Genomic DNA, 48,284 nt, shown 5'->3' on the forward strand with positions numbered 1-48,284 from the left:
CGCAAAACGGTGGTGCATAACTACGGGCATGGCGGGAGCGGATGGTCGTTATCGTGGGGCGCGGCCGAACAAGCATTGCGGCTGGCGCGTGCGGCAGATCCCGCTGCGCGCGAGTTGGCGGTGATCGGCTGCGGGGCGATCGGCTTGACCACCGCGCTGGTCGCGCAGCGCGCCGGCTTGCGCGTGTGCATCTATGCGCGCGAGCGCCTGCCGGATGTGCGCTCGTTCTATGCCACCGGCGTGTGGTCGCCGGATTCGCGCGTGTGCACCAGCCAATACGCCACCGCCGACTTCAAGACGCGCTGGGAAGAAATGGCGCGCACGTCGTTTCGCCGCTACCAGACCTTGCTGGGCCTGCCCGGCGAGCCGATCGAGTGGCGCGATGGCTACGTGCTCTCGGATGTGCCGTTCGATCACCCGCTCGCCTCTGCCGAAGCGCATGAGCCGGACTATCCGCCGCTGGAGCGCCAACTGATCGACGATCTCGGCCCTCGCTCGCAACCGGTAGCGGCCGGCAGTCATCCGTTTCCGGTGCCGTTCGTGCGCCGCTATAGCCAGCTCACCTTCAATCTGAGCACCTATGCGCGGTTGTTGATGGAGGACTTTCTGCAGGCAGGCGGCGCGCTCTACACGCGCGAGTTCGAGCACCCGCGCCAGTTCGGCGACCTGCGCGAGAAAATCCTGGTCAATGCCACCGGTTACGGTGCGCGTGCGCTGCTGGGCGACGACAGCGTGATCCCGGTACGCGGGCAGACCGCACGCCTGATCCCGCAACCGGAAGTCACCTATGGCCTGATCTGGCGCGGCCACAACCTCAACGTGGTGCCGCGACGCGACGGGCTGTTGGTGCAGTCGCAAGGTGTCCACGACTTCAATAATGCAGATGCCACGCCCGATCGCGCAGCATCGGAAGCGGCGGTACGCGAGCTGGCGCGATTGTTCGCGGCAACCTGAGCCGTTCGCACGCGTTGATGGCATGCGTGCGGATGACAGACTGGGCGCGCTTTTAGACACGTCCAGTGACATCTACAAGACCCCGCCTTTCATAGGGCCGCAGCGACCGAGCCGACACCTGCGCTTGCACCATTCTCGAAACGTCAGTCGATGGCGGCGGCGAGGCTGCGATGGCCACGCTAGTGGTCCGTAAGCGACGCCTGCAATGCAGTGGCCAACGCGGCATCGCCGCTGATCAGTTCATCCCAGCACAAGGTCAGGCCCTTGCGCTTGCCTTTCTCGACCAATCTCAAACCCTGCGGATCGATGGTCAGGGTATATGCCTGCTCGCCGATCTGTAGTTCGCGGCGTAATGGTTTTTCCAGTGGCGTCATCACATACGTCTTGCAGAAAGTTCCAATCAGCGTTGTAACCCATCGACATGGCTCGGTGCACGATGCAGAAGCGACCACATCCCATCCTGCAGACGCGATCGTTGTCGTGCATGAGCCACCTGGGCTTACCTTCATCGCGCAGGCAGCGAGCGCGGCCTGCACCACAGCACAGGTCGCCATCGCATCGGGCTCACCGTTTCCACCAATCCCGCTAACACTCGCAAGGCTAGCGTAGCGACCACGCGGTACGGCAGTGCAATCGAAGCGATGCCGTCGGTGCATTTCAACGAACGCCAGGTGATGTGTTCACACCACTGCTCTGCAGTCGAGTGACACGCACCTCGCATTTGCAAGTTCATCGCGCGTAATGCGTTGGCACGCCTGTTCGCAGGCAGGCAACGCGACGTCGTCAAGGTACCGCCACCGACATTGCGAACCGCTGCAACCCACTCTCGGACCAACCCCAAGGAGCCAACATGGCGATCAAGACTGTCGAAGAACTTTTCATCCACGAGCTGTCGGACATCTACAGTGCCGAGAAGCAGCTGACCAAGTCGCTGCCGCGCCTCGCGCGTGCAGCCACCGAGCCGAAACTGAAGCAAGCCTTTGAAACTCACCTGGAAGAAACCCAAGGTCAGATCGAGCGGATCGACCAGGTTGTCGACGTGCTAGGCATCAAGCTCAAGCGCATCAAGTGTGCAGCGATGGAAGGCCTGGTGGAGGAAAGCCGCGAGGTCATCGATGAGATCGAAGCCGGCCCGGTACGCGATGCCGCACTGATCGGCGGCGCACAAAAGGTGGAGCATTACGAAATCGCTTCGTACGGCACCATTGCGGCCATGGCCAAGCAACTCGGCTATGCCGATGCATTGCCGCTCCTGCTTGCGACGCTGGAAGAAGAAAAAGCCACCGACGAAAAGCTGACCCTGCTCGCCGAACAAGGCGGTAATGCCAAGGCGTCCACGGTCAGCAAGGCCGCCTGAGTCACCGCGCAGGGCGACACTCGCCGCCCTGCCTCGCCTGCACCCCAAATAGCCAGCCCCACGTCTCTGCACGCTCCCTGAGCAGTTGTCGTTGCCGGGCGCCAGCCATGGAGCACCCCCTATGTTCATGCACAACAAGCGTTTGATGTACACCGTCCGCGTCGCCCAACCCAATCCGGATCTGGCGACGTTGATGCTGGAACAGTTTGGCGGACCGCAGGGCGAACTCGCCGCTGCGATGCGTTATTTCACCCAGGCGTTGGGTGAAAACGATCCGGGCCGCAAGGATCTGCTGTTCGACATCGCCACCGAAGAGCTCAGCCATCTGGAGATCATTGGTTCGATCATCGCCATGCTCAACAAGGGGCCGAAGGCGGTGCTCTCCGAAGGTATGGAAGAGGCCATGGAGATGCGCACCATGACCCAGAACAGCACCAGCCATACGCAGCAGATTCTCTATGGCGGCGGCCCGGCCTTGGTGAATTCCAGCGGCGTGCCGTGGACGTCTGCGTACGTCGACAGCATCGGCTGCCCAACTGCCGACATGCGCTCCAATATTGCCGCCGAAGCGCGTGCAAAGCTGGTCTATGAGCGCCTGATCAATGTCACCGACGATCCGGGCATCGTGGATGCGCTGCGCTTCTTGATGACGCGCGAGGTGGCGCATCAGAAGTCGTTCGAAAAGGCGCTTTACGCGATCGAGCCGAACTTCCCCCCGGGCAAGCTGCCGGGCGACCCGCGTTTCACCGACACGTACTACAACACCTCGCAAGGCGAAGGCGACATGATCGGCCCATGGAATGTCGGCGAGCAATGGGACGTGGTGACGGACCGCGAGTCGCAGGCCGCAGTGGATGGAGGCGATGGCTCGGCCACGGTGGCACTGGATGCCACGCAGACCGCGGCGCTGAATGCCATGTCCGAGCGCCTGCTCTCCAATCCGGAGCTGGACCGCGTCACGGGTGCCGACCTGGGCGCCGGCCCCGGTGCTGGCTCCACCACCGGCGATATCCAACGGTAAACCCGATGGGCGCCCGCGCTCATCACCAGCCCGGGGCGATCACACTCCGGGCTTTTTCATTGCATTGCGCAGGAGCTGGTAGGAACGAAAAATCCGGATGCGGTAGGCACGACGAAGGTTGATCCGCCTGGCAAGGGCGTGCACTGCAATAGCTGGGTGCAGCTTGGGTTTCGGCGGAAGCGCTACGAGGACCGGCAGGTCGCAGGATATGCATGATTGCGTAATCCTTTCTGTGAGCTGTGCGCATGCATGCCGTGCGGTCTTTGCATCTGCACCAGAAGCTGCTGCAGCACGCGCCCACTGCAAGCAAATGCAGAAAGGCGTGTTTTCATGCGTAGCGCATCGCGTTGGCTGCTGCGTCGATGGTCGCTTCCGCCTTCATCGGCGCAAGGCAGCCTGCATCCGCCCAATCACGCTCATCGCGGATTCCGCCGCCATACTTTTCTGCATCCATCACGCTGCTTCAGCACAGCATCCGCGCCTCATGCGTTTCGACCGTTCACCGGACTGACCGGCAACTGGATCCCGCGTTCCAGCCGCGTGTCGCTGGGTTCGTCGCCAGACCAGGCCGGCCAATCAATGATCGGTAGTTGCGCCAGGCGCGGTTTCGCCGCCATGTTCGCCGGCCTGCTGCAGGGCGCGCTCTTCTTCGCCAAGCTGATTGAGCAGCTCGACTGCGGACTGATGGGCGGTGCGCAGCGTTTCCAGCGGCTTGTTGGACGTTTCGTTGCGCAATGCGTACAACGCAAAGCCCATCACGTTGAGACGGTTGCGCAACTGGTGCAGCAGCGCGCGCCGCTGCCCGTGCGGTGCGTCAGTCACTCCGCATCCTTGTCGCTGAGCCGGTTATGCAGGGTACGCACGCTGATGCCCAATTCGCGCGCTGCGGCCTTTTTGTTGAAGCGCGTGCGCGCCAATGCCGATTCGATCATCGCGTCCTCGGCCTGACGCATGGTCCAGCCGGCAGGAATCAGCAAGCCATCTTCGTCGGCCTGCGGCACGGTCTGCTCCACATCCGGCGCGGTCAACAGATCTCCATCGGAGCGCAGATACAGATAATGGATAAACGAGCGCAGCTCGCGCACGTTGCCCGGCCAGGTGTGGTACGCCAGATAGCGCAGCAGCGACTTGGTCGGCAATTTGCGCTTGCCATATTTGACGTTGAGCTCGTCGATCACGCGCAGCCCCAGCAGCCGCGCATCGCCGCGGCGCTCGCGCAACGGCGGCACCTGGATCGGATATTCGTTGAGACGGTAGAACAGGTCCTCGCGCAGCACTGCCTGCTCGCGCTGCACATGCTGATGGGTGGCCGCAACCACGCGCGCATCCAGCGCAATTTCCTCGTTGCCGCCCACGCGCACGAAGCTGCGCGATTCGATCGCCCGCAGCAGATACACCTGCAGCCGCTTGGGCATCTCGCCAATTTCGTCCAGGAACAGCGTGCCGCCGGCGGCCTGCTCCAGGAACCCGGCATGCCGCCGGTCGGCGCCGGTGAAGCTGCCGCGCTCGTGGCCGAACAACTGGCTGGCCAGCAACTCCTCCGGAATGGCGCCGCAGTTGACCGGCACGAAGCGGCCGCTGCGGCCGGACACGCGATGGATGGCGCGCGCAACCAGATCCTTGCCGGTGCCGGTTTCGCCGGTCACCAGTACATTCAAATCGGTCGGCGCCACGCGCACGATGTCCTTGCGCAGCATCACGATACTGTCGCTGGTGCCGACGATGCCCAGGTTGCCTTGTTGCGCGTCGCGCAGCCCGCCGAGCACACGCTCCAGACGTTCCGGCGCGAATGGCTTGGTCAAGAATTCGCTGACCCCGAACTGCTGCGCACGGCCTTGAGTTTCACGCGCGTAATCACCCGACACCACGACGATCTGCGGGGTGTGATCCGGGGCGAGCCGTTCGATCAGATCGAAACCGCTACCGTCTGGCAGACCAACATCCACCACCAACAGATCGGGAAAGTTGCTGTCCAGCCAGCGGCTGGCCTCGCCAAGGGTGTGGATACCCTTGGCAAGGAAGCCGCTATCGGTGGCGAGTTCAACCACCTGATCGCAGAACTCCACGTCGTCGTCGATGATGGCGCAGGAAAGACGGTCCATGAGCGCTTCTGTCCGCAATGACTGATACATGTTCAGTTGAGAATTGTGACGGCCGCGCGAAATACGCTGATACGCCACATCGGAGTTGCCTGCTGCTGTCGCAATATGCGTCGGGTGCGGCGCTCTTCCCCAAGTCGAGCCCGCTCTGATTCACCGCTTGTGAGAGTACGCATGGAAGGGCTCGATTGCGCCAGTGCCAAGCGTCACGGTTCGGATCGGTCGCCGCTTCGGAAATGTCGAAACGCAAAGGAGTGCAAAGTTTGAAACGTCAGTCACGCCAGTCCAGGGGCGGATGCCGCGTTGATCGAGCGCTGGCTCAGCTCGCTTGGGTGCAGTGCCGCAGGATATCAGCCGTGGCTCATCTAAGCCGACGTTGCGATGGCGCCGCATGAATCCGTCAGAAAACCGCGTCGGGCCAGCCTGGTTATCACACATTCGAAGGCAGGGTTCGCCTGACTGGAATGCACTGTTGCGCACGATTCGGTAAGTCGCTCGCTCCGCGCATGCTGCACGCATGCCTGTCGCAGTGCGCTGGATGCGCCGCAGCGCGATCGTCAACCGATACTGCAAAGCACGCATGCGCGCGCGGTACCGTTGCCAGCTCCGCTTGCCGTCGCCTCGCTAGCGCCAGACGCTCGCTCCTTCGTCGCAGGTCGTCCCGATGGCGGGCGCTGTGGTAGTGCAGCCACTGATGCTCGACCATCCGATGTGGTCGCACCGTGTTCCGCGGCATGATCGCTGCCCACGTGAGCTATCGCCATTCCTGCTGAGCGCCGATGCATTCCTTCACACAAGTGCGGAATGCAGCGCGAACCGACACGCAAGCCGCTGACATGGACAACGCCGGCATCTGCGAGCGCTGTCATGATGCTGCTCATCTAAATCAGCGTTTCTCCGATCCATCCGGCCGTTCGTAGTCGTGCTCGGGATCGGCCTTGTTCACGTCACGATCCTCGTCGGGCATGTCGTGGACCTTCCATTCGGCATCCTCGTTGCGATGCTCCTGCGGCGTGAACGGCTTTTTCTGATCGTCCTGCGGACCCCACGGCTTCTTCGGTTCGCTACCCATGCTCTTCTCCTGCGTGTCGTGAGCACACGCTAGGTGTGCACGCATTGCAATGTGGTGAACGCAGCCGAGGGCGGCGTGAAAGTGCGGGTGTGGTGATGCACGACGACGTGATGGCACATGCATCGATATGTCAGGCTGGCAGCCGCGCGACAGGTCGCTCGCCGCGCTACGCGCCGGTCTGCGAATGCGGCGCTTCTACCGGCTTGGACTGCGGCGAATCCTTTTGCCGTAGCCAGATGGTCAACACCACCAGCGAGAACACCGCCAGGAATTCGCTCTGCCAGTTCTGCATCGATTCGAACCAGAACGATGCGCTGGTGAAGTGCTCAAGCAGCGTGATCGGTGGCACTCCCTTCTGCGCACGCTCCAGCACCTCCAGCCGCCAGCTACCGATCAGATGCAGCGCGAAGCTCATCAGGAACAACGCCCCGAACGCGATCGCCAGCGAGTGCTCGTACAGGCGTCGCCACACCCCGCCGGCAAGTACCGGCCAAGGTGTGGGTCCGGGTTTGATGCCGGTGGTTTCTTCGGCGGGATCCAGCGGGCGCGATTCAGCCGAGCCCACCTGGCGCAACTTCACGGTCAGCAGGACATACATGCCCATCTGCAGAAATTCGCTCTCCCAATTCTCGAACAAGGCAGACATGAAATGCGGGCTGCTCAGATATGCACACAGGAGCAGCGTAGGCTGCCCCTGTTCGCGCAACTCGTCGTTGTAGGTGTGCAGCCCGGCGTAGATCTGGCCGGCAATGAAGAGCACGGTCAGCGCAAGCAGACACAACGACAGTCCATTCCGACGCAAGAACATGGATGACCTCCTGACGATACGCGCAGTATCGGGCGTCCTCAATAAAGACGCATGAAGTTTATTTGCAATCGCCTTTGTGCGCGCGCAGCGACATCGTCGATAAGGTGACTGCAGCTGGTGACATGCAGCACACGCGGCGCCGACACCGCTTAGCCCGGATGTTTACGTTTGCGTGCCCACACTCACGACCAACCAACGATCTCACCAGCAGGAGGCGACAATGCCCGTACCCAACTATCCACGTCCGCCGTTCAAGCCGCAGCAACAGAGCTTTCCCGGCCGCACCGAGAAGATGGATCCGCGCCCGGACCATGGCGAAGACAGCTACGTGGGCCACGGCCAGCTGAAAGGCAAGCGTGCACTGATCACTGGCGGCGACAGCGGGATCGGTGCTGCGGTCGCCATTGCCTATGCACGCGAAGGCGCCGATGTAGCGATCGCCTACCTGCCCGATGAGCACGAAGATGCCGCGCGAATTGGCGCGTTGATCGAAAAAGCCGGGGTCAAGGCGCTGCTGGTGGGATGCGACATCAGCGATCCCGATCAGGCGGGCGCCTTGATCGATCAGGTAAACAGCACATTTGGCGGACTGGATATCCTGGTCAATAACGCCGGCTACCAGACGTACTTCGAAAGTTTCGACGACATCACGCTGGACGAGTGGCGCAAGACGTTCGACACCAACGTGCATGCGGTCTTCAACCTGGTACGCCTGTCGGTGCCGCTGATGACCGATGGCGGCTCCATCATCAACACCGCTTCGGTGCAGTCGAAGAAACCCACGCCCAACATCCTTCCCTATGCGGCAACCAAGGGCGCGTTGGCCAACCTCACCATCGGCCTGGCCGGCGTGTTGGCCGACAAGAGCATCCGCGTCAACGCGGTGCTGCCTGGCCCGATCTGGACGCCGTTCATTCCCTCCGGCATGGACGAGGAATCGGTGCAAAACTTCGGTTCGCAAACGCCGATGGGGCGCCCTGGTCAGCCGGTCGAGCTGGCATCCGCCTACGTGATGCTGGCCGCCGATACCGCCAGTTATACCTCGGGCACCTTGCTGACCATTTCCGGTGGTGCCGTGACGCTATAACGCAGTCGCACCGATACCAAGCCCGCGTCACTTCAAGCCCGCGTCACTCATTGAGTAATGCTGGCGTTCTTCGTGGTTTCGTTTTGTTTGCTGCTGATCGTGAGGGTCGTCGGCGTGGCGTCAGATTACTTGCGCAGCCTTGCGCGCACATCTGCACGGTGCATGACGAAGTGGACGCAGAGCGCGCCAACATGTCGGGCTTCCATGCGTTGAAGAACGCGACCAACCGTGCAAGCACATCATCTTCTTCGAAAAAAACAGGCAGCGCTCGCTGCCTGTTTCCGTTTCTACGTACATCACGCGCTGTCGCCGTCTGCGCTCACGCAGAGGGTTTACCTTTGCAACTCCTAGTTTGCGCCTTGCAGTGGCGCGCGCACGGCACCCTACAAATCACTCTGATGCGCCGACGCGTTATGCGCTCAGTGCGGCTGGCGCTGTTTTGCGCGCAGCGACTTGGCGTGCTCAAGATGCTCGGCAATGGTCTCACGTGCGTGCTGCAACTCCTTGCCCAGATCACTGGAACCTGGCTCGCTGCTCAACTGCGTGTCGAGCAAGGCCAGCGCCTGTTCATGACCATCCACGCTGGCCTGCAGATACTGCGATTCGAACTGCTGCCCATGCAGATCCTGCAGGCGCTTGCGCGCCGCCGCCGCACCTGCGGCGGCGGCTCGACCAAGCGTGCCGTTGCGGTCCGGTGCAAAACGGCTCAGGTCGGTCAGCGCGGCGCTATGGGCGTCGTCCATCTTGCGCGCGAAAGCAAGCACCTCTCCCTCAACGCCCTTGACCACCGCCAGTTGCGCGAGCGTACGCTCGTTCTCATGGAACACGGCCAGCGCGCCCAGTGCCTGCTTGCGGTCGCGCGCATCCCCTACGCTGCCGCGCAACGGATCGCCATGCGGTGGCGTGGCACCAACGATCGTCGCCATGTCTTGCTGCACGCCTTGGGCTTGCTGCACGCCTTGTGTAACGCTTGCCTGACCCTGGCGACGCTGCCAGGCCTTGTACGCCACATACCCCACCGCGCCTGCGGTCACCATCTTGAAAAGTCCCATGACTGTCTCCTGTTGATCGCGCCTTTGAAGCGCGCCCGGCGGTCGTTGATTGTCGCGTTCGCAATGGATGCGCAAACTGCTTCCGTGCGTTCAAACATGTCGAACCAGCCTGCGAGTGCGGGAGTTATCCAAACGTGACCTGCGCATCAACACGGCGTCGGGAAAGCGAGCGCGTCCACATCACGCCCACGCACTGTGCTGACGGACTTAACGCGGTCGCACGAACACTGCAGGACGTTGCCGCGCTGAAGCGCCCACAGGAGAAGACATGCTCGCCCTCAACTATCACGGCTCACACGATGTGCGAGTCGAAACCGTGCCGGATCCACTCTTGGTCGAACGCGACGACCTGATCCTGCGCGTCACCGCCACCGCCATCTGCGGGTCGGATTTGCATCTGTACCACGGCAAGATTCCCGACCTGCACCCCGGTGACATCCTCGGTCACGAATTTATGGGCATCGTCGAGGAGGTAGGTCCGGATGTTACGGCGGTCAAGCCAGGCGACCGCGTGGTGATTCCATTCGTGGTCGCCTGCGGCCGCTGCTTCCATTGCGTGTTGCAGGAATATTCGGCCTGCGAAACCACCAATACCGGGAAGGGCGCGGCGCTCAATCACAAGGACATGCGCCCGCCCGCGGCGTTGTTCGGCTTCAGTCATTTATACGGTGGCTTGTCCGGTGGTCAGGCAGAATACGTGCGCGTGCCCAAGGCCAATGTCGGCCCACTGGTCGTACCGGATGCCCTGCATGACGAGCAGGTCTTGTTCCTGTCCGACATCCTGCCGACCGGCTATCAGGCCGTGATCGATGCCGGCGTCAAACAGGGCTCCACCGTTGCCATCTTCGGTGCCGGTCCGGTGGGCCTGATGGCCGCCGCGTGCTGCCGCATGCTGGGGGCCGAACGCATCTTCATGGTCGACCGGCATGCCTATCGGCTGGACTTTGCGTCCAAGGCCTATGGCGTGATTCCGATCAACTTCGACGAGGTCGACGATCCCGCCGATGTCATCGTGTCGCAGACCAACGGCCGGGGCGTGGATGCCAGCATCGAGGCAGTCGGCTTCGAGGCCGAAGGCAGCGCGATCGAAACTGCATTGACGAATTTGAAACTGGAAGGCAGCAGCGGCGTTGCGATCCGGCAGTGCATTGCCGCAACCCGTCGCTGCGGTGTGGTGAGCGTTCCGGGTGTGTATGCGGGTTTCATCCACGCCTTCATGTTTGGCGACGCGTTCGATAAGGGACTGAACTTCAAGATGGGCCAAACGCATGTGCAGAAGCATATGCCGCATTTGCTGGAATGCATCGGCAATGGCGAGCTCAAACCCAATTCGATCATTTCACACCGCATGCCACTGGCAGATGCGGCGCGCGGCTACGAGCTATTCGACAAGAAGCAGGACGATTGCCGTAAGGTCGTGCTGACGCCGTAATCGCGCGGATGTTGCAGACGCAGATGGCGCGGTTATCGACCGCGCCATCTGCTTTTTTCCGCGGCGGGCGAGCGCCTGCCGCACAGGCTCAGTCCAGCGGTTTGGCCGGCACGAACGGCGAGACGGGGTCACTGGCCGGAAAGGTTTCTTCCACCGCTTCGTCTTGTAGCGCGTCCTGCTTGTCGTGGTCGTGCTGCGCTTCGTCGTGAGCATCGGTTTGTCCGTGCGTGGATGGATTGGGGTTGAATGTATCCATGTCTGTTTCCTGCGACGTGAGGTGGACCACCACGCTACGGCGCGCTGCGTTGGCACAGGTGAAAAGCGTCTTCGCAGATCAACGACAAAGGCAACGTAGTGCGCGACACACGGCGCATCGGGTGCGGCCACGCATGACCGCCAGATGCGGCACAGCCCAGCGCTTGTCTTGCTCACAGGCCGCACCGCATGCGTGATCCGTGCGTGCGCCTTCGAGGCAGCGCGGGCGCACTGGTTGCCGCAGGCAGCGATGTTCCGAATTCTGGTGCCCACCCAACACAGCGCGCACCTTTACAAGCTGTACCGCATGCGTGCGGCCACGCGGCGTCGGTTCACACCCTGACGCGCCCAGGGTGTATGGTGCGTTGGCGACCGGAATCCGGTGTCGCCCTCATTCACTCTGGCCTTTTCCATCGACAATCTCTGCGAACGCTGCGACGCCGTCTGTTGCCGGCTCACCGTCCTGGTCGATCCATCCGACCGTATCCCACACCATCTCACCAGCGTCACGCCGCAAGGCTTGCACGTGATGGCGCGCGACGAGGAAGGCTGGTGCGTGGCCATCGACGCTGCGCGCATGTGTTGCTCGATCTACGAGACGCGGCCGGCGATCTGCCGGCGTTTCGTCATGTCCGGCCCGTATTGCCGCGACGTGCGTGCCACCTACGACGACCAACGCCGCCGGGGCATTCCCTTGACGCTTTACAACGCATGAGGATTCGCGATGAATAATTCCCGCCGCCAGTCGATGACCGTCAGTAATCAGCCAGGCAAGCCGCGATTGTCCGAACAGCGTTTGGCCGCCGATCTGGAAGCGTTCCAGCAATCCGGTGGCGCAATCGAACGCCTGGGCGATACGCCGTTGCGTCGTGAGAAAAAGCGCGGCGCGCCAGAGGCAGCGCCCATCGCGGCAGTCAAACCGGCCGCCAAAGCCGACGCCGAGTAAACAGCGCAGCGGCAGCACGCGTCTTGCGTCTGCCGATTCGGATGCACTATCTGCAGCGCGAGACCTGCTGGGCGGCGACAGGGATCGCATCGCACGGTAAAGCGTGCTGCGTGCTCCGTAGCTGGATGCATCGCCGACGCCTACACGGATCTGGCACCCGCGATCCCCGACGCCAAGCAAGATGCGCGGCGATCACGACACCAACGCGCCAAGGCAGCGCGCGATCTGCGCAACCCTGCACGCATATGCGCGAGCAGCCCATCACCGCAGAACGCGACATCATGCACCCCGCGAGGCGCGGCCATCTCGTCAGGCAATCGACGGCTACAGCAGTTGTGCGCGCTTGATCGCGCCAAACCCTTGTGCCAGCGAGGCCATTTCGTTGGCCAACGCAACCACGTTGCCGCCGGCCTGCGCCGCGATGCCCATGATGCGTTGATACGCGTCCCAGAAGTCCGCCCCATTGCCATAGGCATCGTGGAACCCTTGCAGTTCCAAGACCAGCAGATCGGACACTTGGATGTCGGAGCGGTCCATTGTGTTACCTCGTTGGAGGATTTCCCCGGTCCGCAGCTTATACCCGTTCACCTTACAAAACAGGGTCAGCCAGACGGCCGGAGATCCGAACCTGAATTTGTTACGGAACCCGACCGGCTACGCTGCGCGAGGCTTAAGGTTGGGTCTGCTTGCGCCACAGCCCTGCGCACGGTCACGAGTAGCGCAGGATGCCAGGCCGCCGCCACACGGTGGCCCGCAACCCACCTAGCTGAATGCCACCCCGCCTGGACCCGGCGGCCCGCCCACAGCTCCTGCGGAACGCACCGGCCTGTGTGCATTCCCGTGTAAAATTCCGGGTTTTTGACCGGAAGAATGGCGAAAGTTTCTCCACGGGCGCCCTTGTCGGGCCCGGCGTTCATTCGCCTGCTTGCTCGCCTCAGCGACGCGCACATCGCCCAATCCAACCACGCGCTGGCCGACAGACTCAGCCAGTGGATCGACTGGACGCGTGCGGTTGCGGTGTCCAAGGCGCTGGATGGCAAGCTGCCCGACAGCGACGACCTGCCCGAACCGCGCCCGCTCGATGCCGAGGCGTGCACGCGCGTGCGCGCCGGGCTGGCCACCAGCAGTGTGGCCGATCTGGACGCGCTCATCGCGCGCGCGCGCGTCGAAGCCCGCGACGCCGCGCTCGCAGATGCGCCGATCGCCATGCCCGATTACGCGCCGTTCCGGCAGCATTACCTGGCCATGCAACGCGCCATGCGCACCGTTACCGGCGATTTGCGCGGTCGCCTGCGTGATCTGCTTGCATTGGTCTCACCCGACATGGCGCGGTTGGCCGAAGTAGATGCGGTGATGGAACTCACCCTGAGCCCGCGCGAGCAGAGCCTGTTGAACACCGTGCCGAACCTGCTCGGCGCACATTTCGAACGCCTGCGCGATGCCGCGCAGGCGCACCACCAGCATGCCGATGACGATGCCGCTCCACGCGCGGTGTCCGATGGCTGGCTGGATGTCTTCCGCAAAGACATGCAGAGCGTGTTGCTCGCCGAACTGGATGTTCGTTTTCACCCGATCGAAGGTCTGCTTGCAGCGCTTCGTACCCGCTAACTGGGACGTCATGTTCAAAACTCTCGTACACGTGTGTGTGTTTCTCGTCGGCCTGTTGGCGGTGTGCTGGGTCGGCATCGGCTATCTGGGCTCCAACCCGCTGGGCGCCTGCGTCGCGGCGGTGATCGGCGCCTGTTATGTGGCCGGCGCATTGGAGCTGTATCGCTACCGCCAAGCAACTGCGACGCTGGAAGCGGCAGTCGATGGGCTGACCACGGCGCCTTCGGCCCTGAGCGATTGGCTGCAGGCGATACACCCCGGCCTGCGCAATGCGGTGCGCCTGCGCATCAAGGGCGAGCGTGTCGCGTTGCCGGCACCGGTACTGACGCCGTATCTGGTCGGCCTGCTGGTGTTGCTGGGCATGCTCGGCACCTTGCTAGGCATGATGGCCACGCTCAAGGGCACCGGCTTTGCATTGCAGAGCGCCACCGACCTGCAGGCGATTCGCGGCTCGCTCGCCGCACCGGTGGAAGGCCTGGCATTTGCGTTCGGCACCTCGATCGCCGGCGTGGCGACATCGGCCATGCTGGGGCTGTTGTCGGCACTGTGCCGGCGCGAGCGCCTGCAGGCAGTGCAGCGGCTGGATCTGAAGATCGCCGCCGAACTGCACCCGCATTCGGATGCGCATCAACGTAGCGAAGCGTTCAAGTTGCAGCAACAGCAAAGCGCCTTGATGCCGGCCTTGATCGACCGGCTGCAGGCGCTGATGCACAACATCGAACAGCACAGCATCGCCGCCGACGAACGCCTGGCCACACAGCAGGCCGACTTCCACGCAAAAAGCGAAGCGGCGTATGCGCGGCTCGCGACGGCAATGGAGCAATCGCTGCACGCCGGTGTCGCCGAAAGCGCACGCGCCGTCGGCGCGGCGTTGCAGCCGGCGATGGAAGCCACCATGGCCGGCATCGCGCGCGACACCGCCGCATTGCAGGCGCACGTCACGCAGGCCGTACAGCAACAGCTGGACGGCATTACCCACGGCTTTCACACCAGCGCCAGCACCGCAGCCGAGCACTGGAGTACGGCGTTGGCGGCGCAGGAGCGCGCACAGCAGACCCACAACGCACAGCTGCAAACCACGCTGGAACAACTTGCCAGGCACAGCGTTGCCTTGCAGGAACGCGTGAGCGGCGCGGTGCAGCAGCAGTTGCACGGGGTCAGTGCCGCCATTGAGCAGAGCGCACGTACGGCGGCCGAACAATGGCAGGTGGCATTGGCCGCACAGGAACGGACGCAGCACACGTTGACCGAGCAGTTGCAGGGCACGCTGGAACAGATCGACCAGCGCAGCGTTGCCGTGCAGGACAGCGTCAGCCAGGCAGTGCAGCAGCAGTTGAGCGCACTCAACGATGGCTTTGCCCGCAGCACCGTAGCCACCGCAGATACCTGGGCCGCCGTGCTTGCCGAGCAGCAACGCGCCACCGAAGCGCTCAGCACGCAACTGCACGCGACCCTCGAGCAACTGGCGCAACAGACCAGCGCATTGCACGAAGGCGTGCAGCAGGCCGTGCAGCGCCAGCTGGCTGGCTTGAGTCGCGGCTTCGACACCAGCACCGCCACTGCAGCGGCCACATGGACGGCAGCGGTGGCCGAACAGCAGCGCGCCAATCACGCGCTCACGCACGAGTTGCAAACCACGCTCACGCAATTCGCCAACACCTTCGAGGCACGCTCCGCCGCGTTGGTGGATACGGTCTCGCAACGCATGGAGCAATCCAGCAGCGACACCGCCAGTGCGTGGAGCGATGCACTGGCCCAGCAACAACGGGCTAGCGCCACGTTGTCCAGCCACCACCACGGTGCACTCGCCGCGGCCACTGCCAGTTTCGATGCGCATGCGGCGGCCCTGGTCGGCACTTTGCAGCAATCGCACACCGACCTGCAGGCGGCATTGGAAGCGCGCGACACCGAGCGCCTGGCGTTGTGGAGCGAGCGCTTCGGCGCGATGAGCACGGCCTTGATCACACAGTGGGAACAGACCGGCGAGCGCGTTGCCCAACAACAGCAGGCCGTCTGCGACACCCTGGCCAGCACCGCCAGCGCGTTGTCGACACAGGCGCAGGCACAGGCCAGCGCGACGATCACCGAAGTGTCGCGCCTGATGCAGATCGCCTCCGAAGCGCCCAAGGCCGCCGCCGATGTCGTCGCAGAGTTGCGCCAGAACCTGTCCGAAAGCATGGTGCGCGATACCGCCATGCTGGAAGAACGTAGCAAACTGCTTGCGACCCTGGACACCTTGCTCAACGCAGTCAATCACGCCTCGACCGAACAACGCGAAGCGGTCGATGCACTGGTCACCACTTCGGCGGACCTGCTGCAGCGCGTGGGCAGTCAGCTCACCGAGCAGATCGGCAGCGAAACCGGCAAGCTCGGCGCGGTGGCCGCGCATGTCAGCGGCAGCGCGGTGGAAGTGGCCAGCCTGGGCGAAGCCTTCGGCGTGGCGGTGCAGCTCTTCAGCGGCACCACCAGCGAACTCAATGCGCGCCTGCAGCACGTTGCGACTGCATTGGATGCGTCGCTGGCACGCAGCGACGACCAGCTGGCCTATTACGTGGCACAGGCACGCGAAGTGGTCGACCTCAGCATGCTCTCGCAGAAGCAGATCATCGAAGAACTACGCCAGCTCGATCGCGGGCGTCGCGATACCGGCGAAGCAGAAACGGCATGAGCGACGAGATCGAAAGCGACGGCGATGCCGGCACCCCCATCTGGGCGGCGTTCGGCGATCTGATGTCGGTCCTGCTGGGCGCGTTCGTGCTGATCCTGGTCGGCGTGATCGGCGTGCAGTTGCAACTGTCCAGCCGCCTGGATGCAGAAGTCAAACAACGTCAGGCCGAAGCGCGACGTCGGCAGACGCTCGAGCAGGCACTGGCCGCACCGCTGGCGGCCGGCCGCGTGACCCTGGTCGATGGTCGTATCGGCATTCGCGGCAACGTGCTGTTTGCGTTCAACTCCGATGAACTGGAGCCGGAAGGGCGCGAGGTGCTGAAGTCGCTCGCCGCACCATTGGCGCAGTACCTGCGCGCGCGCGAAGAGATCCTGATGGTCAGCGGATTCACCGACGACCGCCCGGTGTTGGGTGGCAATCGTCGCTACGCCGACAACTGGGAACTGTCCGCGCAACGCGCTCTCACGGTGACGCGTGCATTGATCGCCGAAGGGGTACCGGCGGCATCGGTGTTCGCAGCCGCATTCGGCTCGCAGCAACCGGTGGACTCCAACGCCGACGAAGCCCGTCGTGCGAAGAACCGCCGCGTGGAGATTGCGCCGATCGCGCGTCCATCGTCGTCGCGTGCAGCGTCGTCGACTCGGCCCGCTGCGGCCGCTGCACCACGATGAGCAAGCCGGCGATTTCTGCGCGTACGCAATTGCAGCGCTGGCGCGACCAGGGCGCCAATCGACTGGATCCAGTGCGCTTCCATCTGATGGAGTCCCTGGCAGCGCGTGCCGACACGCAAGCCGACGCAGTGCGTGAGGTCCTCGAAGACAAACTCGGCGCATTGGTCGATGGCTATGCGACAGCGCTAAAGCAACCTTCCCGTCGCCGCGCCTCCACCGATGCGGCGGCGCCAGCGGCGGCACAGCCCAGCGCATTGGGTGCACTCACCGCGCAGATGACCGGCCATGCAGCATTGATGGAAGTGGACAGTCGCAAGACCGCCAGCGCAGATGCCATGCTGTTTCCTGAGCTGCCGGCGCTCGACGATTTCCGTCGCACCTGGACCACCGTGCGGACCGCCAGCCAGGTACGGCAGTCGCTACAGGATGCGCCCAAGGATGCCGGCCCGCTCAATTCCAGCGTGCTGGTGCATCGCTGCATCACGCTGATGCGCGAACGCTCGCCCGGCTACCTGCAACATTTTCTTGGCTATGTGGATGCGTTGTCGTGGCTGGAGCAGCTGCACACCGGCGGCGCGTTGGCCAGCGAAGCGTCTGCGCCAATTTCGCCGGGCAAGAAGCGCAGCAAGGTTCCGCCGACGCGGCGGCGCTAACGCAAGCACTGCGTTGGTCGGCGCAACGTTCTATCGGCGTGGTCGGTTGCCGGCATGCTTGACGCGTCACACGGCATGTGTGGCTCACATTGCATGCGCAACGCCGACCACCGCGGCATCCATCGCACGCTGCCTATCGACACCGTGCGCTCAGCGTTCTTGCTGAGCCAGACTAAGGGCAGCGCGCACGCGTCAGAACCGCAAATGCGCGCCCACTGTCCAGCTGCGCGGTGCCCCCGGATACACCCACTGTTCGCTATACGAAAACGCGGCGTAGCGGCGATCGGTGAGGTTCTCGACCTTGGCATACAGGCGTAGCCGATCGCTCAGATCGTAATGGCCGACCAAGCGCCACACGGTGTACGCCGGCAGCACGAAATCGGTGTTGCTATCGACCGAACCGAGCCGCTCCCCAGTGCGCGACACGCCCAGACCCACTGCCGCGCTGCGTTTTCCGGTCAACGGCTGTTCGTAATTCAAGAACGCGTTGCCGCTGAAACGCGGCACATTCGGAAACCGCCGGCCCTCGGCCAGCCCGGTAGCGGCGGCGGCAGCGCTGCTGCGCGTCACTTGCGAATCGGTATAAGCCAGGCCCACCGATGCGGCCAGGCGCGGGGTCAATCTGCCGAGCAGATCCAGTTCCACGCCTTGGCTGCGCATCTGGCCCACCGGCAACGAAAAACTGGTGTCGGCCGGGTCCAGGCTCAACACGTTCTTCTTGTCGATGCGGAACGTGGCCAGCGTGGCTTCCAGACCATCGCCGGGCTGCACGTATTTCAGCCCGGTCTCCAGCGCGCGGCTCTTTTCAGGTGCAAAGCTCTGCCCATTGGCGCCGACCCCGCTGTTGGGGCGGAAACCCGCCGCCGCACTCGCATACAGCGAGAGCGCATCGTCGAGATGGAACGTCATGCCCGCACGCGGGCTCACCACACCGTCGGAAGCGCGCTGGGTCGTGCCGCGCAAGCGGTTGTCCAGGTCTTGTTGGTAGTGATCGTAGCGTAGCCCGAGCAAGGCCTTCCAGCGCGTACTCAGATCGATCTGATCCTGCGCGTACGCACCCCACACCTGCTGGCGCTCATCGGTATCGGTAATGGTGGACAGCCGCCCTGGCTGTGCCACGCCATAGCGCGGCGCCAGCACGTCGATGCTGTATGGCGTGGCCGCGGAACGGGCACGTTGCTGAAAACGGCTGTCGTCGAAGCGGTTGCCGTCGATGCCGAACAAGACGTGATGCACCACACTGCCCGCCTGCAGGTTGCCAAGCAATTCCGCACGCGCCGCGATATCGCGGCCCTGGTAATCGCGGTAACGGCGTTCGCGGCGCAGGGTGCGCTGGTCGGCCTGCAATGTCCACGGCTCGGTGGAAAATCCGCGCATGCCGCTATCGCGGTAGCTCGCCCCACCCTGCAACGACCACGTTGCATTCAGACCATGCACCACGAACAGCTGGTGCCCGGTGGAATGCAAATCGATATCGCCATCGCGCGGCTCGCCCAGAAAGCGCGACGCCGGTAGCCGGTTGGCATCGCCATTGATGGCGGTCACGCCGCGATCGAATGGCGTATGGAGACGCACCGCCTCCAACTCATACGACACCGTGGTGTCGGGCGTCGGCATCCACAACAGCGACGGCGCCAGCAAGGTGTTGTCGCTGTCGACGGTGTCGCGAAAACTGTGCTGGTCCTTGTGCATCGCGTTCAAACGGTACGCCACGTTTTCGCTCAGCGGGCCGGTGCTGTCGACGGCGGCGCGATAATTGTCGAAGCGACCGGCCGACACATCCAGGCTGTTCTGCGGCTGAAACAGCGGCTTCTTGGTGACGATGTTGATCGCCCCACCCGGCTCGCCACGCCCGTACAACGCCGACGCCGGCCCCTTGATGACCTCGATGCTCTGCGTGTTGGCGGCATCGCGCAGGCCGTTGTAACCGCGGCTGGCGTTGAAGCCGTTGACCATGTAGTCCGAACTGAAATTCGGGTCGCCGGTGAAGCCACGCACCGAATAACTGTCCCACAGCCCGCCCAGGTTATTGGCCTTGGTGATGCCGCTGGCCAGCTCCAGCGCGCCAGCCAGATCGGTGATCCCGGCATCGTCGAGCAACGTCCGGTCTAGCACGCGTGCACTGATCGGCAAATCACGCAGCGGCGCATCGGTCTTGGTGGCGCCGGTAATGCTCAGCGCGCGGTATGGCGTGTATTGGCTGCGCACCTGCACCGCATCCAGATCGCGCGCCTGCAGTTCGGCAGCCTGCGCACAGGCAATGCCGCAGGCGCAGGCCAGCAGACTGAGCAAGGGCAGCGTGTGCAACATGTGGCGGCGCGGGAACACGGGCATCGGGTAGAACTCCTGAAAGACCCGGGCGCAGCACGTCCGGGACGCAAGTGAAAAAACGAAAGGACAAGAGGTGAAACGCGGCTGTCGCTATGACGCAGGATCGGCCGTTGCATCGAACCGTGGCGCGCGTCCGAAGTCGTCGCGCGTAAACGGGCGGTCGCGGAACAGATAACCGTAGTAGAAGGTGCGCAGCGCCCGGTGATACGCGCGAATGCGGTCCTGATACGCCAGCTGTGCCTGCAGATCGGTGTCGGCCAGGCGGGTCAGCGCCGCCTGCAGCGCAACCGGCGGCAGCACGCTGGCCACGCGTTGCGCCAGCGCTTCGCGCCGCTGCAGCCCTTGGCGATACGCTGCCACCTGGGGCGCTACCTGCTGGTCGCCATTTTCGTGAAATGCGAAGTACCACTTGTAGTGGAACGCTTCGGTCAGCGGCGCGGAATCGGCCCACTGCGGATTGCGCGCATAGAACACCTGCATGGTGTTCTGGCGCGGAATATCCCAGGCACGGTTGACTGCCTCGCGCTGCAGCCGCGCGATCTCGGTGCCCTGGTTGACCGGCACCGCCTGATTGATTGCCACGTGCGCCAGCGCCGGCGCCACCAGCGCCAGCACTACCCAGCAGCTGGCCAACGCCGTGGCATGCGCCGCAGGCCGCCACTGGATGCGCCCAACCAGCACCGACAGCAGCACCCAGAACACGAGATACGCGCAGCTCAGCGCGAGCACTGCCAGTTGCTGCAGCCACGGCACCGCATTGAGCGTTGCGAAAATGACAAACGGCACGCTCAGGCACAACAGCACTGCCGCCGCGCGCACCACCACACGTCGCACCAACAACGCGGTGCCCGCACCCGGCAACGCAGCGAGCATGCGTGCCCGGCCGGCTTCACGCTCGCCGGACCGCAGATCGAACAGCAGCGCGATCACGAACAGCGGCAACAGGAACACCAGCACGAACGCATAGTCGAAGCGGCCAGCCAGGACGAGCTCGGGGTTGTAGCTGTCGCCGTCATGGATCTGCGCTTCCAACCCCAGCGCGCGCACACGCAAGATGTACGGCGACACATCGCGCATGCCCACTGCCGCAAACGCCAGTGGCGATGGCGTGTCCCAGGTAGGGTGAAAGCTGTAATAGGCCGCGCTCCCAGCATCGTTGGAACGCACCACGTAATCTTCCACCGCAGCGCTGTCTTCGCGGTGCAACGCTGCAATCTTCGCGATGTTGTCGCGTTGCGCTGCAATCACGTGCTGCCCGGACAACAGGCTGCAGACGGTCAGCACTGCAAGCAACAACAGCCCGGCCAGCGCCGCACGTGCGCGCAGCAGCAACAGCAGTTCGTATTTCCACAGCACCATCAGCGCGCCACTCCCACACGTCGCCCGGCTGCAACCAGCAGGCACAGCGCAGCGAGCAACCAGGCGCCGATCAGGCCAAACGCCGCGCCTGCCGTACCGATCACGTCGGTGGCGGCGGCCGGCTGGAAGGCGAACACCGGAATCTCATGCCAGTGTTCCGACGAAATACGCTTGCGGCGGTCGGCGCCGGCGTCCTGCGCGGTGTCGTCGGCCATGCGCACCGCATCGGCCTGCAGGCGATTGAGCTGCTGCACCAAGGTGTAGCGATAGTGTTCGGCCTGCGCCAGGAACCGCAGGTGCGCGCGCAGATCGGTTTCTGCCAGCGTCATCGAGACGTCGCGCAGCGCCACCGTCGGGCTTAGCAGCGCACAGGCGCGCACCAGCAGATTCTGTTGCTGCTGGATGGACGCATCGCGGCCTGCGTAACGCTCGAACAGGCTTGCGGTCAGCCGCTCGCCTTCCAGGGCCAGCAAGCCTTTGTAGTTGACCGGCAGATCTTCCACACGCTGCACGCCGTAACGGGCCAGCGTCTGCTGCTTGAATTGCGCAAAGTGCGGGTCGTCCGGATTGTGGCTGTCGCCGAGCGTGCGCAGGTCGCGCTGAATCGCCACGTCGGTTTCCAAACGGGTCGGCAGGCGATACGCGGCACTGGCCACGTCAGGCGCTATCCGCGGGACCAGCAAGGCCAGCCAGACCCATACCGCGAGCGACACCAGCAGCGCATCGCGGCCGCGCCGGCACAGTATCGACACCACCAGCACCAGCGCGCACCACACCAGCAGATACACGCTATAGGCCAGCACCAGCAGCGCAACCAGCGGCGCTTGCCCCGGCAACAATGCGATGGGTGCCAGGCCGACCAGGGCCGGCAACAGGCAGGCGCCTGCAACCGCAGCTAGCGCGAGGTATTTGCCACCGAGCAATTGCCTGCGCGTGGCGCCCTGCAGCAACAGCGCGCGCAAGGTACCGGTTTCCTGCTCGCGCGCCACTGCGCCATAGCCCAGGAATACCAGCATCAGCGGTGCCAGCACCTGCAGCACGAACGCAGGCGTCAACTGGCCGAAACGCACCAGCAACGAACTCTGACGCACATCGCCGAAGTTGGCGGTGTTCTGGCGGTGGCCTTCCAGAAACATGCTGTTGCCAGTGAACGCATCCACGCCGGAATCGAATGCGGCCAGCGCCGGTAACGGCCGATAGATGAAGTGGCCGTAGTGCACCACACGATGCGGATGCCGGTCCGGTTGCGCTTCGAAGGCGTGCTGTGCGGCTTGTTGCTGACGCGCACGGAAGTCGGCGACTTCGCGCTGATGGTGCGCAGCGGTCAACGCCGCCACCAAGGTGAGCAACATCAGCAACACCACACCGATGGCAGCGGAACGGTTGCGCGCCATAAAGCGCAGTTCTTCGCGTGCGACCAACACCACGGGACTCATGCATGCAGCCTCATGCTGCCTGGTCCTGTGGACGCGCGAAACGCGCATGCAGGGTGCGCACATCGAAGCCGCTGTCGCCAGCGCCGATCTCGTCGGCAATCCGGCCGTTTTCGAGAAAGCCGATGCGGTCGGCCACATCCACCGCACCGAGCAGATCGTGCGTAACCATCAGCACCGCAGCGCCGCGCGCGCGCGCGCTGCTCACCAGGCGGTTGAAATCGGCGATGGCGCGCGGATCCAGCCCGGAAGTGGGCTCGTCCAACAGCAACACGGGAACCTCGCGCAGCGTGGCCACGGCAATCGCCACCTTTTGCCGCATGCCCTTGGAGAACCCTGCCAACCGTTGCGACCAGGCGTCGCGCTGCAGGCCAGCGGCCGCGAATGCCTCGCCGATGGCGGCCTGACTGCGGCGCTGGCCGGCCAAGGCGAGCAGATAGTCTGCATTTTCCAGCGCGCTCAGGTGTTCATAGAGCGCCACGTTCTCCGGCAGATAGGCCAGCCGCGCACGCGTCTTGCCGGGGTCGGCGACCGGATCCACGCCATCTACCCGCAAGCTGCCGGAGACGGGTGTGACGAAGCCCAGCAACGTGGACAGCGTGGACGACTTGCCGGCGCCATTGCCGCCCAGCAAGGCATAGACGGTACCGGGCGCGACATCAAGGTTCAGCCCTTGCAGGACCGCGCGGCCACGGTAGCCAACGTGCAGCTCGGAGATTGAAATCGCGGAAGTCATTGGAAAACTCAAAAGGCACAACTAAGAAATGTCATGTGAATGATACGTTATCACATTGCTCAGAGGCCAGATTGGCAACCTCGTCAGCCTTGGCTTGCTAGCCGCCTGGACACTCCTGACAGCGCTGGTCGCGTTGCTCTTGCACACCAGCGACCAGCGCCGGACAGCAGACACACCCAGCCCAGAGCCATGCGCGCCGCCACGGCATGCGGGCACCCGCACACCCAGCTATCCACCACGCGAGACCCTCACGCCCCACATGACTTCCGGTACGGGCAGCTGCAACCCGCACCACGCTCTCCACGCATCCGACCGACACCCGCGTGCTCACGCCGATGCCTGCAACACATCGCGCAGCACCCGGCGCGTCGCCAACGTGCTGGCCCTCGCACTGTTCGCCGGCGCAGCGCTCAACGCGCAACCCATCGACACCAGCGCGCCCTCGACGCGCACGGCATCCACTACGAACGTCTGCAGCAACCCGCCCAGCGCACGGTGCAGCAGATGCATATCGCCAAGACCGGCAACGAGCAGATCCCGCACACCCACGAGGTGGAGGAAGTCTTTCCTGCCGGCAGCATCCGAGTGCCAGCCGATCAGCCGATGCGCATGTTGGCCGCTGCGTTGCTGGAACCGCGCAGCAACGATTCGCTGCTGGCCAGCGGACGTTTCCGCAACGCCGACAGCCCCGACAGCGGGTTGTCTGCCACCGAGCTGATTGAATTCAGCGAACGCGTCTTGCGCAGCGATGCCGCATTGCGCCGCCAATTCGAGCATCAGCTGGCCAACGATGCTGCGTTCCGCGCCGATGGCGATGCGCGCCTGCAGTGGGTGTCCGCACGCTCGCCCTATGCGGCGATCAGCGGCTGGCGGTATCCGGTGCAACGCGAAGTGAAACGATAGCGCCGCGCAATACCGCAGCGCTTACCGTGGAGCGGGCGTCATCAACGGCGCATGCGCGTCCACCAGCGCGATCACCCAATCGATGAAAACACGCAGCTTGGCGCTGACGTGGCGGTTGGGTGGGAAGGCAATCGACAACGGCATCGCTTCCAGCTGCCAGTCCTGGAAGATCGGCACCAGCTCGCCGCTGGCCACATGCGCGTTGGCCATGTACACCGGCAGCCACAGCACACGCATGCCCGCTAACCCGGCGGCGAGGTACGCGTTGCCATCGTCGGCGGCCACCACATGGCGGCCGCGCACGCGCACCGCTTCGTCGCCGCGTTGCATCACATACGGCACGGTCTTGCTGCTGCGCCAGCGCATGAAGCCGACGCAGCGATGCTGGGTCGTTTCCAACTCCGCCGGGTGCGTCGGGGTTCCCAGCCGCTGCAGATAACCGGGCGCTGCGTACACGCCAGCCTGCAGGTCGCCCACGTGGCGCGCGATCAGCGATTGGTCGGTGATGGTGCCGCCGCGTATCACGCAATCCACATTTGCGCCGATCAGATCCACGCGACGGTCGCTCACGCCCATGTCCAGCTGGATATCCGGATAACGCGCATGAAAGCCGGCAATGCCGGCATCAAGATCAGCCGCACCAACGGGCTGGGGACATCCACACGCAGGCGCCCGCGTGGCAACGTCGCTGCGGCAGACAGACTGGTTTCGGCCTCGTCCATGTCCGCGAGCAGGCGTAGCACACGCTCGTAATAGGCTGCGCCGTCGGCAGTGAACTGCACCCGGCGCGTGGTGCGGTTGAGCAACGTCACCCGCAGGCGCGCTTCCAGTTGCTGCACCAGCTGGGTCACGCTGGCCCGGCTCATGTGCAGCTGTTCGGCAGCCTTGGTGAAGCTGCCGGTCTCGACCACACGTGCGAACGCCTGCATTGCATCGAACCGATCCACCGTTGCCCCCGACTCCAAGATTGTTTGGATTCTACAAACAGTGTTGGTCGATCCTGCCGATTTATCGCGCCTGCAGACGCGTCTAACGTGAACGCCCGATCTGATGCACGTCGATGGAGAATCCCATGGCCACACGCGACGTTGTTTTCCCGCAAGGGCGTCACGCCCTGTACGAGCGCCACCATTACGCGCCGGCGGTGCATGCCGAAGGCCTGCTGTTCGTCGCCGGCCAGGTCGGCAGCCGCGAAGACGGCTCGCCCGAGCCCGAGCTGGATGCCGAGATCGCCCGCGCCTTCGCCAACCTGGATGCCATCCTCGCCGCAGCCGGCTGTACCTCGCAGGACGTGGTCGACGTCACCTTGTTCATGGTCAACCCCGATGTCGTGTTGGAGGCGATGTGGGACACATGGGTCAGCGATTGGGGGCCGGCACCTTACCCCACCGTCACCGCGGTCGGCGTGACCTGGCTGGCCGGCTTCCGGTTCGAGATCAAGGTGGTGGTCAAACTGCCGGCCACGACGTCACCGCTCTTGGCGAAGCGCGCCGCATCGTTCGACCTGCCCCGCACGGCGTTCGCAACAGACCTGCGCCCTCACGACAAGGGATTAGCGCGCTTGGCATCATTGAAACGTGCGATAGACCGCGCCTGGCTTGCCAGTGCGTGGTTTTCATGTTGCCGCGCCGCGCGAAGTGATCGTGGCGCCATGCCGGCAGCGGACGTCGTCGAAGACCATCGTCGAGATCATCCGCATCCTTGAGGGCATCGCCGGCATGCCGACAGGTGAGCGCTAGGTCGCACGTCGAAGCAAAAATTCAAGCAATTGCATGCTCCTCATGTCTACGTCACCAAAGAGCAACGTTCGCATGCGATAGCTAGTCGCGCTCGCTCCGCAGCGAGCCTTCTGTTCTCCCCTTAGCGCGCGTTCGCTGCAACGTCGCTGTGCGCATGCACAGCCGGCGGCGGTCTCGTGCGTCCGATTGATTTCAAGGAGATTCACTCCCATGCGCTTCAGGACTTTCTTCGTCGTTCTGCTTCTCACTGCCTTCAGCGCCGCAGCGCAAGCGCAGGTCGTTACCCTCAACAAGGGCGGCTATACGCTGACATACGACTGCACCAACCGCACCGCGCTGCGTTACGAATATGTGCTGCAGACCGACACGGGTTCGGCTGCGCGTCCGTCCAGCTTCAACCTGGATACCGAACTGCCCAGCGGCTGCGCCGGGCAGACCTCCACCGCCTCGTATGCCAGCGTGCGCTCCGGCTTCGACCGCGGCCATCTGGTGACCTCCAACCACATGGACTACAACGCAAGCTATATCCGCAGCGCCAACCTCATGAGCAACATCGTGCCGCAGGTGGCCAGCTTCAATCAGGGCATTTGGGTCCGCGCCGAGAATGTGGCCGAGTGCTACCGCGACATCGCCAGCGTGCAGGTCTATGGCGGAGTGATCTACAGCGACACCAGCAATGATTACTTCCTCACCAGCCACGGCATCCGCACCCCGGATTTCTTCTGGAAGACCATCATCACCGCCAACCCGAGCGGCGGTTCGCGCGCCATCAGCTGGCTGATTCCCAATAGCGCCAACCTGGGTTCGCTGGACAGCTACATCGTCAGCATCGACGAACTCGAAGACCTCTACGGCGCCAGCACCATCGGCATCAGCGCACCGGCCGCCGTGAAAGCGATGCTGCCGTCCACCATCTGGCCGCAGCCGAGCAATTGCGACCTGGGCTGAGAGACATGTGCCAACTCTGGGCGTCTGATCCAGCGCAAGGCCCGGGACATCCGGGCCTCGTTGTCGTTGCAGGCAGCGGCCAACCCCGCCCACTGCAACGGGCACTCAGGCATCGTGCGCAACAAGCGCTGCAAACCAATCCGCATACGGGGTGTTCTTGACCAGATGCCGATTGAAATCGTGTGCGCCATCGCTCCACCACACCAGGCCGCGTTCTCCCAAGGCCGTCTTGGCACGGTCAACCGCCGCGCGCGCCGCGGCCAGCCGCCCGGCATCGTCGTCGCGCCTGGCCGCCTTGACCGCGCGTCGCGCGTCCATCAACGCGCTGACCAGCCCGGCACGGACGTCGTCGCGCAGATGCGGGTTGGCGGTGCGCCAGAGCCGGCCGCGTACGATCAGATAACGGCCATCGGGCGTGAGCACAGGCGTGGAGGACGCAACAGTCACGGCATTGACATCGGCTGCAGGCAAGCGCGTGGCCACGGACATTCCAAGCGGCACTTATTCCAGCGGCTCGAACCGCAGACGTGCGACCCCTTCCACCTCGACCCGCTCGACGAACATCGCATACGGGCGTACCCACAGACCGATGTCACTGTCCAACGGGCGGTAGAGCACCAGCGGTGCCAGCGTTTCGCTACACCGCACGACACCGAGCACTTCATAACGGCCGCCTTTGAAATGGCGGTACTGGCCCAGCGCGATGCTGGGCAATGGTGGCAACGAGGTATCCATGAACGTCACAGGATGGGCAATCCGCAAGTCTAGGCAGGCTGGACCGCCGCAGCCAGCACATTCCGTGCAACCGGCGGCATGCGCGTCTCAGCAATACACGGCCACGCGCAACGCTGCGATGCGCTTACTGGTCGTCGTCTTCGTCGCCCAGATCATCGTCGTCCTTCATCGGGTCTTCGATGCCATCATCGTCATCGATCTCGCTGTCCTGCGCAGGGCCTTCCTGGATCGGCGCAGTGCCCCTGCCTGGCGCCTTGACGCCATTGGGCGGGGTCGGATCGTCCACGCCGCGATTGCCGTTTTCGTCGTTGCCCATGGTCAACTCCAGTGGTGAAAGACCGCGATACCACCCTCCTCCCGCCGATGTGACGCGCACGTGTCCTGCCCGAGCGCCGCGCAATCCAAACGGTCACGCAAGCGACGAGCGAGCGCGACTGCATCCGGCCGGCAGCTGTGGCCGTAACTAATGCCACCCCCCACGGAGTGACCAGCATGCCGAGCTTGATCCGCGACCTGGAAGACCTGCTCGCCGCCTGGAAGGCCGAAGCCAGGACCTTCGATGCCTGCGACATGCCGGCCTCCGCGCTGGCCTTCCGCGACTGCCATCGCCGCGTGTCCGCGTTGCTGGACGAACATGCACGCCACACGACGGTGCCGACGGCCGAGCTGGTTGCGCACGAGCAGCAGAACTCAGTGACCCAGCTGCAGGCGCGCCCCATCGCGCCGATGGGTTCCTAGGGTTTCGATCAGCGTGTCGCTGGCCTGATTCACGCCGATCACCTCGACCTCGGCGCCATGCGCGCGCAGCTTGAGCACCACCCGATCCAGCGCCGCCACCGCACTGATGTCCCAGAAGTGCGCGTGGCTCAGATCGATCAGCACCGCCGGCGGCGTACCCAGGAAATCGAAGCTGGACACGAACTGCCCGGCCGATGCGAAGAACACCTGGCCGCGTACCGCATACACGCGCACACCGTCCTCACGCTCGCTGGCCTGCACCTGCAACATGCGCCCGACCTTGCGCGCGAAGAACAGCGCCGACAGCAGCACCCCGGCCAGCACGCCGCGGGCCAGATCGTGCGTCCACACCGTGACCGCGACGGTGCCGAGCATCACCACCGACGAACTCCCGGGATGCGTGCGCAGATCGCGTAGAGAGCCCCAGCTGAAGGTACCGATGCTGACCATGATCATCACCGCCACCAGGGCCGCCATCGGAATCTGACGCACCCAGTGCGCGCCATACACCACCATCAGCAGCAAGACCACGCCGGCCACCAGGCACGACAAGCGCCCGCGTCCGCCCGAGCGCACGTTGATCACCGATTGCCCGATCATCGCGCAGCCGGCCATGCCACCGAAGCAACCGGCCAGCATGTTCGCCACCCCCTGGCCTGCACACTCGCGGTTGCGCTGTGACGGGGTATCGGTCAGGTCTTCGACAATCTGCGCCGTCATCAACGACTCCAGCAAGCCCACCACCGCCAGCGTCGTCGACACCGGCAGCAGGATGCGCAGGCTGTCCCACGTCAGCGGCACATCCGGCAGCAGGAAGACCGGCAGGCTGTCGGGCAGACGGCCCATATCGCCCACGCTGCGGATCTCGATGTGCCAGTACGCGCACACCGCCGTCAGCACCACGATGGCGACCAGCGGCGAAGGAATCGCCGTGGTGAAGCGCGGCAGCAGATAGATGATCGCCAGGCCCGCTGCACACACTGCGTAGACCGGCCACGGCATGCCAACCAATTCCGGCAACTGCGCCAGGAAGATCAGGATCGCCAACGCATTGACGAAACCGGTGATCACCGAGCGCGAAACGAAGCGCATCAGTGCGCCCAGGCGAAATACCGCGGCGATCAGCTGCAGCACGCCGGCCAGCACGGTGGCCGCCAGCAGATACTGCAGTCCATGGTCCTTGACCAGATCCACCATCAACAACGCCATTGCACCGGTGGCGGCAGAAATCATGCCGGGCCGACCACCGGCGATGGAGGTCACCACCGCGATGCAGAACGCCGCGTACAGCCCGACCTTGGGGTCGACGCCGGCAATGATCGAAAACGCGATGGCTTCGGGAATCAGCGCAAGCGCGACCACGATGCCGGCGAGCACATCGCCACGCACGTTGCCGAGCCATTGCTGGCGCAACGAGAACACTCTGGACATTGAAACAACTCCGCGCACCGGCAAACACACGGCGCGATTACATGAACGTCGAATACCTGGACCTTCGCAGAAACTGCGAGCGCGTGATGCGTCAGGTCAGGGTGGCGTCATGTGTCGGAGGAGAGCGCTTTGGACGAATGTCGATGCTAACGCGCCGATGCACGTGTGCACAACCCGATGACACGACACTGCTGCGCACACGCGTCGAGCAGTCGAAGATGAGCACCGCCACCTGCGCGTGAGCGTCGCCAACGCGCAGGCCGCTAGAGATGCGTGCCGCCAGCGCATGGTGTTGCTGCGATGGGCAAGCCCCATGCATCGCGCGCGCATGGCGTTGCGGGAGACACCGGCGACACTCGGTGGCCGTGCCGAACCACCACGCGCCCTGCCGCTTCAGCCGCTACCGCCAGCACGCGGCTCAGTCATCGCCGACCACACGTTCGCCCATCAGTTCGCGCTCGCGCCTTTCCAGCTCTTCGGCATAGCGCTTGCGCACAAAGCCCTCCGACAGCACGCCCAGCACCTTGCGGTCGTTGTCGATCACCGCCAGCTCATCGGCCTGGGTCGCATCGAAGACTTTCATGATCGCCACGATGTCGGTGTTGGCCAGCAACGCCGCATCGCGGTGCTTGGCATAGTCGCCCACCGGCGCGTCCAGCTGCACGTTGTCGGCATACAGCACGGCCAATGGCACCACGCCGGCATAGTGCCCGGCTGCATCTTCCAGGACCACGCGCTGCGTGGAACCCAACGGGAAACGCCTGCGGAATTCGCCCACACTGATGTCGTGCGCCGTGTGGTTGGCATCCTTGCGCATCATCTTGCCGGCCGACAGATTGCGCACCCAACCCACATCGCGCGCACTGCGGATGTTTTCGCCGCGCAGGTGCAGCCGCCAGGTGGAGAACGAATAACCGAACACCTGCCGCACCACGGTATTGGCCACCAGCACCGCCACCATCACCGCGCTGGCCAGCACGAAATCGTGCGTGCCTTCCAGGATCAACATGGCCATCGTCATCGGCGCACCGACAATGGCCGCCGCCAGCGCCGCCATGCCCACCAGCGAGGCACTGGTGGCGTCCACCACCGACGCGCCCAGCAACAGGTTCAGGCCCACCGCGAACAGGCTGCCCACCAGCGAGCCCATGAACAACGAGGCGAAGAACAGGCCGCCGCGGAAGCCGAAGCCCAGTGAAATCCCCGACGCAATGCACTTGAGCACCAACAGGATCGCGAGCATCTGCAAGGTGCTGCTGCTGGTCAGATCCAGATGCAACGCGCCATGCCCTGACGACAGCACCTGCGGCGAATACATCGCCAGCGGAATCAGCACCAGCCCACCGATGACCGGGCGCCCCCACACCGGCAGATTGATGCGTCCCACGCCACGCTCGATCCCGGCGACCAGGCGCATCACCGCAATGCCGATCAGCGCGCACAGCAAGCCCAGCGCGATGTAGACCGCATAGTCGCGCGGCTGCAATTGGTAGGCCACTGCAGCGGGCAACGAATACGGCGCAGCGCCCAGGGCGTTGGCCATGAAGGCGCCGGCCAATGCGGCAGCGGCCACCGGCGCCAACGCCGATGGCGTATAGGCGCCGATGACGATCTCGAACGCATAGAACGCACCGGCCAGCGGCGCACCGAAGGCACCGGCAATCGCACCGGCCGCGCCGGCGCCCACCAGCGTTCGCATGTCCGCACGCCGCACGCGCAAGATGCGCCCCAGCTGCGAGCCGGCGCCCGACCCCATCTGCGTATAGGTCGCCTCCAGCCCCACCGACGCACCGAAGCCGTTGGACAACAAGGTCTGCACCGCAACGATCAGATTGTCGCGCATCGACATGCGCCCGCCATGCAAGGCATTGGCTTCCACCGCATCCACCAGTGCGCGCTTGCGCCGCCGCGCCATCAGCGTCACCAGGCCAACCAGTAAGCCGCCCAGCGGCAACACCAGCAACTGCGTGGCCGTCATCGATGCGGCCGTGCTGAGCCGCTGCTCGGGCGCGAGCGCGTACAGCCAGCTCTGCAGGCTGTGCGCGATACCTGCCTGCAGCACCATCAACCCGGCCGCGATCAGCCCCACCAGCGCAGCCAGGGCGATGAACCATAGATCGTTGGCGCGCAGCTGCCTGCGCAAGCCGTCCAGTGGCCGGCGGAGTTGCGCAGCCATCGCGTGCACTGCCGGCAAGGTTTGGGAAAGTCGCTGCATGGGACCAGTGATTGCGGGATCAGCACACCGGCAGAGCCGGTATCCGCTGCGCCGCCTAGTGTGCATGAGCGCCGCTGACCTGAGGCAATCTGGCGCGGCAATGAACGGGTTGCCGCGCTGCATGCGTGATTGAACGTCCGCGTATTCAGGCGCCAGGATCGGTCCCGGAGGCCTCTAACTATGGCTGGATCAACGTTACGGGGGGCTGACAAATCCCTGACGACCCTCAGGATATCCACCCCGATCATTTCGATCGGGCGCATTGCTGTTCATCATCCAGGCGGCACGACAGGAGGCCGGGGCAGCGAGTCCAATTGGTTGACTGCCGCCAGAACTGATTCCACTGCGTCTTGGTGCGCGTGCGATCGAGGATTCATTCCGTAAGTCTCTTGAATCATCCGAGATGCGATATCCCTCTGTTGGCTTTCAGGAACATGGGCCAGTGCGTTGCGTACCTCAGCGGCAAACCTGGATGAGATCACTTGTGGTTCTGCATATTTTTCCCATGCTGTAGGTTTTTTTTGATGATATCTAAGTACTTTGGCAGTATGTTGATCTTCGTCCGGATGTATTAATGGAATTAACCCTTCAAGACGGTTTTTCAGAGCTTCGGCGCTGCTTTTTTCCATCGACCAACGACCTTCCTGGGCTGGCTCTCCGTTCCATGCGCTGTCTTTCAATCGAACAGCCGGACCGTTGGCCCAGGCATCCATGACTACAGTTGACCTCGGGTCGCGCCTTCCGCGCCTCAGTTCGTTCCAGATATGCCCCGCTTTGACTGGGATCTCATTTCCGTCGCGGGTTATCTCTTTCATCGGTACGGCAGCATCAGCAGTCACACTCCTCTCGTTGACCGCCATATGGGGAGCATGGAGGATGGCGCAAAGGGGAGCGGACTGATCGCAGACCGCTGCTCCCATGACGACGCCCATAGCAAGCTTGCCATGGGCGTCCGCTGCCGATTTTGCAACTGATGATCCGATGCCATTATGGCCTTTGGAGGGAACGTCGTCCGCTTTAACGTTTCCTCGGCCATGCTTGAGGATCAGGCGGACGTCGTTAACAGTTTGCCCGGCTGTCGCGAGTCTTGTCGGGCTGGTGACTTCGTCGCCAACAACATATGCTCCCATGTGATAAGCCGCCTGCTGGATCTGATGCTGCTCCAGAGATTCATCTCCGCACCTTCGCAACCGGTCGGGACGCGTCCCCAGGGAGACCCTCAGCGCTGATAGCTCCGGCGATTGCGGCGACATGACGCTTTCAAAGCTGGAAACAGTGGAGGCTTGCGGCGACTCTTGCCCGTCATATGCGGCTTGTTCAGTTGATCCGGCCACGCTCGGCTTAGAAACGCACAGACCCATTTTGATCTCCAACAGTGACCTGAAGAACAAGTCTGGCGAGGAACTCTCTGGATGTCGTTGGTTCACCGAAGTCATGTTTGGGAACACGAAGGATTTGCGCTGGCGCCCCGCTTACAATGCCATCGTCGGCGTGCTCCCCAGCCTGCGGCCCAAGGGGTCAGGTTCTTAGGTATCCCCACGTTTTACAGTACCAGCGTCATCTGGTCCCGCACTGGGTCGTGCAGTGCGCGCAAGCGAGCTAGCCAGCGCGAAACAGGTTCCATTGGCCAGCGCCTGACCAACGCTTCGCGACCGACGCGCAGCGTCGAATAGAGCTTGCGTGTGCTGTTGCGCGGCGATAGCCAGTGCGCGATGCCGGTGGCTTCGCACCCCAGTCCCGCCAGCCAACCGGCAAATGTGGCCAGTGATATGCCCAGGGTGATGAACGTGAAATCGCTTGCCCACACCATGCCCGGCACGGTTACCTCGAACTGCCGATCAAGCAGGTTGGCCGCCGCTGCGCATCCGGCCCCGCCGTGGAAGCGGGGTTTGCGCGCATCGCCCACCTGCGCTCGCACTCCTTCCGAGCGCATCGGCCGATGCACGCGACGTCCACTGCAACGCTCCGCCAGATCGCGCAGATCCTTGGTGATCTTGCGATGCCCATAGACACTGCCGCTGGCCAGCCATTGGCGCTTGATTAAACCCAGCAGGCGTTCGTCTTCCCTGGCGCGCTCACTCTTGGGCGACTTGAGCCAAGCGTCGTAACCGGCCCGGTTCACCCGCAACACCCGGCACATCGCGCACAGCCTACATTCCCCGCGATGGCTCTGCATGAAGGCGTACCTTGTGTTTACCCCTTGGCAACGTACGCGGCGGCCTTTTCTAGAATGTCGCGCTCCTCGGTCACTCGGCGTAACTCGGCCTTCAGGCGCCGAACCTCCGCGCTCTGGTCCACCTCGGCGCGCTGCACGACGCCGGGCTTGCCGAACTTGCGCAGCCAGGCGTACAGGCCGTGCGTGGTAACACCCAGGCGCTCGGCGACTTCTGCCACTTTAAACCCGCGATCGGTCACTTGGCCGACCGCCTCGACCTTGAACTCATCTGTATACCGCTTACTGCTCATGGACACCTCCGAATTCGCCATTTTCCATGGCCTTGAGATGTCTAGGAAAGCCTGGGCGTCTCAAACCCGAAAAGACCATCGCAGCCGGTGCAATGCCGGCAGGTAGGTGATCAGCTGTTTGGCGGAGGCTAGGGAATCCTCCGCGTCAATGCTTCGTCGCCCTAGCCAGTATTTCGGTGAGGCGAAGCAAATCGGAACGCTCCCCTCCAAACTTGCTCCTACAGTCACCGCAGAAGATCAACATGGAACTATGCAGTTCAAAGCTGAGTCCGGCTGGGTCATCTGAGCATTATCCAAGCCATGCCACAGAGCAGGCCGTGCCATCCGAGTCGTCGTCTCCATCGCCTAGGGACTCGCCCTCTTCTTCGACCAGTGCACTGCGCGAGGCTTTGCCTTAATCCTGAGATTGTGCTGCCGCCATTCAAGGAATTTTGGCATGTGCCCAGAAAACAATCATTGCGACGTAATCGATGTTTCGGTCGCTCCCACGCAACTGGATTCTTTGTCCTCCGCGATTCTGCAGCGGCCGGGAATGGCGCGGGTAGCGCTTCCCGGCAATGTCGTGACCTGGGCTGCAGGCCATCACGACACGCTCGGACGGCTACTCGCCGACCAGCGCTTCAACCGGGATTGGCGGCAATGGCGGGCGCTGCAGGACGGAGAGATTCCTGAGCATCATCCGCTGATCGGGATGTGCAAGCTGGACAACATGGTCACCGCGCATGGTGCCGACCACCAGCGCCTGCGCGGTCTGCTCGCGAGGAGTTTCGCACCTAGCCGCATCGCCTTGCTGGCGCCGCGCATCGAACACTGCGTCGATAGGCTGCTGGCAGGGATGGCGCGGCATGGCAGCGCCGAGTTGATGCGTGAATTCGCCATTGCGCTTCCCACCAGCGTGATTGCCGACCTGTTCGGTCTACCGGACGACCAGCGCGATGAGATCGTCGCACTCACCAATAGCCTGGCCAACACCTCAGCCACCGCGGAGGAGGTTCAACAGACGCGCCAGCGCATTCCGGAGTTCTTCCATCGGTTGATCGTGCGCAAGCGGCGCGAGCCAGGCGACGATCTGGCCTCGGCGCTGATCGCCGGGCGCGATAACGGCGAACTGGTCTCCGATACCGAACTCATCGACATGCTGTTCATGGTGCTCTCCGCGGGTTTCGTGACTACCACCGGCGTCATCGGCAATGGCGTGCTGGCCTTGCTGACCCATCCGCAGCAATTGCACTTGGTGCGCAGCGGCCAGGTGCCGTGGTCGCAGGCCATCGAGGAGATATTGCGCTGGTGCAGCAGCGTGGCGAATCTTCCGTTTCGTTATGCCACTCAGGACATGGAGATTGCAGGCTGCCCCGTGCGCCGCGGCGATGCCGTGCTGATGGCGTTCCATGCGGCCAATCGCGACGAGCAGGCCTTCGGTCCAGGCGCCGACAGGTTCGATGTCACTCGCCGCCATAACCCCCATCTGTCGTTCGGTCAGGGCCCGCACTTCTGCCTGGGCGCTGCGCTGGCACGCCTGGAACTGCGCTGCGCCTTTCCTGCGCTGTTTGAACGGTTGGATGATTTGGCGCTGGCCATCGCCGCCGAAGACGTGACCTACATGCCGTCCTACGTCATTCGCTGCCCGCAACGCCTGCCGGTCACCTTTCGCCCTTCCATCGACTAGAGAATGAGCGCCATGTCAGACCATTCGTTGCCGACGCTACCGATGTGGCGCGTCGATCACATCGAACCTTCGCCCGACATGCTGGCGTTGCTCGCCAACGGCACGATCCATCGCGTGCGTTTCCCGTCCGGACACGAAGGCTGGTGGGTCACCGGCTACGATGAAGCCAAGGCAGTGCTGTCCGATGCGGCGTTTCGGCCCGCCGGCATGCCGCCGGCGGAGTTCACGCCGGACTCGGTGATTCTTGGGTCGCCTGGCTGGCTGGTTTCCCACGAGGGGATCGAGCATGCCCGGTTGCGCACGATCGTGGCGCCGGCCTTCAGCAATCGCCGGGTGAAGCTGCTCGCGCAACAGGTCGAGACGATCGCCGCGCAGTTGTTCGAGACGCTCGCGGCTCAGGCGCAGCCTGCCGACCTTCGGCGGCATCTTTCGTTTCCGCTTCCGGCGATGGTCATCAGCGCACTGATGGGTGTGCCCTACGAAGACCACGCCTTCTTCGCCGGGCTGTCCGATGAAGTGATGACGCATCAGCATGAGAACGGTCCACGCAGTGCGTCGCGGCTGGCCTGGGAAGAACTGCGCGCCTACATCCGCGGCAAGATGCGCGGCAAGCGCGAGACACCGGGCGACGATCTGCTGACCGATCTGCTCGCGGCGGTCGATCAGGGCAAGGCCAGCGAGGAAGAGGCGATCGGTCTGGCGGCTGGCATGCTGGTGGCGGGGCACGAGAGCACCGTTGCACAGATCGAGTTCGGCCTGCTGGCGCTGTTGCGCCATCCGCGACAGCGCCAGCGCCTGGTTGCCGATCCGTCGCTGGTGGACAGTGCCGTCGAGGAAATCCTGCGCATGTATCCGCCGGGCGCGGGCTGGGACGGCATCATGCGTTACCCACGGGTCGACGTGTGCATCGCCGGCGTGGACATCCCTGCCGAAAGCAAGGTGTTGGTGGGCCTGCCGGCGACCTCGTTCGACCCGCGCCATTTCGACGACCCCGAGGTCTTCGACATCGGCCGCGATGCCAAGCCGCACCTGGCGTTTTCCTATGGTCCGCACTACTGCATCGGCGTAGCGCTGGCCCGGCTGGAACTGAAGCTGGTGTTCGGTTCGATCTTCCAGCGCTTTCCCGCACTGCGCCTGGCGGTGGCGCCGGAAGATCTGACGCTCCGCAAGGAAATCATCACCGGCGGGTTCGAGGCGTTTCCGGTGCGCTGGTGACATACGCATGCCGCCCCGGGGTGGCGATCTTCCGCTCAGGCCTGGCGCGTTCGCCATGTCAGGCCTATCCGTCAGCCAACAGGTAACCCAGATGGACGTACACGAAGTACCCACCGCAAACTGCCGCGATGCCTTCGCCGAGCTGGCATCGCCGGCGTGCATCAATGACCCGTACCCGTTCATGCGCTGGCTGCGCGAGCACGATCCGGTGCATCGCGCGGCCTCGGGCCTGTTCCTGCTGAGCCGCCACGCCGATATCTACTGGGCGTTCAAGGCCACCGGCGACGCCTTCCGCGGCCCGGCGCCGGGCGAGTTGGCGCGCTACTTTCCGCGTGCGGCGACCAGCCTGTCGATGCAACTGCTGGCCTCCACGCTGGCGATGAAGGAGCCGCCGACGCATACGCGCCTGCGCCGGCTGATCTCGCGCGATTTCACCATGCGCCAGATCGACGCGCTGCGGCCGTGCATCGCACGCATCGTCGCCGATCGCCTGGATGCCATGGCGCCCGCGTTGCAACGCGGGGAAATGGTGGATCTGCATCGTGAGTTCGCGCTGGCGCTGCCGATGCTAGTGTTCGCCGAACTGTTCGGCATGCCGCAGGACGACATATTCGGGCTGGCCACCGGCATCGGAACCATTCTGGAAGGCTTGAGCCCGCACGCCAGCGATCCACAACTCGCTGCGGCGGATGCCGCCAGCGCCGGGGTACAGCACTACTTCGGCGACCTGATCGACCGCAAGCGCGCTGCCCCCCGGCAGGACATCGTCTCGATGCTGGTCGGGGCGCACGACGACGATGCCGACGCGCTCTCGGACGCGGAGCTGATCAGCATGCTCTGGGGCATGCTGCTGGGCGGCTTCGCCACCACCGCCGCCACTCTCGACCATGCGGTTCTGACGATGCTGGCGCATCCCGAGCAGTTGCACTGGCTGCAAGGCGACGCCGCTGGCGTGAAGGCCTTCGTCGAGGAAGTGCTGCGCTGCGACGCGCCGGCCATGTTCAGCTCCATTCCCCGCATCGCCCAACGCGATATCGAATTGGGTGGCGTGGTGATTCCGAAGGACTCGGATGTGCGCGTGCTGATCGCAGCGGGTAATCGCGACCCGGACGCCTTTGCCGATCCCGATCGCTTCGATCCGGCGCGCTTCCATGGCACCAGCCCAGGCATGTCGACGGACGGGAAGGTGATGCTGAGTTTCGGCCACGGCATTCATTTCTGCCTGGGCGCGCAACTGGCCCGGGTGCAGTTGGCCGAGAGCCTGCCGCGTATTAACGCGCGCTTTCCAACGCTGGCGTTGGCCGCGCCGCCGACCCGGGAACCATCCGGTTTCCTGCGCACGTTCCGCGCCCTTCCGGTGCGGCTGGAGGAGGTGCACGGTGGCTGAGATGCGTGTCGTGGTCGATCAGGCGCTGTGCGCGACCACCGGTCAGTGCGCGCTGACCTTGCCGGGCGTGTTCCGCCAACGCGAGCCTGACGGCGTCGCCGAGGTATGCGTGGCGGAGGTTCCGCCGTCGCTGCACGCCGCGGCGCGGCTGGCGGCCAGCCAGTGTCCAGTCGCCGCAATCCGGATCATCGAAGCCGCAACAGACGCGACACGCACCAGTGCCTGGCCTGACTCTTCGCAGGCCGAATGCATGCCACGCAGTCCAGGAGGCCACGATGGGACGGTTTGACGGCAAGGTGGCGGTGGTGACCGGCGCTGGTGCCGGCATCGGCAAGGCCTGCGCACAAGCCATCGCGCGCGAGGGCGGCCGTGTGGTGGTGGCCGACATCGATGCGCAGGCGGTCACCGCCTGCGCCGCGCAGATCATGGACGACACGGGGGACGCGCTGGCCGTGGCGACCGATATCGCCGATGCGCAGGCGGTGGCCGCGTTGTTCGAGACCGCGACGCGGCACTTCGGTGGCGTGGACTTGCTGGTCAACAACGCCAGCGCAATGCAGTTGACCCCGCACGACCGCGCGATCCTCGATCTCGATTTGGCGGTCTGGGATCAGACCATGGCGACCAATCTGCGCGGCACGCTCCTGTGCTGCAGGGAGGGCATTGCGCGGATGATCGCCCGCAGCGGCGGCGCGATCGTCAACATGTCCTCGTGCCAGGGGCTCAGCGGCGACACCGCGCAGACCGCCTACGCCGCGTCGAAGGCAGCGATGAACATGCTGTCGGCGTCGCTGGCCACCCAGTACGGGCATGCGCAGATTCGCTGCAATGCGGTCGCGCCCGGACTCATCATGACCGAACGCCTGCTGGCCAAGCTGGATGCGTCAATGCAGGCGCATCTGCGCCGGCACCAGTTGCTGCCGCGCGTCGGTCGCCCCGAGGACGTGGCGGCGCTGGTGACCTTCCTGCTTTCCGACGAGGCTGCGTTCATCACCGGTCAGGTGGTGTGCATCGATGGCGGCATGCTGGCGCACGTGCCGACCTACGCCGACGGCGGCAATAGTCGCACGGCGCGCACCGGCGTCGACGCCATCGGAACCGTTGCCGCGGCGGATCGCTGATGGACGTGCTGCGCAACCCACTGAACCGACGGCCCCGGTCACTGCAGGGCATCCCGGTCATGCCGGGCGCGTTTCCCCTGGTCGGGCATCTTCCTGCCATCGTCTGCGACTTGCCACGGCTTCTGCAGCAGGCCGAACGCACGCTGGGCAGCCACTTTTGGCTTGATTTCGGTCCCGCTGGACAGCTCATGACCTGCGTGGATCCGGACGCGTTCGCGCTGCTCCGGCACAAGGACGTATCTTCCGCGTTGATCGAGGAGATCGCGCCGGAGTTACTGGGGGGGACGCTGGTCGCGCAAGATGGCATCGCGCATCGGCAGGCGCGCGATGCCATCAAGGCGGCATTCCTGCCCAGAGGACTGACCCAAGCCGGCATCGGCGCGCTGTTCGCGCCCGTCATTCAGGCGCGCATCCAGGCGTGGCGCGATCGAGGCGAGGTGTCCATCCTGCGCGAAACTGGCGGCCTGATGCTCACTCTCATCTTCAGCCTGATGGGTATCCCCGCGCAGGATCTGCCAGGGTGGCAGCGCAAGTACCGGCAACTGCTGCAATTGATCGTCGCGCCCCCGCTGGATCTGCCCGGGCTGCCATTGCGCCGCGGCCGCGCTGCCCGCGACTGGATCGACGCCCAGCTGCGCCAGTTCGTCCGCGACGCGCGCGCACATGCCGCGCGCACCGGCTTGATCAACGACATGGTGAATGCTTTCGATGGCAGCGACGAGGCGCTCGCCGACGATGTGCTGGTCGCCAACATTCGATTGCTGCTGCTGGCCGGCCACGACACCACCGCCTCGACGATGGCCTGGATAGTGATCGAGCTGGCACGACAGCCCATGTTATGGGAGGCGCTGGTCGACGAGGCGCTGCGGCTGGGCGCGATGCCTACCGAGCCTGCGGATCTGGCGCAGTGCCCGGTCGCCGAGGCACTGTTCCGCGAGACCCTGCGCGTCCATCCAGCGACTACGTTATTGCCTCGTCGAGCCGTGCAGGATCTGCAACTCGGCGAGCGGCGCATTCCGGCCGGTACCCATCTGTGCATCCCGCTGCTGCATTTTTCAAACTCGCCCTTGCTGCATGAAGCGCCGGAGCAGTTTCGCCTGGCGCGTTGGCTTCAACGCAGCGAGCCGATTCGGCCGGTTGACATGCTGCAGTTCGGTACCGGCCCGCACGTTTGCATCGGCTATCACCTGGTGTGGCTGGAGCTGGTGCAGTTCTGCATCGCCCTGGCATCGACCATGCACAAGGCGGGGCTGCGGCCGCGCTTGTTGAACGATGTCGATAAAGGCCGGCGCTATTACCCGACCGCGCATCCGTCCATGGCCGTCCGCATCGGCTTCGCATGAGCGAGCAGCGTATGCCGGAACTGGCACCGTCACTACCGAGGCGGTGCGACCGTCCTCTCGCAGGAACAACGACATGAACAACATGCAGATCGGATCCACAGCACACGACGACCTGGTAGGTGTTTCCGCGCTCGGCGGATCGGGGCACCAGGCGGATGCCACGTCCAGCCCTCTGCTTCCGGAAGTCTGGATGCAGGCCGGCGCAAAACGGGTCGAACAGGTGCTGGAGCGTCTTCTCCACGCCGAGGAGGGCGGCGCTACCGAGCTGATGGCGGCGATGCGCTACGCCACCTTGCATGGCGGCAAGCGTACCCGCGCTTTGCTTTGCCTGGCGGCCGGCGACCTGGCCGACACACCGGCGCACATGCTCGACGACGTCGGCGCCGCCATCGAGATGATGCACGCCTGCACTCTGGTTCATGACGACTTGCCCGCCATGGACGACGACGTGCTGCGCCGCGGCCTGCCGACCGTGCACGTCAAGTTCGGCGAGGCCACCGCGATCCTGGTCGGCGATGCGCTGCAGGCGCACGCGTTCCTGACTCTGGCTAGCCTGGAAGCACCTGGCGACAACCGTATCGCCTTGGTGCGCGAACTGGCACAGGCGGTATCGGCCGACGGTGCCGCCGGCGGGCAGGCCATGGATCTGGCACTGGTCGGCAAGCACGTCGCGTTGGACACCATCATGACGATGCACCGGATGAAGAGCGGCGCGCTGGTTCGCGCGTCGGTTCGCATGGGCGCGCTGTGCGCCATTGCCGAAGATGCCGAGCACGCCGAGCTGTACGCCGCGCTCGACCGTTACAGCGTCTGTTTCGGCCTGGCATTGCAGGTGGTGGACGACATTCTCGATGCGACGGCGGATGTCGCGACACTGGGCAAGACCCCTGGCAAGGACGCGGCGGCGCACAAACCGACTTGTGCCTCGATCATGGGCCTGCCGGCCGCACGTCAGTTCGCGTTGAACCTGTTGCGCGACGCAGGCGAGGCCATCACCCCGCTGGGGCCGCGTGCGCAGCGGCTGGAGCATATGTTGCGGCGGGCCGGTGCGTATCTATCCCAGGACGTGCCATGCGCGTTGCGGCAGGAGGAGCCGTCCACATGAGCGCGCTGTCCGAACGGATTCTCTCGGAACTGTGCCATCTGCTTGCTAAGACGCGCGACGGTGGCGCCGTTGGCGCGTCGGTTTACGACACGGCGCGCGCGCTAAGGTTCCACGACGATCTCGCTGATCGGCACGATGCTTACGCATGGCTCATCGCACAACAGCAGGTGGATGGCGGGTGGGGAAGTGTGGATTTCCCGCTGTTCCGGCATGCGCCCACATGGGCGGCATGGCTGGCGTTGCAGCGTGCAGGGGCGTTTCCCGGCGCGGCCGAGGCGCTCCAGGCCGCGACGCGCTTTCTGGAGCGACAGCCCGATCCCTATGCGCGCGCCGTACCGGACGATGCACCGATCGGCGCAGAACTGATCCTGCCGCTGCTGTCCAGCGAGGCTGCAGCGTTGTCGAACGGCGCGGCATTTCCGCACCATCCGGCGCTGTGGCCGCTGCGTCAGGCACGCCTTGCCAGGCTGGCGAAAGTGGCGACCTTGCCCAGCGGACATCCGCTGCTGCATTCCTGGGAGGCGTGGGGAATGGCACCGGCCAGCGCATGCCCGGACGAGGATGGCAGCATCGGCATCAGTCCGGCGGCCACCGCCGCCTGGCGTGCGCAGGTGCTACTGCAAGGCGACACGCAGCAGGCCGGGCGTGCCTGCGCTTATCTGCAGGCTGCTGCGCAGGCGACTGGCAGCAGTATCGAGGGCATCGTGCCGAACGTCTGGCCGATCAATGTGTTCGAGCCAGCCTGGTCGCTGTATACGCTGCAGCTGGCCGGGCTGTTCACGCATCCCGCACTCGCCGAGGCCATACGCGCGACCGTCGCACCGCTCGAGACGCGAATGAGCGCGCGGGGATTGGGGCCCGCCTGGCATTTCGCGGCCGACGCGGACGACACCGCCGTCGTCTTGAGCGTTTTGCACCTGGCCGGCCGCGCTCCGGCGGCCGATGCGTTGCGCCAGTTCGAAAGTGGCGCGCTGTTCGTCACCTTTCCCGGCGAACGCAATGCCTCGGTGTCGACCAATATCCATGCGCTGCATGCATTGCGCCTGCTGGGCGAGCCAGCAGGCGCCACCCGCACCTACGTCGAAACGAACCGCAACCCACAGGGTGTCTGGGGCAACGAGAAATGGCATGTGTCGTGGTTGTATCCCACCGCGCACGCAGTCGCTGCGCTGTCGCACGGCTATCCACAATGGCGCGACGAACGCGCGCTGGCGGCGTTGCTGCAGGCCCAGCGCGAGGACGGCGGCTGGGGCGCCGGCTGCGCGCCCACGCTCGAGGAAACCGCCTATGCGCTGTTCGCGCTGCACGCGATGGACAGGAGCGAGGAGCCGGCAGGACGCCGGCGTATCGCGCAGGCGGTGACGCGGGCGCGGGCGTGGATGCTCGCTAGGTATGTGCCGCACGCGCTGCCGCAGACCCCGCTGTGGATCGGCAAGGAACTGTATTGCCCGACCCTGGTTGTGCGTGTGGCCGAACTTGCCGGGCTGTGGTTGGCGTTGCACTGGGAGCAGCGCACCCCGGACGAAGCCACGGATACAGGAGCTGCGCCATGATCGGGAACGAACACACGCTGCATCAGGTGCGGGACTGGGGGCGCTCCCTGACCGGCTTCGCCGACCAGCATGCCGCCGAAGCGGTCAGGGGCGGGAGTTACATCCTTCAGTGCATCCAGCCGGGATTACGCGAGACCAGCGCCCGCACCGGCCGCGATCCGCAGGACGACGTGCTGACCGTGGCGTTCTACTGCGAACTGGCGCTGTTGTTCTGGCTCGATGACTGCAACGACCTGGGCCTGATCGAACCGGCGCAGCTTGACGCGGTTGAACAGGCGCTGGGGCAGGGCGTGCCGTGTGCGCTGCCCGGCTTCGAGGCCTGTGCCGCGCTGCGCGCTTCGCTGGCCGGACTCGCCTACGATCATGGCGACTATGCGCAACTGCTCGACGATACACGGCGCTATTGCGCGGCGCTGCGCGTCGGCCCCGCACAGGCGGCAACGGCGCACGCATGGTCCTATGCCGAGTACCTGCATACAGGCATCGATTCGATCGCCTACGCCAACGTGTTCTGCTGCCTGTCACTGCTGTGGGGCCTGGAGATGGCAGCCCTGCGTGAGCGTCCGGCATTCCGCCAGGCCCTGCGACTGATCGGCGAGATCGGACGCCTGCACAACGACCTGCACGGACGCGACAAAGATCGAGCAGCCGGCGAGACAGCCACTGCATTGATCCTGCTGCAGCAACGCTATCCGGCCATGCCTGTGGTCGACTTCCTGCATGACGAACTGGCCGGCCGCATCCGCATGCTGCAGCGGATACTTGCGGAAGAACGCTTTCCCGCGCCATGGGCCGCTTTGTTCGAAGCCATGGCGGCCATCGGCACGCAGTACTACCAGACATCAATTAACCGCTACCGCAGTGATGCGGTGGAGGGAGGCCCGCATGCGCCAGTCTGAACGCTTACAAGGCGCGGATCCGCGCGCGCTCGGTGCCACGGCGATGCCCGGCACGAGCACAGAATCGAGCAGCGACGACGCGCTGAGCCAGCGCAAGGACGACCATCTGGACATCGTGCTGGCTCAGCACGCTGCGTCTGCCAAGGTCGTGGCCGGCTGGGAACGCATCCGCTTCGAACACTGCGCGTTGCCCGAACTGGACTTGGCGCAGATCGACCTGCGCGCCTCGTTATTGGGCAAGACCCTGCGTGCGCCGCTGCTGATCAGTTCGATGACCGGCGGCATGCCGCGCGCCGAGGCGATCAACCGCCATCTGAGCGAGGCAGCGCAGATCCTGGGCATCGCCATGGGCGTCGGTTCGCAACGTGTGAGTCTGCAATCGCACAATGCCCAGGGACTGACCCGAGCACTTCGCCGCCACGCGCCGGACATCCCCCTGCTGGCGAACATCGGCGCTGCGCAACTATGCGAGGCAGATGGCCTGGATCTGGCCCGCCGGGCAGTGGATGCGCTGGAGGCCGATGGACTCATCATCCATCTCAATCCGCTGCAGGAAGCGGTACAACCTGAGGGCGACCGCGATTGGCGCGGCGTTCTGGCGCAGATCGCCCGCACCGCGCGCAGCATCGGCGTGCCGATCGTGGTCAAGGAAGTGGGATCTGGCCTCTCGGCTGCGGTAGCCTGTGCACTGGTCGAGGCCGGCGTGGCAGTGATCGACGTCGCTGGTGCAGGTGGCACCAGTTGGGCCGCCGTGGAGGGTGAGCGTGCCATGGATCCTGCCGACCGCGCCGTGGCGATGGCGTTTGCCGACTGGGGCATTCCGACCCCGGCCAGCGTGCAGGCAGTCCGCCGTGCGCTGCCGGCGGTGAAGCTGATCGCGTCGGGCGGGATCCGCGATGGCGTCGATGTGGCCAAGGCCATCCGCCTGGGCGCCGACATAGCAGGGAAGGCTGCCGGCGTGTTGCGCGCGGCAACAGTGTCGACCGAGGCGGTCGTCGCGCATTTCGAGGTCGTTATCCGCCAGTTGGCGGTCGCCTGCTTCTGTACCGGCTCGGCCGATCTGGCCGCGCTGCGTCAGGCACGCCTGCTACCGCCGGATTGAGGGTCGGCGGCCCCCCGTCATAGAAGCCCTCCCCGGCTGCGTTGCTGGCCGGTGTGGCTGCCGGCAGCCGTGCAAACAGGTTCTTGGTCGTGAGCGTGGTGAGCTCGACCAGCATTTGATTGCCGAAGTGGACATTGCGCACCTCGTTGCGCAGCGCATCTGCAACGCCTGGTGTTCGGCCGCTATCGCGCGCAATGTATCGAGCTCGCCTTGTTGCGTGTGGACGGTCTTGCGCACCCGCGCCACCTCCCTTTCCAGCCGGGTGTGGCGTTCCAGCCACTGGCCGTTCTCGCGGTTGAACTGCATCAGGTCGTGGTTTTTGGCGGTCAACGCTTCGTTGGCCTGGCGCAGTGCGACCTGCAGTTCCTGCACTGGTGCTCGTGCCGGCGTTGCTCCTGCTCGCGCTGGTCTTTGACCGAGTTGCGGTAGTGCTCAAGGGCCTCCCGGGCGTGCTCGTGCTTCTGCTCCAGTGACCGCGTTGACTTTGGTGCTCCGCCAGGCGCGCCGTGAGTCCTGCGATCCGCTCCTCTAGTTGTGCCAGTTCGGTGGTGGACCTGGCCAAGTCGCTCCTGGCGGCCTCGCCTGCCTCACGTTCTGTTTGTAGTGCCGTCTCGGTGCGCTGAAGCTGCGAACTGAGGTTGCCGGCCTCTTGCCGGGCCCTCTCTAAGGCTTGGGTGCGCTCATGCAGCTCGGCATTGAACCGCTCTTGCGCTTGGGCGATCACCGCCTCGGCCTCGCCGTGCAATCGCTCGGCTAGCCGCGCGACCAAGTCCTGTAGGGCATCGCTGACCGCGAGCTTGACGCCGAAGCCTTGCCCTTCCTGAGGGTCGGCAGCGCTTCGTGTAAAAAACAGCTAAAAGTGAGCTAACTCGCTGTCAGTAGAGAATTTTTCACAAATTCCTGCCTGCTCTCGTGGTCGGCCATCGGAAAGACGATTGTCGTCTGCGTAGCCGCCGGCTCATGCATGTCCTGGCTGCGCCGCCGGCTACAACTGGCGATTGTCGCGACTAGGCCAGATTGCAGAGCTCTCTCACCGCTCCATAAGTTGTCTAGAGGTTCCTTAGTTACTTTTGGCCGCTCTAAGGAAGGTCTGAACGACCCATCACACCTCTAATATTCCAGTTTCTTGCATGTCAATGACTGGAAAAAATGCTGAGTCGGGTGCGATTTTTGCACGTTCTGGCGGTTTTGGCTGCCGCCAGGCAGCATTATCCCCGGGCCGGCAGCAAGTGCCGGCGCACCATCCACAGGTTCGACAGCGCAAACAAGGTCAGCACCTGTGCGGCGTTATTGGCCAGGCCGCGATGTCGCCAAACTTGCGCTTGATCACGCGAAACGGATGCTCCACTTTTGCGCGCACGCTGGCCTTGAAGTGTTCCCAACGCTCTTCCCGAGCACGCTCGCGCTTGTTGCCGATGGACTGAATCGTCGAACGCTTGGCGGCAATGAAAAATGCAGCCTCGCAGCGCTGCAGTTCTTCGCGTTTGTCCGCTCCGGTATAGCCGCTGTCGCCGAACACGCTGTCTTCTTTGCCGTGCAGCAATGCATGCGTCACCGTGACATCGGCCACGTTGGCTGCGGTGCAATGGACGTGGTGCACCAGTCCGGAAAACTCATCCACGCCGATGTGCGCCTTCATCCCGAAATACCACTGGTTGCCCTTCTTGGTCTGATGCCTCTCAGGGTCGCGCGCACGATCTGCATTCTTGGTCGAACTGGGCGCAGCGATCAGCGTCGCATCGACGATCGTGCCCGACCGCAAACTTTGACCCTTGCGCGCCAGATGCGCGTTGACGGCCTTCAGCATCTGCGCGGCAAGGTCATGGGTCTCCAGCAGGCGCCGAACGTTGAGAATCGTGGTCTCGTCCGGCACGTTGTCCAAGCCACCGAGCTGGGCAAAACGCCGCAGGCTCGGGATCTCGTGCAGCGCTTCTTCCATCGCCGGATCGCTCAACGCATACCACTGCTGCAACAGATGAATCCGCAACATCGTCGCCAGCGCGTACGGCTGCCGACCGGGCCGCCCCGATACCGGATAGTGCGGCTCGACCAAGGCAACCAGTGGCTTCCACGGCACGATGCGCTCCATCTCGGAAAGGAATATCTCGCGCCGGCTCTGTCTGGCTCGGCTTCTCGGATGTCACGTGGACCCCTGACGTTCTGAAAAAGAACACCT

43 protein-coding genes and 7 pseudogenes (1 of these 50 only partly in view) are annotated in these 48,284 nt (G+C 64.3%); 26 read left to right on the forward strand and 24 right to left on the reverse strand.

Annotated elements, in window-relative coordinates:
* Positions 1-954, forward strand: partial view of an FAD-dependent oxidoreductase gene (locus tag XBLMG947_RS10955; protein ID WP_065468579.1) — the 3' portion only. Its footprint begins 261 nt before the window's first position; the window shows 954 of its 1,215 coding nt (coding positions 262-1,215); its start codon lies beyond the left edge, outside the window; its stop codon occupies positions 952-954.
* Between the two features lie 179 nt (positions 955-1,133).
* On the opposite strand, the gene XBLMG947_RS10960 is transcribed toward XBLMG947_RS10955, so the two are convergent.
* The gene (locus XBLMG947_RS10960; protein ID WP_065468581.1) at positions 1,134-1,328 is read right to left on the reverse strand and encodes a hypothetical protein; all 195 of its coding nucleotides are present in this window, start codon (positions 1,326-1,328) and stop codon (positions 1,134-1,136) included.
* A gap of 476 nt (positions 1,329-1,804) precedes the next feature.
* On the opposite strand from XBLMG947_RS10960, the gene XBLMG947_RS10965 reads away from it, so the two are divergent.
* Both XBLMG947_RS10965 and XBLMG947_RS10970 read left to right on the forward strand, forming a co-directional pair.
* Positions 1,805-2,311 carry a YciE/YciF ferroxidase family protein gene (locus XBLMG947_RS10965; RefSeq protein ID WP_065468583.1) on the forward strand — a complete coding sequence of 169 codons (507 nt, stop codon included), beginning with the start codon at positions 1,805-1,807 and terminating at the stop codon, positions 2,309-2,311.
* Positions 2,312-2,432: 121 nt separating this feature from the next.
* Complete coding sequence (locus tag XBLMG947_RS10970) at positions 2,433-3,332, forward strand: manganese catalase family protein (RefSeq protein WP_065468585.1); 900 nt, start codon at positions 2,433-2,435, stop codon at positions 3,330-3,332.
* 328 nt (positions 3,333-3,660) lie between these two features.
* On the opposite strand, the gene XBLMG947_RS23945 is transcribed toward XBLMG947_RS10970, so the two are convergent.
* The 5 genes from XBLMG947_RS23945 to XBLMG947_RS10990 all read right to left on the reverse strand — a co-directional run bounded on the left by XBLMG947_RS23945 (position 3,661) and on the right by XBLMG947_RS10990 (position 7,311).
* Complete coding sequence (locus XBLMG947_RS23945) at positions 3,661-3,789, reverse strand: hypothetical protein (protein WP_258077750.1); 129 nt, start codon at positions 3,787-3,789, stop codon at positions 3,661-3,663.
* Positions 3,790-3,908: 119 nt separating this feature from the next.
* Entirely contained in the window at positions 3,909-4,154 is a 246-nt protein-coding gene (locus XBLMG947_RS10975) for a hypothetical protein (RefSeq protein ID WP_065468587.1), read from the reverse strand.
* Entirely contained in the window at positions 4,151-5,434 is a 1,284-nt protein-coding gene (locus XBLMG947_RS10980; protein ID WP_065468590.1) for a sigma-54-dependent transcriptional regulator, read from the reverse strand. The genes XBLMG947_RS10975 and XBLMG947_RS10980 overlap by 4 nt, the downstream gene beginning before the upstream one ends.
* An 883-nt stretch (positions 5,435-6,317) precedes the next feature.
* Positions 6,318-6,503 (reverse strand): hypothetical protein, encoded by a 186-nt coding sequence (locus XBLMG947_RS10985; RefSeq protein WP_065468591.1) that lies wholly within the window; start codon positions 6,501-6,503, stop codon positions 6,318-6,320.
* A 166-nt stretch (positions 6,504-6,669) separates the two neighbouring features.
* Entirely contained in the window at positions 6,670-7,311 is a 642-nt protein-coding gene (locus XBLMG947_RS10990; protein ID WP_065468594.1) for a DUF6766 family protein, read from the reverse strand.
* Positions 7,312-7,531: 220 nt separating this feature from the next.
* Here XBLMG947_RS10990 and XBLMG947_RS10995 point away from each other — a divergent pair, with 220 nt between their 5' ends.
* On the forward strand, positions 7,532-8,398 hold the full coding sequence (locus tag XBLMG947_RS10995; protein ID WP_065468596.1) for an SDR family oxidoreductase: 867 nt from the start codon (positions 7,532-7,534) through the stop codon (positions 8,396-8,398).
* A 419-nt stretch (positions 8,399-8,817) separates the two neighbouring features.
* On the opposite strand, the gene XBLMG947_RS11000 is transcribed toward XBLMG947_RS10995, so the two are convergent.
* Positions 8,818-9,450: a DUF4142 domain-containing protein gene (locus XBLMG947_RS11000; RefSeq protein ID WP_065468598.1), complete on the reverse strand. Its 633-nt coding sequence runs from the start codon at positions 9,448-9,450 to the stop codon at positions 8,818-8,820.
* Between the two features lie 268 nt (positions 9,451-9,718).
* Here XBLMG947_RS11000 and XBLMG947_RS11005 point away from each other — a divergent pair, with 268 nt between their 5' ends.
* Entirely contained in the window at positions 9,719-10,882 is a 1,164-nt protein-coding gene (locus tag XBLMG947_RS11005) for a zinc-dependent alcohol dehydrogenase (protein ID WP_065468600.1), read from the forward strand.
* Positions 10,883-10,970: 88 nt separating this feature from the next.
* Here the strand turns inward: XBLMG947_RS11005 and XBLMG947_RS23175 are convergent, their stop codons facing one another.
* Positions 10,971-11,138: a hypothetical protein gene (locus XBLMG947_RS23175; RefSeq protein WP_065468602.1), complete on the reverse strand. Its 168-nt coding sequence runs from the start codon at positions 11,136-11,138 to the stop codon at positions 10,971-10,973.
* Between the two features lie 381 nt (positions 11,139-11,519).
* On the opposite strand from XBLMG947_RS23175, the gene XBLMG947_RS11020 reads away from it, so the two are divergent.
* Both XBLMG947_RS11020 and XBLMG947_RS11025 read left to right on the forward strand, forming a co-directional pair.
* Complete coding sequence (locus tag XBLMG947_RS11020; RefSeq protein ID WP_245228157.1) at positions 11,520-11,852, forward strand: YkgJ family cysteine cluster protein; 333 nt, start codon at positions 11,520-11,522, stop codon at positions 11,850-11,852.
* A 9-nt stretch (positions 11,853-11,861) separates the two neighbouring features.
* Positions 11,862-12,083, forward strand: coding sequence for a hypothetical protein (locus tag XBLMG947_RS11025; protein ID WP_065468607.1), 222 nt, complete (start codon positions 11,862-11,864; stop codon positions 12,081-12,083).
* Between the two features lie 324 nt (positions 12,084-12,407).
* On the opposite strand, the gene XBLMG947_RS11030 is transcribed toward XBLMG947_RS11025, so the two are convergent.
* Positions 12,408-12,620, reverse strand: coding sequence for a hypothetical protein (locus XBLMG947_RS11030; protein ID WP_065468609.1), 213 nt, complete (start codon positions 12,618-12,620; stop codon positions 12,408-12,410).
* A 333-nt stretch (positions 12,621-12,953) separates the two neighbouring features.
* On the opposite strand from XBLMG947_RS11030, the gene XBLMG947_RS11035 reads away from it, so the two are divergent.
* The 4 genes from XBLMG947_RS11035 to XBLMG947_RS11050 are packed head-to-tail and all read left to right on the forward strand — an operon-like array spanning position 12,954 to position 17,683.
* Positions 12,954-13,691: a DUF3348 domain-containing protein gene (locus XBLMG947_RS11035; RefSeq protein ID WP_065468612.1), complete on the forward strand. Its 738-nt coding sequence runs from the start codon at positions 12,954-12,956 to the stop codon at positions 13,689-13,691.
* Between the two features lie 10 nt (positions 13,692-13,701).
* Positions 13,702-16,359, forward strand: coding sequence for a DUF802 domain-containing protein (locus tag XBLMG947_RS11040; RefSeq protein WP_065468614.1), 2,658 nt, complete (start codon positions 13,702-13,704; stop codon positions 16,357-16,359).
* The gene (locus tag XBLMG947_RS11045; protein WP_065468616.1) at positions 16,356-17,030 is read left to right on the forward strand and encodes an OmpA family protein; all 675 of its coding nucleotides are present in this window, start codon (positions 16,356-16,358) and stop codon (positions 17,028-17,030) included. Before XBLMG947_RS11040 ends, XBLMG947_RS11045 begins: the two co-directional genes overlap by 4 nt.
* A complete protein-coding gene (locus XBLMG947_RS11050; protein ID WP_065468618.1) occupies positions 17,027-17,683 on the forward strand; it encodes a DUF2894 domain-containing protein in 657 nt (218 codons plus the stop codon). Before XBLMG947_RS11045 ends, XBLMG947_RS11050 begins: the two co-directional genes overlap by 4 nt.
* Before the next feature lie 192 nt (positions 17,684-17,875).
* Here the strand turns inward: XBLMG947_RS11050 and XBLMG947_RS11055 are convergent, their stop codons facing one another.
* From XBLMG947_RS11055 to XBLMG947_RS23180, 5 genes are all read right to left on the reverse strand, one after another.
* On the reverse strand, positions 17,876-20,017 hold the full coding sequence (locus XBLMG947_RS11055) for a TonB-dependent siderophore receptor (RefSeq protein WP_065468620.1): 2,142 nt from the start codon (positions 20,015-20,017) through the stop codon (positions 17,876-17,878).
* 87 nt (positions 20,018-20,104) lie between these two features.
* Positions 20,105-21,373 carry a DUF3526 domain-containing protein gene (locus XBLMG947_RS11060; RefSeq protein ID WP_065468622.1) on the reverse strand — a complete coding sequence of 423 codons (1,269 nt, stop codon included), beginning with the start codon at positions 21,371-21,373 and terminating at the stop codon, positions 20,105-20,107.
* Complete coding sequence (locus XBLMG947_RS11065) at positions 21,373-22,809, reverse strand: ABC transporter permease (protein ID WP_065468624.1); 1,437 nt, start codon at positions 22,807-22,809, stop codon at positions 21,373-21,375. The genes XBLMG947_RS11060 and XBLMG947_RS11065 overlap by 1 nt, the downstream gene beginning before the upstream one ends.
* A 10-nt stretch (positions 22,810-22,819) precedes the next feature.
* The gene (locus XBLMG947_RS11070; protein WP_065468626.1) at positions 22,820-23,542 is read right to left on the reverse strand and encodes an ABC transporter ATP-binding protein; all 723 of its coding nucleotides are present in this window, start codon (positions 23,540-23,542) and stop codon (positions 22,820-22,822) included.
* A 327-nt stretch (positions 23,543-23,869) separates the two neighbouring features.
* On the reverse strand, positions 23,870-24,052 hold the full coding sequence (locus tag XBLMG947_RS23180; RefSeq protein ID WP_167352020.1) for a hypothetical protein: 183 nt from the start codon (positions 24,050-24,052) through the stop codon (positions 23,870-23,872).
* Here XBLMG947_RS23180 and XBLMG947_RS11075 point away from each other — a divergent pair.
* Positions 23,984-24,445, forward strand: a pseudogene (locus tag XBLMG947_RS11075) (M14 family metallopeptidase); the annotation flags it as partial. The gene XBLMG947_RS23180 and the pseudogene XBLMG947_RS11075 sit on opposite strands and share 69 nt — an antisense overlap.
* Positions 24,446-24,466: 21 nt before the next feature.
* Here the strand turns inward: XBLMG947_RS11075 and XBLMG947_RS11080 are convergent.
* A pseudogene (locus XBLMG947_RS11080) lies at positions 24,467-25,410 on the reverse strand (LysR family transcriptional regulator).
* 107 nt (positions 25,411-25,517) lie between these two features.
* Between XBLMG947_RS11080 and XBLMG947_RS11085 the strand changes: the two are divergent.
* Both XBLMG947_RS11085 and XBLMG947_RS11090 read left to right on the forward strand, forming a co-directional pair.
* Positions 25,518-25,907: pseudogene (locus XBLMG947_RS11085) on the forward strand (Rid family hydrolase); the annotation flags it as partial.
* 487 nt (positions 25,908-26,394) lie between these two features.
* Positions 26,395-27,132 carry a DNA/RNA non-specific endonuclease gene (locus XBLMG947_RS11090; protein ID WP_065468629.1) on the forward strand — a complete coding sequence of 246 codons (738 nt, stop codon included), beginning with the start codon at positions 26,395-26,397 and terminating at the stop codon, positions 27,130-27,132.
* A 105-nt stretch (positions 27,133-27,237) separates the two neighbouring features.
* Here the strand turns inward: XBLMG947_RS11090 and XBLMG947_RS11095 are convergent, their stop codons facing one another.
* From XBLMG947_RS11095 to XBLMG947_RS11105, 3 genes are all read right to left on the reverse strand, one after another.
* A complete protein-coding gene (locus XBLMG947_RS11095) occupies positions 27,238-27,579 on the reverse strand; it encodes a hypothetical protein (RefSeq protein ID WP_245228158.1) in 342 nt (113 codons plus the stop codon).
* Positions 27,580-27,633: 54 nt separating this feature from the next.
* Positions 27,634-27,867, reverse strand: a complete 234-nt coding sequence (locus XBLMG947_RS11100; protein WP_065468633.1) for a DUF1653 domain-containing protein — start codon at positions 27,865-27,867, stop codon at positions 27,634-27,636.
* A gap of 124 nt (positions 27,868-27,991) precedes the next feature.
* Positions 27,992-28,183 carry a hypothetical protein gene (locus tag XBLMG947_RS11105; protein WP_065468636.1) on the reverse strand — a complete coding sequence of 64 codons (192 nt, stop codon included), beginning with the start codon at positions 28,181-28,183 and terminating at the stop codon, positions 27,992-27,994.
* Positions 28,184-28,359: 176 nt separating this feature from the next.
* Here XBLMG947_RS11105 and XBLMG947_RS11110 point away from each other — a divergent pair, with 176 nt between their 5' ends.
* Positions 28,360-28,605 (forward strand): hypothetical protein, encoded by a 246-nt coding sequence (locus XBLMG947_RS11110; RefSeq protein WP_065468664.1) that lies wholly within the window; start codon positions 28,360-28,362, stop codon positions 28,603-28,605.
* Here the strand turns inward: XBLMG947_RS11110 and XBLMG947_RS11115 are convergent.
* The 3 genes from XBLMG947_RS11115 to XBLMG947_RS22630 form a co-directional block, all read right to left on the reverse strand.
* Complete coding sequence (locus tag XBLMG947_RS11115; protein WP_065468638.1) at positions 28,558-30,036, reverse strand: SulP family inorganic anion transporter; 1,479 nt, start codon at positions 30,034-30,036, stop codon at positions 28,558-28,560. The genes XBLMG947_RS11110 and XBLMG947_RS11115 overlap by 48 nt on opposite strands.
* A gap of 418 nt (positions 30,037-30,454) precedes the next feature.
* The gene (locus XBLMG947_RS11120; protein ID WP_065468640.1) at positions 30,455-32,212 is read right to left on the reverse strand and encodes a chloride channel protein; all 1,758 of its coding nucleotides are present in this window, start codon (positions 32,210-32,212) and stop codon (positions 30,455-30,457) included.
* 311 nt (positions 32,213-32,523) lie between these two features.
* Positions 32,524-32,964 (reverse strand): hypothetical protein, encoded by a 441-nt coding sequence (locus XBLMG947_RS22630; RefSeq protein ID WP_139074386.1) that lies wholly within the window; start codon positions 32,962-32,964, stop codon positions 32,524-32,526.
* A gap of 51 nt (positions 32,965-33,015) precedes the next feature.
* Here XBLMG947_RS22630 and XBLMG947_RS11125 point away from each other — a divergent pair.
* A pseudogene (locus XBLMG947_RS11125) lies at positions 33,016-33,411 on the forward strand (hypothetical protein); the annotation flags it as partial.
* A gap of 383 nt (positions 33,412-33,794) precedes the next feature.
* Here the strand turns inward: XBLMG947_RS11125 and XBLMG947_RS21540 are convergent.
* Positions 33,795-34,717 (reverse strand): annotated as a pseudogene (locus XBLMG947_RS21540) (IS3 family transposase).
* A 502-nt stretch (positions 34,718-35,219) separates the two neighbouring features.
* Between XBLMG947_RS21540 and XBLMG947_RS11140 the strand changes: the two are divergent.
* From XBLMG947_RS11140 to fni, 10 genes are all read left to right on the forward strand, one after another.
* The gene (locus XBLMG947_RS11140) at positions 35,220-36,383 is read left to right on the forward strand and encodes a cytochrome P450 family protein (protein ID WP_245228159.1); all 1,164 of its coding nucleotides are present in this window, start codon (positions 35,220-35,222) and stop codon (positions 36,381-36,383) included.
* A gap of 12 nt (positions 36,384-36,395) precedes the next feature.
* Positions 36,396-37,598 (forward strand): cytochrome P450, encoded by a 1,203-nt coding sequence (locus tag XBLMG947_RS11145; protein WP_065468668.1) that lies wholly within the window; start codon positions 36,396-36,398, stop codon positions 37,596-37,598.
* 91 nt (positions 37,599-37,689) lie between these two features.
* Positions 37,690-38,985 (forward strand): cytochrome P450, encoded by a 1,296-nt coding sequence (locus XBLMG947_RS11150; protein WP_065468644.1) that lies wholly within the window; start codon positions 37,690-37,692, stop codon positions 38,983-38,985.
* 1 nt (position 38,986) lies between these two features.
* Positions 38,987-39,274, forward strand: coding sequence for a ferredoxin (locus tag XBLMG947_RS11155; RefSeq protein WP_065468646.1), 288 nt, complete (start codon positions 38,987-38,989; stop codon positions 39,272-39,274).
* The gene (locus tag XBLMG947_RS11160; protein ID WP_065468648.1) at positions 39,261-40,106 is read left to right on the forward strand and encodes a glucose 1-dehydrogenase; all 846 of its coding nucleotides are present in this window, start codon (positions 39,261-39,263) and stop codon (positions 40,104-40,106) included. Before XBLMG947_RS11155 ends, XBLMG947_RS11160 begins: the two co-directional genes overlap by 14 nt.
* Entirely contained in the window at positions 40,106-41,449 is a 1,344-nt protein-coding gene (locus tag XBLMG947_RS11165) for a cytochrome P450 (protein ID WP_065468650.1), read from the forward strand. The genes XBLMG947_RS11160 and XBLMG947_RS11165 overlap by 1 nt, the downstream gene beginning before the upstream one ends.
* 190 nt (positions 41,450-41,639) lie before the next feature.
* Complete coding sequence (locus XBLMG947_RS11170; RefSeq protein WP_209437478.1) at positions 41,640-42,554, forward strand: polyprenyl synthetase family protein; 915 nt, start codon at positions 41,640-41,642, stop codon at positions 42,552-42,554.
* Positions 42,551-44,107, forward strand: a complete 1,557-nt coding sequence (locus XBLMG947_RS11175; protein ID WP_065468652.1) for a hypothetical protein — start codon at positions 42,551-42,553, stop codon at positions 44,105-44,107. The genes XBLMG947_RS11170 and XBLMG947_RS11175 overlap by 4 nt, the downstream gene beginning before the upstream one ends.
* The gene (locus XBLMG947_RS11180) at positions 44,041-45,006 is read left to right on the forward strand and encodes a terpene synthase family protein (RefSeq protein ID WP_245228160.1); all 966 of its coding nucleotides are present in this window, start codon (positions 44,041-44,043) and stop codon (positions 45,004-45,006) included. The genes XBLMG947_RS11175 and XBLMG947_RS11180 overlap by 67 nt, the downstream gene beginning before the upstream one ends.
* Positions 44,993-46,108: a type 2 isopentenyl-diphosphate Delta-isomerase gene (gene fni, locus XBLMG947_RS11185; RefSeq protein WP_209437479.1), complete on the forward strand. Its 1,116-nt coding sequence runs from the start codon at positions 44,993-44,995 to the stop codon at positions 46,106-46,108. The genes XBLMG947_RS11180 and fni overlap by 14 nt, the downstream gene beginning before the upstream one ends.
* 153 nt (positions 46,109-46,261) lie before the next feature.
* Here the strand turns inward: fni and XBLMG947_RS23630 are convergent.
* Positions 46,262-46,937 (reverse strand): annotated as a pseudogene (locus tag XBLMG947_RS23630) (DNA-binding protein); the annotation flags it as partial.
* A 379-nt stretch (positions 46,938-47,316) separates the two neighbouring features.
* Positions 47,317-48,212: pseudogene (locus XBLMG947_RS11195) on the reverse strand (IS5 family transposase).
* Positions 48,213-48,284: the final 72 nt, after the last annotated feature.

Source organism: Xanthomonas bromi (assembly GCF_900092025.1).
Lineage (GTDB): Bacteria > Pseudomonadota > Gammaproteobacteria > Xanthomonadales > Xanthomonadaceae > Xanthomonas > Xanthomonas bromi.

Bases quoted from the DNA above. Each gene is read 5' to 3' on its own strand.
- XBLMG947_RS10995 (WP_065468596.1), top strand. From the start codon at position 7,532: ATGCCCGTACCCAACTATCCACGTCCGCCGTTCAAGCCGCAGCAACAG.
- fni (WP_209437479.1), top strand. From the start codon at position 44,993: ATGCGCCAGTCTGAACGCTTACAAGGCGCGGATCCGCGCGCGCTCGGT.
- XBLMG947_RS10980 (WP_065468590.1), bottom strand. From the start codon at position 5,434: ATGGACCGTCTTTCCTGCGCCATCATCGACGACGACGTGGAGTTCTGC.
- XBLMG947_RS11040 (WP_065468614.1), top strand. From the start codon at position 13,702: ATGTTCAAAACTCTCGTACACGTGTGTGTGTTTCTCGTCGGCCTGTTG.
- XBLMG947_RS23175 (WP_065468602.1), bottom strand. From the start codon at position 11,138: ATGGATACATTCAACCCCAATCCATCCACGCACGGACAAACCGATGCT.
- XBLMG947_RS11070 (WP_065468626.1), bottom strand. From the start codon at position 23,542: ATGACTTCCGCGATTTCAATCTCCGAGCTGCACGTTGGCTACCGTGGC.
- XBLMG947_RS11100 (WP_065468633.1), bottom strand. From the start codon at position 27,867: ATGGATACCTCGTTGCCACCATTGCCCAGCATCGCGCTGGGCCAGTAC.
- XBLMG947_RS11050 (WP_065468618.1), top strand. From the start codon at position 17,027: ATGAGCAAGCCGGCGATTTCTGCGCGTACGCAATTGCAGCGCTGGCGC.
- XBLMG947_RS11160 (WP_065468648.1), top strand. From the start codon at position 39,261: ATGGGACGGTTTGACGGCAAGGTGGCGGTGGTGACCGGCGCTGGTGCC.
- XBLMG947_RS10985 (WP_065468591.1), bottom strand. From the start codon at position 6,503: ATGGGTAGCGAACCGAAGAAGCCGTGGGGTCCGCAGGACGATCAGAAA.
- XBLMG947_RS10965 (WP_065468583.1), top strand. From the start codon at position 1,805: ATGGCGATCAAGACTGTCGAAGAACTTTTCATCCACGAGCTGTCGGAC.
- XBLMG947_RS11055 (WP_065468620.1), bottom strand. From the start codon at position 20,017: ATGCCCGTGTTCCCGCGCCGCCACATGTTGCACACGCTGCCCTTGCTC.
- XBLMG947_RS11175 (WP_065468652.1), top strand. From the start codon at position 42,551: ATGAGCGCGCTGTCCGAACGGATTCTCTCGGAACTGTGCCATCTGCTT.
- XBLMG947_RS10970 (WP_065468585.1), top strand. From the start codon at position 2,433: ATGTTCATGCACAACAAGCGTTTGATGTACACCGTCCGCGTCGCCCAA.
- XBLMG947_RS22630 (WP_139074386.1), bottom strand. From the start codon at position 32,964: ATGGATGCCTGGGCCAACGGTCCGGCTGTTCGATTGAAAGACAGCGCA.
- XBLMG947_RS11110 (WP_065468664.1), top strand. From the start codon at position 28,360: ATGCCGAGCTTGATCCGCGACCTGGAAGACCTGCTCGCCGCCTGGAAG.
- XBLMG947_RS11025 (WP_065468607.1), top strand. From the start codon at position 11,862: ATGAATAATTCCCGCCGCCAGTCGATGACCGTCAGTAATCAGCCAGGC.
- XBLMG947_RS11170 (WP_209437478.1), top strand. From the start codon at position 41,640: ATGCAGGCCGGCGCAAAACGGGTCGAACAGGTGCTGGAGCGTCTTCTC.
- XBLMG947_RS11145 (WP_065468668.1), top strand. From the start codon at position 36,396: ATGTCAGACCATTCGTTGCCGACGCTACCGATGTGGCGCGTCGATCAC.
- XBLMG947_RS11060 (WP_065468622.1), bottom strand. From the start codon at position 21,373: ATGGTGCTGTGGAAATACGAACTGCTGTTGCTGCTGCGCGCACGTGCG.
- XBLMG947_RS11045 (WP_065468616.1), top strand. From the start codon at position 16,356: ATGAGCGACGAGATCGAAAGCGACGGCGATGCCGGCACCCCCATCTGG.
- XBLMG947_RS11120 (WP_065468640.1), bottom strand. From the start codon at position 32,212: ATGGCTGCGCAACTCCGCCGGCCACTGGACGGCTTGCGCAGGCAGCTG.
- XBLMG947_RS11165 (WP_065468650.1), top strand. From the start codon at position 40,106: ATGGACGTGCTGCGCAACCCACTGAACCGACGGCCCCGGTCACTGCAG.
- XBLMG947_RS11035 (WP_065468612.1), top strand. From the start codon at position 12,954: ATGGCGAAAGTTTCTCCACGGGCGCCCTTGTCGGGCCCGGCGTTCATT.
- XBLMG947_RS11155 (WP_065468646.1), top strand. From the start codon at position 38,987: ATGCGTGTCGTGGTCGATCAGGCGCTGTGCGCGACCACCGGTCAGTGC.
- XBLMG947_RS11065 (WP_065468624.1), bottom strand. From the start codon at position 22,809: ATGAGTCCCGTGGTGTTGGTCGCACGCGAAGAACTGCGCTTTATGGCG.
- XBLMG947_RS11005 (WP_065468600.1), top strand. From the start codon at position 9,719: ATGCTCGCCCTCAACTATCACGGCTCACACGATGTGCGAGTCGAAACC.
- XBLMG947_RS11030 (WP_065468609.1), bottom strand. From the start codon at position 12,620: ATGGACCGCTCCGACATCCAAGTGTCCGATCTGCTGGTCTTGGAACTG.
- XBLMG947_RS11105 (WP_065468636.1), bottom strand. From the start codon at position 28,183: ATGGGCAACGACGAAAACGGCAATCGCGGCGTGGACGATCCGACCCCG.
- XBLMG947_RS23180 (WP_167352020.1), bottom strand. From the start codon at position 24,052: ATGCATCTGCTGCACCGTGCGCTGGGCGGGTTGCTGCAGACGTTCGTA.
- XBLMG947_RS11090 (WP_065468629.1), top strand. From the start codon at position 26,395: ATGCGCTTCAGGACTTTCTTCGTCGTTCTGCTTCTCACTGCCTTCAGC.
- XBLMG947_RS10960 (WP_065468581.1), bottom strand. From the start codon at position 1,328: ATGACGCCACTGGAAAAACCATTACGCCGCGAACTACAGATCGGCGAG.
- XBLMG947_RS11000 (WP_065468598.1), bottom strand. From the start codon at position 9,450: ATGGGACTTTTCAAGATGGTGACCGCAGGCGCGGTGGGGTATGTGGCG.
- XBLMG947_RS11115 (WP_065468638.1), bottom strand. From the start codon at position 30,036: ATGTCCAGAGTGTTCTCGTTGCGCCAGCAATGGCTCGGCAACGTGCGT.
- XBLMG947_RS10990 (WP_065468594.1), bottom strand. From the start codon at position 7,311: ATGTTCTTGCGTCGGAATGGACTGTCGTTGTGTCTGCTTGCGCTGACC.
- XBLMG947_RS11150 (WP_065468644.1), top strand. From the start codon at position 37,690: ATGGACGTACACGAAGTACCCACCGCAAACTGCCGCGATGCCTTCGCC.